The organism is Nocardioides sp. Soil805 (assembly GCF_001429625.1).
Lineage (GTDB): Bacteria > Actinomycetota > Actinomycetes > Propionibacteriales > Nocardioidaceae > Nocardioides.
In genome coordinates this window covers 677691-734894 of record NZ_LMSU01000001.1, presented here as the reverse complement: position 1 = coordinate 734894, position 57204 = coordinate 677691, and the positions used below count along the sequence as shown (strand labels likewise).

Here is a 57204-nt window from a genome sequence, read left to right as displayed (position 1 = left end):
TCGAGCGCGGTCGTGTAGTCGTAGGCGTCGAAGGCCTCGGTGGCCCTGCGGACCACGACCTCGAGGCGACCCAGTAGCGCGCAGTCGATCGGCTCGCTGACCGCGAAGTGGTCGAGCGAGGTGGCGCCGACGTTGCCGAGGACGAACTTGGAGGCGTTGAGCACCTTCATCGCCAGGCGTCGCCCGACCTTCATCTGGGACTCGTCGAACGGCGAGTCCAGCCCGGGGCGGCCCAGGGCGGCGCGCCAGCGGACGGCGTCGGCGCCGTACTTGTCGAGGATCTCGGTCGGGACAACCACGTTGCCCTTGGACTTCGACATCTTCTTGCGGTCGGGGTCGACGATGAAGCCGGAGATCATCGCGGTGTGCCACGGCGCCGAGCCCTGCTCGAAGTGGCCGCGCACCACCCGGCTGAAGAGCCAGGTGCGGATGATGTCGTGGGCGTGCGTGCACAGGTCGTAGGGGTAGACCCGCTCGAAGAGGTCCTCGTCGGTGGTCCAGCCGCCCGCGATCTGCGGGGTCAGCGAGGACGTCGCCCAGGTGTCCATGACGTCCGGGTCACCGACGAAGCCGCCCGGCTTGCCGCGCTGGGCCTCGTCGTACCCGCGCGGGGCCTGCGTCGACGGGTCGACCGGCAGCTCGGCCTCGGAGGGCATCAGCGGGTGGTCGTAGTCGGGGTCGCCGGCGTCGTCGAGCGGGTACCAGACGGGGAACGGGATGCCGAAGAACCGCTGGCGGCTGATGAGCCAGTCGCCGTTGAGGCCGCCGACCCAGTTGTCGTAGCGGTGCTTCATGTGCGCGGGGATCCACTGGATCTCGTCGGCCCGGGCCAGCATCTCCGCGCGGGTCCCGGCGTCACGGCCGCCGTTGCGGATGTACCACTGGCGGGTGGCCACGATCTCGAGCGGCTTGTCGCCCTTCTCGTAGAAGTTCGCCATCCGCTGGGTGGGCGTGGGCTCGCCGTCGAGGTCACCGCTCTCGCGCAGCTGGGCCACCACCTGCTCGCGGGCGCTGAAGGTGGTCTTGCCCTTGAGGTCCTCGTACGCCGCCGCGGCCGCGTCGCCGGACAGCCACTCGGGGGTCTCGCGCAGCAGCCGTCCGTCGCGACCGATCACGGTGCGGACCGGGAGGTTCAGCTCGCGCCACCACATGACGTCGGTGAGGTCGCCGAAGGTGCAGCACATGGCGATGCCGGCGCCCTTGTCGGGCTCGGCCGCGGGGTGGGCCAGCACCGGGACCTCGACGCCGAACACCGGCGAGGTCACCGTGGTGCCGAAGAGGTCGGCGTACCGCTCGTCGTCGGGGTGCGCGATCAGGGCCACGACGCTCGGGATGAGCTCGGGGCGGGTGGTCTCGATGTGGACGGGCTCGCCGCCGGGGCGGTGGAAGGCCACCCGGTGGTAGGCGCCCGGGTAGTCGCGCGCCTCGAGCTCGGCCTGGGCCACCGCGGTCTGGAAGGTGACGTCCCACAGGGTCGGCGCCTCCTGGAGGTAGGCCTCGCCGCGGGCGAAGTTGCGCAGGAAGGCGGTCTGGCTCACGGCCTGGGACTTGGGGCCGATGGTCGTGTAGTTCTCCGACCAGTCGACCGAGAGGCCCAGCGTGCGCCACAGCGACTCGAAGACCTTCTCGTCCTCCTCGACGAGCCGCTCGCACAGCTCGACGAAGTTGGGGCGGCTGATCGGGACCTGCTTCTTGGGGTCCGGCTTCTCCGGGGGAGTGAAGTCGGCGTCGTAGGGCAGCGACGGGTCGCAGCGCACGCCGTAGTAGTTCTGCACCCGGCGCTCGGTGGGCAGGCCGTTGTCGTCCCAGCCCATCGGGTAGAAGACGCTCTTGCCCTGCATGCGCTGGTAGCGCGCGACGAGGTCGGTGTGGGTGTAGGAGAAGACGTGTCCCACGTGCAGGCTGCCGCTGACCGTCGGCGGCGGGGTGTCGATGGAGAAGACGTCCTCGCGGCTGCGGGTGCGGTCGAAGCGGTAGGTCTCCTCGGCCTTCCACCGCTCGGCCCACTTCGACTCGAGGCCCTCGAGGACGGCCCTGTCCGGTACGACGACGGCACGCCGCTCGGCGCTCGTCGGTTCCGGGGCCTGGTTCTCGGGGTTCTCAGTCATGTGCGCATGCTACGGAAGCGCGCACGGCCTGCGAAAACCAGTTCCGGGACGGACCCCGGGTGGCTAGCGTCCCCGCATGGAACTGGAGCTCCTCACCGACCCCGCGGCCTTCCTCGAGGCCGCCGGCGACCACCTGGCCGCCGCGCCCGTCCTGGCCACCGTCGTCGCCACCGTGGCGTCGCGGAACGCGGCCGAGATGACGGACGGGAGGGCGGACGGGATCGCCCAGGACCCGCGCCACTGGTACGCCGTGGCCCGCGACGGCGGCGCCGTGGTCGGCGTCGGCATGCGGACCGCGCCCCACGGTGACCGTCCGGCGTACCTGCTGCCGATGCCCGACGAAGCGGCCCGGCTGCTCGCCCGGACCGTCCACGAGCGGGGCGAGGACCTGGCGGCCGTCAACGGCGCGCTGCCCGCCGTGCGCGTCTTCGCCGACGAGCTCGGCCGGCTCACGGGTCGCACCGCTCACGTCGAGGCCCACACGCGGCTGCACGAACTGGAGGAGCTGGTCGAGCCGGCGCCGGTGCCCGGCTCGCTGCGACCCGCCGTCCGCGACGACCTGGACCGCTGCCGCGACTGGTTCACCGCGTTCCACGTCGACGCCGACGAGCAGGCCGGGCGCGCACCCGGCCGGGAAGCCATCGAGGTCTTCACCGACGAGGACCTGCTGCGGCGCATCGACACCGGACGGATCTGGCTGTGGGAGGACGGGGGAGAGGTCGTGCACCTCACCGGCGCCAACGCCCCGGCCTTCGGGGTCGCCCGCGTCGGGCCGGTCTACACCCCGCGCGAGCGACGGGGCCGGGGCTACGCCAGCGCGGCGGTCGCCGAGGTGACGCGGATCGTCCTCGCGCAGGGCGCGCGGGCCTGCCTCTTCACCGACCAGGCCAACCCCACGTCCAACAAGATCTACTCGGCGCTGGGCTACCGGCCGGTGGTGGACATGGCCAACCTCGTCCTGCGCTGACGACGCCGCCGGGCCCACCCCTAGACTCGGGGCGAGATGAGTGATCACGAGAATTCTGAGCACTGGCCTGAAGCCCGACCGGCCGAGACCTTCGCGGAGGTCGAGGACGCCCTGCTGTCCCGCTGGCCCGAGACCCGGCTCGAACCGAGCCTGGACCGGATCGAGGCGTTCACCGAGCTCCTCGGCGAGCCGCAGCGCTCCTTCCGGACCATCCACCTGACCGGCACCAACGGCAAGACGTCCACCAGCCGGATGATCGAGACCCTGGTGCGCGCGCTCGACCTGCGCACCGGCCGCTTCACCAGCCCCCACCTGGAGAAGATGAGCGAGCGGATCAGCATCGACGGGGAGGCGCTGACCGACGAGGAGTTCGTGCGCGCCTTCAACGACGTCGCGCCGTACACCCATCTCGTCGACGCCGACCAGCCGCACCCGCTGAGCTTCTTCGAGACGATGGTGGGCATGGCGTACGCCGCGTTCGCCGACGCCCCGGTCGACGTCGCGATCGTCGAGGTCGGCATGGGCGGGGCGTGGGACGCCACCAACGTCGTCGACGCCGACGTCGCCGTCGTGCTGCCGATCGCGGTCGACCACGCGAAGTACCTCGGCGACTCCGTGACCGCCATCGCCCACGAGAAGGCCGGCATCATCAAGGCCGGCTCGATCGCCGTCCTGGCCCAGCAGCAGCCCGAGGTGGCCGCGCTGCTGATCGAGCGGGCGACCGAGGTCGGCGCGACGGTGGCCCGCGAGGGCATGGAGTTCGGCGTCGTGTCCCGGGTGCCCGCCGTCGGTGGCCAGATGGTCGCGCTCCAGGGCATCCGGGCCCGCTACGACGACGTCTTCCTGCCGTTGTACGGCGCCCACCAGGCGCAGAACGCGGCCGTGGCCCTGGCGGCCGTCGAGGCCTTCGCCGGCGAGGAGCCGCTCGACGAGGACCTGGTGCGGGCAGCCTTCGCCGAGGTGACCTCGCCGGGTCGCCTGGAGATCATCCGGCGCAGCCCGACCATCGTGCTCGACGCCGCCCACAACCCGCACGGGGCCGCGGCCTCGGCCGCCGCGATCGAGGACTCGTTCACGTTCTCCCCGCTCATCGGCGTGATGGGCGTGATGGGCGACAAGGACGCCACGGGCGTGCTGGAGGCCTTCGAGCCGCACCTCGAGCACCTCATCTGCACCCAGAACTCCACCTCGCGCTCGATGAGCGCGGACGCGCTCGCGGCCGCCGCCATCGAGATCTACGGCGAGGACCGCGTCACCGTGGTCCGCGACCTGGCCGACGCCATCGAGCGGGCGGCGACGCTGGCCGAGGCCGGCGAGGCCTTCGGCGACCCGCTGGGGTCGGGGGCCGTGCTCGTCACCGGCTCGGTCGTCACCGTCGGCGAGGCGCGCACGATGCTGCTGCGTCGCGGGCAGTCGTGAGCGACGTGTCCGCACCGCAGGGGCAGGCGCCGCAGAACACCGAGCGCTCGCCGCGGCGCGGGATGTGCGCGGCCGTCCTGTGCCTCGAGGCGATCACCGTCGGCCTCACCACCCCCGTGCTCATCACCATCGCCGACGTGTCGGTGGGCCCTGCCGTCCTGATCGGCGTCGGCCTGGCCGTCGCCTGCCTGCTGCTCGCCGGGATGCTCCGCGCGCCCTGGGCCTACACCGTGGGGTGGGTGCTCCAGGTGGCCGCCGTCGCCATCGGCTTCCTGGTCCCCCTGATGTTCGTCCTGGGCGGGATCTTCGCGCTGCTGTGGGGCATGGCGGACTTCCTGGGCCGCAAGATCGAGCGCGAGCGGGCCGCAGCCTGGGCGGCGTACCGCGCCGAGGACCCGGACTGACCGGAGCCGTCCGCCGCGTCACTCCGAGAGCGAGCGCGCCAGCACGGCGAGGGCGGCGTCGAGCTGGGTGTCCGTGGGGCCGCCGAAGCCGACCACCAGGCCGGTGAGGTCGGACGACCGCGTGTAGTCGGCGAGCAGGTTGACCCGGAAGCCGGCGTCCTGCGCCGCCCGGCGGGCCCGCAGCGCGCGGTCGTGGGGGAGCAGCCACGTGGAGTACATGCCGGCGACCGGGCCGGCGAGCTCGGCGTACGGCGCGAGGGCGGCGGCGACGCGCGGTGCCCGCTCGGCGTACGTCCGGCGCGCGGAGCGCACGACCGCGTCGACGTACCCGTCGCGGAGCAGCGCCCAGTAGGCCCGCTGCACCGGCCAGGCCGGGGCGTCGTGGGTGATCCGGCGGTGCCGGTCGAGGTCGTCGCGCAGCCCGCGGGGCGCGACCAGCCAGCCCAGGCGCAGGGACGGGGCCACCGACTTGGAGGCGGTCCCCAGGTAGGCCACCAGGTCGGGCTCGAGGGACGCCAGGGCCGGCACCGGCGCCACGTCGTAGCGGAACTCCGAGTCGTAGTCGTCCTCCAGCACGACGGCGCCGTCGCGTCGCGCGGTGGCCAGCAGCGTGAGGCGGTCCTCGGCCGGCATCACCCGGCCCAGCGGGTGCTGGTGGGCGGGGGTGACGTACGCCGCGCAGGCGGTGGCGAGGTCGGTCACCGGCTCCAGTGCCGGCAGGTCCACGACCGCGCGGCCCGACTCCTCGACGGTCAGGACGGCGGCCCGGTAGCCCGGGTCCTCGACCGCGACGGGCTCGCGGGGCAGCACCGCCAGCACGTGCCGCAGCCCGGCGGTGGTGCCCGCGGTGAGCACCACGTCGTCGGGGTCGATCGCCAGTCCCCGGGTGCGGCCCAGTCGCTCGGCGAGGAGCTCGCGCAGGACGGGGAGGCCGCGGGGGTCGTCGTACCCGCGGGGCGGGGTGGCGGCCGAGACCTCGCGCCACGCCCGTCGCCAGGCCGCGGCGTGCCGCGGGTCGATCCACGGCGTCCCGGCGTCGAGGTGGACGAGCGGGGCGCCGGTCTCCGTGGGCGGGCGTCGGGACGGCGTCGCCGCTACGGGGCCGGCGCCACCCGCCACCCACGTGCCTGAGCCCTGCCGGCCCTCGATCCACCCCTCGGCGCGCAGCTGGTCCCACCCCTGCTCCGCCACGGAGCGGGCGACCCCGAGGTCCGCGGCCAGCCGACGGGTGCTGGGCAGGCGGTCACCGGGCGACAGGGTGCCGGCCAGCACCAGGCGGCGTACCTGGTCGGCCAGCTGGAGGCCGAGGGGCCGCGGGTCGGACCGGTCGAGGGAGAGGGGCAGCATGGCAGTGGCCTGTCGAAGAGGGGCAGAAGTGGCCCGTGCGCGCAGGCCACCCGTCGCCCACCATGGTCACATGAGCACGCCGCTGGAGCCCACCGACCGCACCCGCACGAACCGGGGACGCAACCGAGCGGTCGCCGAGCGTGAGCGGCTGATGGCGCTGCTCGAGGACGCCCTCGTGGTGCACGTGGGGCTCCGGGTCGGCGACCACCCGCTCGTCCTGCCGTCGGCCTTCGGCGTGGACGCCGACGGGCCCGACGAGGACGGCACGCTCTACCTCCACGGGTCCGTCGCCGCCGGCTGGTTGCGGGCCGCACCCGGCGCCCCGGTGTGCGTGACGGCGACCGAGCTGGACGGGCTGGTGGCGGGACGCTCGGCCTTCCACCACTCCATGAACTACCGGTCCGCGGTGGTCATCGGCACGGCCCGTCTCGTGGACGACCTCGACGAGCGCCAGCACGCGCTCGACCTGATCGTCGACCACATGGTCCCGGGCCGCTCGGCCACCCTGCGGGCCAGCACCCGCAAGGAGCTCGCGGCGACCGCCGTGCTCGCCGTACCGCTGCACGAGGCGTCGATGAAGGAGCGCGCCGGTGGTCCGGGGGACGAGCCCGAGGACGTCGCGACCGGCACCTGGGGCGGGCACGTGCCGATCCGCCGGGTGGCCGGGGCGCCGGTCCCGGACGCCGACGCGCGAGGGCAGGTGCCGTCCGACGTGACCGCACGCGCGGTGGCCCTCGGTGCCGGATAGGCTCCGGGCCATGACTGAGCGTTCTCTCGTCCTCGTCAAGCCGGACGGTGTCCGCCGAGGCCTCACCGGTGAGGTGATCCGTCGCATCGAGGCGAAGGGCTACCGCCTCGTCGCGCTCGAGCTCCGGCCGGCCTCCCGCGAGCTGCTCGCCGAGCACTACGCCGAGCACGAGGGCAAGCCCTTCTACGAGCCGCTGGTGGAGTTCATGCTCTCCGGCCCCGTCGCCGCCATGGTGCTCGAGGGCGAGCGCTGCATCGAGGGCTTCCGCGCGCTGGCCGGCACGACCGACCCGACGACCGCCGCCCCCGGCACCATCCGGGGCGACCTGGGTCGCGACTGGGGCGAGAAGGTCCAGCAGAACCTCGTCCACGGCTCCGACTCGCCCGAGTCCGCCGCCCGCGAGATCGGCATCTGGTTCCCGGGACTCTGATCGCGTGAGGCGCTCACTGGTCGTCGGGCTGCTCGCCGGATCGGTGCTGGGCCTCGGCGCCTGTACGTCCTCCCCGTCCGGCCCCGAGCCGGGCACCACCCGGGTCGCCCGCCTCGACGGCTGCGACGGCGTCGCCCACGACGAGGTCCGCGGTCCGGAGCCGGGCGAGCCGCACGGCAGCCTGCGCGAGTACCGCGCCGACGACGCGGTCTGCGACGCGTGGTGGCTCGACCTCCCCGACGACTTCGTCCCGCAGGGCCTCGAGGTCGCCGCCTCGACGGCGTACGTCGTGGGCCACCGGTCGGGCGAGGTCGGCAGCAAGCCCTGCCAGGTGGCGGCCGTAGCGCTGCCGTCGGGGGAGACCCGCGCCTTCGCCGCCCGCCTCGACCCGCCCGGCAGCCCGGGCCGCACGGCGTACTGCCGCCACGGTGGGGGTGCGGCGCTCACCGGGGCCGGGTTGTGGGTGGTCGAGACCTCGCGGCTGTGGCTCCTCGACCCCGAGCGCCTCGACGGCGCCCCGGTCCTGCGCGTGTGGCAGCTCGGTGAGGGCGTCCGCGGCTCGACGACGGCGGCGACCCGCGGGCGCCTGGTGATCGCCGGCTACCGGCCCGACGGCCCCGGCCGGGCCCGCTGGTACGACGAGTCGGCGCTGCTGCGGCCCGGCGTCACCACCCTGGTGGAGGACGGCGCCGGCGCCGGTCAGGTCGCCATGCGCCGCTCCACGCGCGTGCCGGCGAGGCTCCAGGGGCTGGCGTTCACCCGGGCCGGGATCTCGTGGGCGGTGTCGTCGGGGATCGCCTGCGGGGTCGTGCGCCCCGGTGGCCCGCCCCGCGACTTCGTGCCCGGCGCGGAGGACCTCGTGGTCGATCGCCGGAGCATCTGGGCCGTCAGTGAGGCCAGCGCCCCGCCGTACCGCGACCCCGAGGGGGCCCTCGTGCCGCGGCTGCTGCGCCTCGACCGGGAGGCCGTCGAGGACGGCGGACCGGCGACCTGCGACCTCTGAGCCGGACCGGTCCCACACGCCGCGCGTGTCCTCCCGGGAAGGGGGCGTCGCGCTACCTACCCTGAGCGTGGGCCGGCGACCCGGGTGTCGGCTCCTTCCCCGACCCGCAGTGTTTCGACACGCGAGCACAAGAGGCAGCGCAATGGCACACAGTCTCATCGGCCGCGACATGGCCGTGGACCTCGGCACCGCCAACACGCTGGTGTACGTCCGCGGCAAGGGCGTCGTGCTCGACGAGCCGTCGGTCGTGGCCATGAACGCCAGCACCGGCGAGGTGCTCGCGGTCGGTCACGAGGCCAAGCGGATGATCGGGCGCACCCCCGACAACATCACCGCCATCCGCCCGCTCAAGGACGGCGTCATCGCCGACTTCGAGGCGACCGAGCAGATGTTGCGCTACTTCATCCAGCAGGTGCACCGGCGCCGCTACTTCGCCAAGCCGCGGATGGTCATCTGCGTGCCCAGCGGCATCACCGCGGTGGAGCAGCGCGCCGTCAAGGAGGCCGGCTACCAGGCCGGCGCCCGCAAGGTCTACATCGTCGAGGAGCCGATGGCCGCCGCGATCGGCGCCGGGCTGCCCGTGCACGAGGCGACCGGCAACATGGTCGTCGACGTCGGCGGCGGCACCACCGAGGTCGCGGTCATCAGCCTCGGCGGCATCGTCACCAGCATGAGCGTCCGCACCGCCGGCGACGACCTCGACCAGGCGATCATCGCGTGGATGAAGAAGGAGTACTCCCTGATGCTGGGGGAGCGCACCGCCGAGGAGATGAAGATGACCCTCGGGTCGGCCTTCCCGCTCCCCACCGAGCCGGAGGCCGAGATCCGCGGCCGCGACATGGTCTCGGGCCTGCCCCGCACCGTCGTGGTCTCCAGCGCCGAGGTCCGCCAGGCCCTCGAGGAGCCGCTGCACAACATCATCGACGCCGTCCGCGGCACCCTCGACCAGACGCCGCCCGAGCTGGCCGGCGACATCATGGACCGCGGCATCGTGCTGACCGGTGGCGGCGCCCTGCTCCGCGGCCTCGACGAGCGGCTGCGCCACGAGACCGGGATGCCGGTCCACGTCGCCGAGGACCCGCTGTCGTCGGTCGCCTACGGCGCCGGCAAGTGCGTCGAGGAGTTCGAGGCCCTCCAGCAGGTGCTCGTCTCCGACCCGAGGCGCTACTGATGGCCGACACCCGTGAGCGGCGCTGGCGCGGCCTGGACCGCCTCGACGCCCGCAACCGGCCGCCGCGCTCGCTGTTCGTCGCGCTGCTGCTGGCCAGCGTCACGTTGATCACCCTCGACTACCACGGCGGCCCGGACTCGGCCATGGAGCCGGCCCGGCGCGCGGTCGGCGAGGCCTTCGGTCCCGTGGAGTCGGTCACCGCCACGGTCGTGCGCCCCTTCACCTCCGTGCCCTCCTGGCTGCGCAGCCAGGGTGCGCTGAGCGACGAGATCCGTGACCTCCAGGCCGAGAACTCCGCCCTGCGCAACGAGGTCGCGACCGCCGGTTTCGACCGCAACCGCCTCGAGTCGTACGACGGGCTGACCCAGGCCGCCCAGGACCTTGGCCAGGCGCTGGTCCCGGCCCGGGTGGTCGCGGTGGGTCCCTCGCAGTCCTTCAGCAACACCGTGACCATCGACGCCGGCTCGCAGGCCGGGATCGGCCCGGACATGACGGTGGTCAACAACGACGGCCTGGTGGGCCGGGTGCTGCGCGTGACCCGCTCGACCGCCACCGTCCTGCTCGTCACCGACACCGAGTCCATCGTCGGTGGCCGGGTCGGCTCGAGCATGGAGATCGGCTTCGTCCACGGCCGTGGCTCGCTGGCCGACGACGGGGGGCTAGACCTGCGCCTGGTCGACGACGCGGTCGTCCCCGCCGAGCACGACACCGTCGTGACCTGGGGCAGCACGAGCGGCCCGTACGAGCGCGGCGTACCGATCGGTGAGGTCACCGAGGTCTACAGCAGCCTGCTCGAGACCTCCCAGCGCGCGGTCATCAAGCCCTTCGTCAACTTCTCCGCCCTCGACGTCGTGGGCGTGATGGTGCCCACCGGCACCACCAGCGACCGCGCCGTGGTCGAGGCCGACGGGGCCCTGCGATGAAGGAGGTGCAGCGATGAACCGCCTCCGTGCCCTCGTCGCCCTCGCGGCGGTCGTCGTCGCGCTCGTGCTCCAGGTCTCGCTCTTCCCGCACCTGGCGTGGCAGGGGATCGTGCCCAACCTGTGCCTGCTCGTCGTGGTCGCGGCCGCGCTGACCATCGACGCGCCCTCGGCGCTGCTGCTGGGCTTCGCGGCCGGCGTCGCGCTCGACCTCGCCCCGCCGGCCGACCACGTGGCCGGGCGCTGGGCGCTGGCGCTGACCGTGGTCGCCTTCCTGGCGGCCCGGGTGCGGCAGGACGTGCGGCCCACGGCCGTGGCGGTCGTCGGCACGGTCGCGGCGGCGTCCTTCATCGGGACCTCGATCTTCGCGCTCACCGGGCTGCTGCTGGGCGACGCCTGGTCGGTCGCCGAGCTGCTGCGGGTCATCGTGGTCGCCGTCGTGTGGGACGTGCTGCTGACCCCGTTCGTGCTGCCCCCGCTGATGAAGCTCTTCGGCCGGCTCGACCCGCGGTGGGCGTCGGCCTGATGGGGACGTCGAACGGATCGCAGCGCAGCCGGCTGCGCCTGGTGGTCGTGCAGGCCCTGGTCTTCTCGCTCTTCGCCACGCTCTTCGTGCGCCTCTACTACCTCCAGGTCGTCGGCGGCGACGACTACCAGGCGATGGCCGCCGACCAGTCGGTGCGCGACATCGTGGTGCAGCCCCAGCGCGGCCTGATCGTCGACGACCAGGGCCGCCCCCTGGTCGCCAACCGCACGTCGTGGGTCATCTCCATGGACCGCAACCTGATGGACAAGATGACCGACCGGCAGCGCACCGAGCTGGTGCGTCGCGTGTCGGTGGTGGTGGGGGAGACCTCCGAGGCCATCGAGCAGCGCCTGGTGACCTGCGGCCACGACGGCAGCATCCGGGGCACCTGCTGGAACGGCTCGCCGTACCAGCCGGTCCCGGTGGCCACCGACGTCTCCAAGGACGTCGCGCTGCGCGTGCTCGAGCAGCCCGAGGACTACCCGGGCGTGGTCGCTGAGCAGCAGAGCGTGCGCGCCTACCCGAAGCCCTACGGCATCAACCTCGCCCACGTGCTCGGCTACCTCAGCCCGATCACCGAGGACGAGTACGACGCCGCGCAGGACGCCGACGACCAGTCCCTCAACGGCGGCTCGTCGGTGGGTCGCGCCGGCGTCGAGAAGCAGTACGACGAGTGGTTGCGCGGCCTGCCCGGCTACCGCCGCGTCGCGGTCGACTCGATGGGCCGCGTCCTCGGCGACGACTCGACGGTGGAGAGCACCCCCGGCGACACCCTCGTCACCTCGATCGACGCCAAGGTGCAGAGCGTGGTGGAGAAGGCGCTGGCCGAGCGGATCAAGATCCAGCGCGCCACCTTCGACCCGGTGACGGGCCGCAACTACGAGGCCGACTCCGGCGCCGCGGTCGTGCTCGAGGCCAAGACCGGGCGGGTCGTCGCGATGGCCAGCCAGCCGACGTACGACCCGGGCGTGTGGGTCGGCGGGATCAGCAACGGCGAGCTCGAGCGGCTCTACTCCGAGCAGGCCGGCACGCCGCTGCTCTCCCGCGCCACCCAGGGCCAGTTCGCCCCCGGCTCGACGTGGAAGCCGATCATGACCGCCGGCGCCCTCACCAACGGCTACCGCACCGACAGCACCCTCACCTGCCCCTCGGGCGTCCAGATCGGCAACCGGGTCTTCCACAACCACGAGTCCGACGCGGTCGGCGGGGCGGTGGGCTTCGCCAAGGCGCTCGAGGTCTCCTGCAACACGTTCTTCTACCAGATCGGCTACCGCTACTGGCAGAAGTTCGGCAGCGACGAGGCCGACGTGGACGCCCGCGACCCGCTCGTCGAGGAGGCCCAGACCTTCGGCTTCGGCACCCGCACCGGCATCGACATCCCCGGCGAGGCGCCGGGCCGCATCGCCGACCGGCACTGGAAGCGCGACTACTACGAGTCCATGAAGGACTACTACTGCGGGATCGCGGACAAGCCGCAGGACGCCAAGACCAGCGACTTCGTCTACCAGTTCTCCCGCGAGTTCTGCATCGACGGGTTCGCCTACCGGGCCGGTGACGCGGCCAACTTCGCGATCGGCCAGGGCGACACGATCGTCACGCCCCTCCAGCTGGCCCGCGCGTACGGCGCCCTCGCCAACGGCGGCACGCTCTACGCGCCGACCGTGGCCAAGGCGCTGGTGAGCCCGGACGGCGAGGTGCTGCAGCGCTTCAGGCCGCGGCGTACCGGCTCGGTGCACGTGCCGAAGAAGGACCTCGACTACATCGACGAGGCGCTCAAGGGCGTCACCCGGGTCGGCACGATGGCCTGGAAGATGGGCGGCTTCCCCCTCGACGACGTCGTCGTGCGCTCCAAGACGGGGTCGGCGGAGGTCTACGGCAAGCAGTCGACCGGCTGGGTCGCGTCCTACACCGACGACTACGTCGTGGTGATGATGATGAGCCAGGCGGGGACGGGCTCCGGCTCTGTCGGTGAGGGCGTCCGCAAGATCTGGGAGGCGCTGTACGGCGTGGACGGCGAGACCGTGAAGCCCCGCACCGCCGCCATCCCCGGAGTCGTGTCCCCGACGAAGCTGCCGAACTTCCTCGACGACGGCTCCATCCTGCCGCCCGCCGTGGCCGGGACGGGAGGTCTCTCGTGAGGACCGGCACCGCGGCCGCCGGCCGGCCCGCCCTGCGCGCCCCCGGCCTCGACTGGCTGCTGATGGGCGCGGCCCTGGGCCTGGTCGCCATCGGCACCCTGCTGGTGTGGTCGGCCACCTCGACGCGTGCGGACCTGACCGGCGGCGACGCCACGGCGTACCTGCGCAAGCAGCTGGTCAACGTCGCCATCGGCCTGGTGCTGATGGTGATGGTGATGGCCACCGACCACCGCTGGGTGCGGATCCTGGCGCCGCTCGTCTACCTCGGCTCGATCATCGGCCTCCTCGGCGTGCTCGTCGCGGGCAGCACCATCAACGGCTCGCGCTCGTGGCTGCAGGTGGGCGGCATGTCCATCCAGCCGTCGGAGTTCGCCAAGCTGGCCGTGGTGATCGGCATGGCGCTGCTCGTCGCCGAGCGCAGCGAGGGCCGCTGGCGCCGCGGCGTCAAGACCCCCGAGGTGGTGGGGATGCTGCTCATCGCCGGCGTCCCGGCCGCGTTGATCCTGCTCCAGCCCGACCTCGGCACCATGCTGGTGCTCTCCGCGACCGTCTTCGGCGTGCTGGCCGTGGCCGGCGCGGCCCGGCGCTGGCTGGTCGGGCTCACCCTCGTCGGCGTCGGCGGCGCGGCGGTCGGGGTGGCGGCCGGGGTCCTCAAGGACTACCAGGTCGACCGCTTCATGGCCTTCACCAACCCCGGGCTCGACCCGCGTGGGGCCGGCTACAACACCGAGCAGGCCCGGATCGCCGTCGGCAACGGCGGGCTCTTCGGCCAGGGCCTCTTCGAGGGGTCGCAGACCCGCTCGGGGTTCGTGCCCGAGCAGCACACCGACTTCATCTTCACCGTCGCCGGCGAGGAGCTCGGGCTCGTCGGGGCCGGGCTGGTCATCGCCCTGCTGGGCATCGTCATCTGGCGCGCGCTGGCCATCGCGGCGGACACCGACGACGTCTTCGGCCGGGTCGCCGCGGCCGGCATCGCCTGCTGGTTCGGCTTCCAGGCCTTCCAGAACGTCGGCATGTGCCTGGGGATCATGCCGGTCACCGGCGTGCCCCTGCCCTTCGTGTCGTACGGCGGGTCGTCGATGTTCGCGGGCATGCTCGCGCTCGGGCTGCTGCAGAACATCCACCTGCGGGCCTCCGCGCCGCTGCCGACCCGGTTCCTCGCGAGCCCGCGGGTGCTGGCCGGCCGCTGAGCCGCGTGCTCAGCCCTTGCGCGTGCGCGTCGGGCAGTCGGTCGAGGCCGGCACGACGTAGTCGACGAAGACCCGCGCGTGGTCCGAGACGCTCGAGCGCAGCACCTGCGCGCGCTGGGGCGTCAGGGTGGGGCTGGCCATGACGAAGTCGATGCGTGAGCCGTTGGGGCCGGTGCCCTCCGGGCCGGAGCCCGCCAGGGGCCAGGCGTCGACCAGGTGGGCGAGCAGCGGTCCCACGGTCGGGGTGTTGGCCGTGGCGTTCATGTCGCCGCCGAGGATCGTCGGCGCCTCCTCCCCGGCCAGGATCCCGGCGACGTAGCGTCCCTGGGACTCGCGCAGGCCGACCAGCTTGTTCTGCAGGTGGGTGTTGTAGACCCGCACCTCCTGGCCGCCGATCTCCAGGCCGGCCCACTGCAGCCCGCGGGGCTCGCCACCGGCCGCGTTCGGCAGCGGGAAGCGCCCGGAGTCGAGGATGTCGAAGCGGGAGAGGATCGCGGTGCCGTACTGGCCGCTGCCCTGCACGACGTTGGGGCTGAAGGTGCCCTGCATGCCCAGCGCGTCGGCGAAGTAGGCGACCTGGTCGATCCCGCCGGTGCGGCCGTGGAAGCGGTCGACCTCCTGGAGCAGCACGACGTCGGGCTCCAGGGAGCGGATCTCCTGCGCGACGGTGGCGATGCCGCCGAAGGACCGGTGGGTGTTGAACGACACGACCCGGACGTCGACCGACTCCTGGAGCTTGCGGCAGGCGATCGCCTCGATGTCCGGCGGAGGCGTCGGGACCTCCTCGGGCGCCTCGGTGCGGGGTGTCCTGCCCGGCTTCCGGGTCCCGCCCCTGCCGGGCGTGCGGCCCCCCGCGTCGGTGGTGGCGCCGGCGGAGGGCTCTCGGGTGTCGACGGTGAAGGTCGGGCGCGGTGTCGGTGCCGCGGGGTCGACACCCTCGGGCAGGTCGTCACCCCTACGGCGGTCGACGACGACGAGGGCCACGACCACCCCCAGCACGAGCAGCAGCAGCGCGGCACGCACCAGCTGCTCCCGTCTCGTCACGTGAGAAGTGTGCACGCCCGCTCCTCACTTTTCCGACACCGGCCCGTGCGGCGTACCCTTGAGGGCTGGTCCGTCCCCCGACTCACCGAGGTGTCTCCCCGTGTCCGTCTCCACCTCCGCGTCCACCCCGGCGTCGGTCTTCCCGCTGCTGGAGTCCCGCCTCCCGTCGGTCCAGAAGCCGATCCAGTACGTCGGCGGCGAGCTCAACTCCACCGTGAAGTCCTGGGACTGCGCGGCCGAGTCCGAGGCCGGGGGCGAGACGGTCCGCTGGGCCCTGATGTACCCCGACGCCTACGAGGTCGGCCTGCCCAACCAGGGCGTCCAGATCCTCTACGAGGTGCTCAACGAGCGCGACTGGATCGTGGCCGAGCGCACCTACGCCGTGTGGCCCGACATGGAGGCCGTCATGCGCGAGGACGGCATCCCGCAGTTCACCGTCGACAGCCACCGCCCGGTGCGGGCCTTCGACGTGCTCGGCCTCTCCTTCTCCACCGAGCTCGGCTACACCAACATGCTCAACGCCCTCGACCTCGCCGGCATCGCCCTGCACGCGGTCGACCGCGGCGACGACGAGCCGATCGTGCTCGCCGGCGGCCACGCGGCCTTCAACCCCGAGCCGATCGCCGACTTCATCGACGCGGCCGTGCTCGGCGACGGCGAGGAGGTCGTGCTCGCGATCTCCGAGGTCGTGCGCGAGTGGAAGACCGAGGGACGTCCCGGCGGCCGTGACGAGCTGCTGCGGCGCCTCGCGGTCAGCGGCGGCGTCTACGTCCCGAAGTTCTACGACGTCGTGTACGCCGCCGACGGCACCATCGAGGCCGTCGTGCCCAACAAGCCGGGCATCCCGTTCCGGGTCCGCAAGCACACGCTGATGGACCTCGATGCGTGGCCCTACCCCGCCAAGCCGCTGGTCCCGCTCGCCGAGACGGTCCACGAGCGCTTCAGCGTCGAGATCTTCCGCGGCTGCACCCGCGGCTGCCGCTTCTGCCAGGCCGGCATGATCACCCGCCCGGTGCGCGAGCGCTCGATCGAGACGATCGGCGACATGGTCGAGAACGGCATCCGCATGTCCGGCTTCGAGGAGGTCGGCCTGCTGTCGCTCTCCAGTGCCGACCACACCGAGATCGGCGAGGTCGCCAAGGGCCTGGCCGACCGCTACGAGGGCTCCAACGTCTCGCTGTCGCTGCCCTCGACCCGCGTCGACGCCTTCAACATCTCGCTGGCCAACGAGTTCTCCCGCAACGGCCGGCGCTCGGGCCTCACGTTCGCGCCCGAGGGCGGCAGCGAGCGGATGCGCAAGGTGATCAACAAGATGGTCACCGAGGAGGACCTCATCAACACCGTCGCCGCGGCGTACTCCCACGGCTGGCGCCAGGTGAAGCTCTACTTCATGGTCGGCCTGCCGACCGAGACCGACGAGGACGTGCTCCAGGTCGCCGACCTCGCCAAGCGGGTCATCGCCAAGGGCCGCGAGGTCGCCGGCCACAACGACATCCGCTGCACGGTGTCGATCGGCGGGTTCGTGCCCAAGCCGCACACGCCGTTCCAGTGGGCGGCCCAGCTCGACCACGAGACCACCGACAGCCGCCTCAAGAAGCTGCGCGACACCGTGCGCGAGGACAAGCGCTACGGCCGCGCGATCGGCTTCCGCTACCACGACGGCAAGCCCGGCATCGTCGAGGGACTGCTGTCGCGCGGCGACCGCCGGGTGGGTCGGATCATCGAGGAGGTGTGGCGCGACGGCGGCCGCTTCGACGGCTGGAGCGAGCACTTCTCCTACGACCGCTGGATGGCGGCCACCGAGCGCGGCCTCGCCGGCACCGGGATCGACATCGACTGGTACACCGTCCGCGAGCGCACCTACGACGAGGTCCTGCCCTGGGACCACCTCGACTCGGGCCTCGACAAGGACTGGCTGTGGGCCGACTGGGAGGACGCGCTCGCCGCGGCCGACGGCGCCGACATCGAGGTCGAGGACTGCCGCTGGACCCCCTGCTACGACTGTGGCGTGTGCCCGGAGATGGGCACCGAGATCCAGATCGGCCCCACGGGCCAGACGCTGCTGCCGCTCAGCGTGGTCTGACGCCCGCTGGTTGAGCAGGCGCGCCAGCGCCGTGTCGAAACCAAGGACCCTGCCTCAGCTGCGCCGGAGCGGACTGGCGACCGCTGGTGGAGCAGGCGCTCCAGCGCCGTGTCGAAACCAAGGCCCCTGCCGCAGCCGCGCCGGAGCGGACTGGCGACCGCTGGTTGAGCAGGCGCGCCAGCGCCGTGTCGAAACCAAGGACCCTGCCGCATCAGCTCGTTCGCCCGCGCTGTGTGGTCTCCGCCAGTAGCCACGGGCCAGAACGGGGAGGTCGACGTACCGTCCCTCGATGAGCGCGATCCGCTTGTCGCGGCGCCAGCCCTGCACCTGCTTCTCGAACGCGTAGGCGTCGTCGATCCGGGCGAACTGGGCCGCCCAGACGAGTCTGACCGGGCGTCGACGTCTGGTGTACGCCGCCCCCTCGCCGAGGTCGTGCTGCGAGACCCGCCGCTCCAGGTCGACAGTGCTGCCGACGTAGAACGAGCCGTCGGAGCACTCGAGGATGTAGGTCCAGGCCGTCGCCCCATCGTGGAGTCGTGCTCCTGCGGCCGCCAGAGGGCAGGCAGCCGCTGTGGAGAGCCTCGGTTTCGACACGCTCCTCGCTGCGCTCGTCGCTGCTCAACCAGCGGCGGGACCGGCGGGCGCGGGTGAGAGCCTTGGTTTCGACACGCTCCTCGCTGCGCTCGTCGCTGCTCAACCAGCGGCGGGGCCGGCGGGCGTGGGGGCGTCAGGTCCGGAGCGTCAGCCGCGGCGGACGTCCAGCTCCTGGTCGAGGTAGCGGATCGTGCGGTCCATGGCGGCGGTGAACGCGGGGCCGAAGGCGTGCCCGTCGTCGTACCACGCGAGCGTGCTGTCGACGCCCGCGCGCTGCATGGCACGCTGCGTGGCGCTCGCCCATCGTGGGGGACAGGTGTCGTCGTACCTGCCGTGGACGAGGAGCACCGGCTCGGTGACCTCGTCGAGGTACGGGCGCGCGGAAACGGCGCGCCAGAAGGCCGGGCGCCGCTCGGGCAGGCCGTGGGCCCGCACGATCGCGTCACGGCGGGCGTCTCCGTCGGGGCGGATGAACTGGTCGAAGTTCTCGCCCTCGAGCGAGGAGACCGAGGCCCACAGCGCCGCCGCCTGCACCAGCCCCGGCTCGGCCACCAGCGCCTTCATCACCACCCCGCCGCCCATCGAGCGGCCCATGAGCGCCACCCGGTCGTCGTCGACCGGCACGCCCCGCGCCGCGCGCAGGGCCGTGACCGCCGCCAGCACGTCCGCGGAGTAGCCCAGCCGCAGGTCGCGGTCCGAGCGCGGGTCGTCGGTCGACTCCGCGTGCCCCCGGTAGTCGACGTGCAGCGCGACGTAGCCCCGGCTCGCCAGCACCCCGCGCTCGCGGGTCATGCCCTGGCCGCGCACGTAGTAGGCCGGGTCGATGTAGCCGTGGGCGAGCACGACCGCAGGGAAGGGGCCCCGGCCGGTGGGCACGTTGAGCACGCCGCTGATGGTGAAGCGCCTGGTGCCGCGGTCGTCGGTGGTCGTCGCGCGATAGGTCACGTCGTACGACGTGTAGGCCGACGTCCGCTCGCGCACGGCTCCCAGCCGGAGCCGGTCACCGGTGTGCTCGGCGGCGGACAGCGCGGCCACCGACACCGGGTCGGGCGGCCTGGCGGGCTCCTGCGTCGGATCCTGCGTCGACGTCGTGCCGGCGTCGTCCGAGGGGGAGCCCGCGGTCGGCTCCGAGGTCGGCCCGGACGGAGCCGGCGACGTCGCCGAGGACTCCGAGGACTCCGCGGTGTCCGGCCCGCCCGCACCGGTGGGAGCCTGCGAGCCGTTCGAGCACCCGGCGAGCAGGAGCGCGGACGCGAGCCAGACGGCGAGCCCGGCCGCGAGCGGGACGGGGCGGCGTACGACCGGGAGTGTCATGTCCGGACTCCTCGTGGCGGGCCCTCCACGGTACGGGGGAGGGTGAACCGGACACCGCCCCCGCGGGCCCGCCGGGCTCCCTCGGGACCCGGACCCACCCCGTTATAGTGTGGCGCGGCTGGCAGGGGGTCGTGTCGTGTGTGCGCCGTTGCCGGGTCAGTCCACCGACCAGGAGGTACACGTGCCGGACGATCAGCGGCCGAGCCGACCCGTCGTGATCAGCGTCCAGACCCTGCTCTTCCACACGCCGATCGAGTCGATCGAGCGGATGCTGGACGCACTGGACAACTCCTCGCGCATCGGTCTCGAGGAGGGCGCGTGCCGCGGCTTCGTCGTGACGCTGGGCGACGGGTCGTCGACGCGGGTGCTCAGCGACGAGGACGTCGAGGCGCTGCGGGCCCGGTGCCCGCACGTGCACGAGATCCGCTACCACTGGTTCGCAGAGAACGTCGGGACCGCCCGCGGCCACAACGAGATGGCCGCCCTGCGCGACGACGCGGACTACCTCATCTTCTCCAACCCCGACGTGGTGGTGGAGCCGCGCGCCATCTGGCGGATGCTGGACGTCTTCGACGACCCGGCCGTCGGTTTCGTCGAGGCCAAGCAGCTGCCGATCGAGCACCCCAAGGACTTCTCGTCGGGCACCGGACTCACGTCCTGGGCCACCACGGCCTTCGCGATGACGCCGAGCGAGCTGTTCACCCGGCTCGAGGGCTTCGACGCCCAGACCTTCTTCATGTACTGCGACGACGTCGACTACTCGTGGCGGGTGCGCGAGGCCGACCGCACGGTCGTCTACCAGCCCGCCGCCGTGGTCTTCCACGACAAGTACCTCACCACCGACGCCCGCTGGCAGCCCACCAACGCCGAGGTGCGCTACAGCGCCGAGGCGTCGCTGCTCATGGCGCACAAGTGGTCCCGGCCGCGGCTGCTCAAGCGGATCCTCAAGATGTACGACGCCTCCGACGTCCCTGCGCAGCGCGCGGCTGCCGCCGAGTTCCGCCGCCGCCAGAGCAAGGGACTCCTCGTCGAGCCCAGGGACCCCGACCGCGAGATCGGGACGTTCGTCAAGTACGGCTACGCGAAGCACAGGTACGCACTGTGAGCGACGACTTCCGCAAGTACGACAACGAGGTCCAGCCCGACAACAAGTACGGGCACACCCTCGACCTCCTGCAGCGACACCTGCCCCCGGGGCAGGAGGGGGTGCACCTGGACCTCGCGTGCGGCTTCGGCCACGTCGCCGAGCAGATCATCGACCGGTTCGGCCTGCACTACGTGGGGGTCGACGTCGCCGAGACCGAGCTGGACGCGGTCCGCGCGCGCGGGCACGAGGCGCACGTCCTCGACCTCACCGACCCCGAGGTCGGTGACCACCTCCGCAAGGTCCTCGACGGGCGCCGGCTCGCGTCGGTGACGTTCCTGGACGGTCTCGAGCACCTCGGCGACGGGTCCCACGTGCTGGCCGCGCTGGGTGACCTGCTGGCCGAGCACCGGGCCGTCGCGATCACCAGCGTCCCCAACGTCACGCACCTCGACGTGGGCCTCACCGCGCTCCTGGGCCGGTGGGACTACACCGAGGCCGGGCTGCTCGACATCACCCACCACCAGCTCTACAGCCACGACTCGCTGCGCCGCGCCCTGCGCCGGGCCGGGCTCAACGTGCTGGACACCCACGACGTGGTGACCGTCCGCAGCGACCAGCACTTCCCGACCGACCACGTCGCGCTGTCCGAGGTGACGGCCTTCTCCGGCTACCTGCGCGCGGTCCGGTCCAAGGCGGAGCCGCACGGCTACACCAACCAGTTCGTGTGGGCCCTCAACGCCGCACCGCCCGTGCCCGGCCCGGCGTACGTCGAGCCGAGCGAGCAGTCCGGGGACGTCTTCCTCAGCGTCATCATGCGCACCCAGGGGCGCCGCCCCCAGGAGCTGCGCGAGGCGCTGCTGTGCCTGGCCGCGCAGTCGGTGCAGGACTTCGAGGTCCTCATCGTGGGCCACCGCACGGAGGTCGCGGAGCAGAAGTCGGTCGAGCAGATCATCGCCGAGCAGCCCCCGTCGCTGCGCGAGCGGATCCGCTTCGAGCGCCTCGACCGCGGCCAGCGCTCCGCCCCGATCAACCGGGGCATCGAGCTCGCCCGCGGTCGCTACGTGGCCATCTTCGACGACGACGACCTGGTCATGGGCGACTGGGTGAAGGAGTTCGCCGACGCCGAGCGCGAGCACGGCGGACGTCTCCTGCGGTGCGTCGCCCTGCGCCAGGACGCCGCCGTGGACACCGTGCTCGGACATCCCGGCATCCGCTCCACCTCCGCGCCGAAGGCGCTCTACAACGCGACCTTCTCGATCACAGAGCACCTGGTCACCAACCAGTCCCCGCCGATCGGCTGGGTCTTCCCGCGCTCGCTGTGCACCGACTTCGGACTGCGCTACGACGACTCGATGACCACGACCGAGGACTGGGAGTTCCTGCTGCAGGCGGCCGAGCTCGCCGGGGTGACCGACATCGACCGGGGGACCGCCATCTACCGCTGGTGGGACAAGCGGGAGTCGTCGCGCACGGCGCACCCGCCCGGCGAGTGGGCGCAGAACCAGCGGGAGATAGAGCGGCGCATCGACGCCCGCCCGTTCCTGCTCCCGGCCGGGGAGACGCGCACGCTGCGCCGCGAGCTCTCCGAGCTGCGGACGCTGCGCAAGCGCGTCGAGCTCCAGGCCGCTCGCATCGAGCGGCTGGAGAACCGCAAGGCCGCCCAGGCCAAGCGCATCGGCCAGCTCCAGCGACGGGCGGCCCGCTCGGCCGCACCGCAGCAAGGGCCCGAGCGGGTGCCGCTGCGCCGGCGCCTGCGCCCGCGGACGCGCGCCCGCGCGCTGCTCGCCAAGGTACGACGCGGCTGAGCGAGGTCGCGCCCGTCACCGAGGCGAGCCCGGCTCTGCCGTGGCTGTCATGACGACCCGTCCAAGGAGGAAGAGCTCTTGACCGCACCCTGCCGGGCCTGCGAGACGCCCACCGAACGCTTCGCCCGGGGCCGGGTCCTGGGCCACGTCGAGGTGGACTACGGGAGCTGCCCGGCCTGCGGCCTGGTCATGGCGTGGGACCCGACCTGGCTGGAGGAGGCCTACGGCGACGCGATCGCCACGCTCGACGTGGGCCTGCTGGACAGGTGCCAGATCCTGGCCAGCGTCACCGCCAGCGTGCTGCGGTCCGAGCGCCTGCGGAGCGGTCGGTTCCTCGACTGGGCCGGCGGGTACGGCACCCTGACCCGCCTCATGCGGGACCGCGGCTACGACTTCGTCCACAACGACCCGATGGCCGTCAACCTCTTCGCCGAGGGCCACGACGTCGCGGACCCGGGCACCGAGCGCTACGACCTGGTCACGGCCTTCGAGGTGCTCGAGCACCTCACCGACCCGGTGGGCGCCCTCGCGCCACTCGCCGCCAGCACCGACCGGCTGCTCACCACGACCCAGGTCCTGCCCGACCCGGCACCCGCGCCGACGGACTGGGACTACTACGCCCTCGAGTCCGGCCAGCACATCACCTTCTACACGCCGAGGTCCCTCGAGCGGCTGGCCAAGCGCCTCGGCTTCGACGGCGTGGTCACCAGCTCCCTGGTCCACCTCTTCTACCGGGGCCGACTCTCCCCCCTCACCCGGGCGCTCGTGCAGCGCCCGGCCGTGAGCTACGGGCTGGGCCACCTCGCGTCCCTGGCAGACCGTCGCCACTCGATGCTGCTGAGCGACCACGACGCCGTACGGTCACGACTCGCCGGGGACCCGACCGCGTCCTGAGGAGGGGCGGTCCACGAGCTCCGTCGGCGGGTCGACGGCAGCGGGCGTGGCTGCGGGGGTGCGGGGCCTCGGCTTGTGCCGCAGGGCGGGTCGCTCCACGAAGCGCCACGAGGCGATGGCCAGCAGCCACACGACGGGCGTCGCGATGCCCGTCACCACCCACGGACGGGTGTCGGTGCCGACCAGGTGGACGACCGTCTGCTGGATCGGGAACGCCCAGATGTAGACGCCGTACGACGCGTCCCCGAAGCGCGTCATCGCGCGTCCGAACGGAGGCACCGCGTAGGCGAACCAGTAGGAGAGGTAGACCGCGGACACCGTCCACGTGACGATCCGCACCGGGGTCGGCCCGAACCCGGTGGCCGTGCACAGCAGCACCAGGGCCAGCGCGACCGGCGTGCTCAGCACGACCCTGTCGCGATAGGTGTACGCCGCCGCGCCGACCGCGAAGGCCGACAGGACGTAGGCCGACCCGACGGCCTCCGACATCGTCGACGCCCACCAGGCTGCCCACACCAGGCTCGCGACCGCGACGGCCACGACCACCCAGCGACGGGCGAGCAGGCCGGCGAGGCCCAGCACGAAGACCATCAGGTAGGCGAACACCTCGACCGGCAGGCTCCACAGCGAGCCGTTGACGGCGCCGGCGTACACGGTGTCGTCGAAGACCCCCGGCAGCTGGGCGCCGAACGGCACCATCAGGACCAGCTTGAAGGGGTAGAGCCACGTCTCCCAGGACGTGAAGTAGCTGGCCGGCGAGCGCGAGCTCACTAGGGGACCCAGCACGAACGCGGTGAGCACCGCGGTGAGGGCCAGCGCCGGCATGAGGCGCAGCGCCCGCTTGATCCAGAAGTCGCGCGGGGACGGGTCGTACTCCCAGCTGCGGCGGATCAGCAGGCCGCTGACCGCGAAGAAGACGAGGACGCCGAGGTTGCCCAGGCTGGTGCCGAGCTGGTGCAGCGGCTGGTCGCGCCCGACGAGGGAGTAGGAGTGCGACACCAGCACGGCCCAGGCGGCGAAGAGACGCAGCAGGTCGAAGTTGTTGTCGCGGCTGCCCAGCCGGTCGCCCAGCCGCACGCCGCGGAGGATCCCCGAGCCGGCCGTGGAGCGGTCGGCGTGCGGAGGTGCGGTCACGGGCTCAGGGTAACAACGGAGCCGCTCGGGAGCCGTTTCGGCAGGGCCCTAGGATCGTGCCTCGTGGCTGCCGACGAGACCCCCGTGCGCCGGGGATCCCCGGGACTCCCGGTCGTGGTGGCCGCCGTCGTCAGCGGTGTCGTCGGGTACGCCGTCCTGGTGCTGGCCGCCCGTGACCTCAGCGCGTCGGACAACGCGGACTTCCTGGTCTTCTGGGGCGCCCTCTTCGGTGTCTTCGGGGTGCTGGTCGGCCTGACGTCCGAGGGGACGCGCTCGGTCTTCGCGGCGGGGGTGGGGGCCTCCACCGGCCCCGGGGCGCGCGTGGTCCCGACCGCGCTGCTGCTCGGCGGTGCCGTCGTCGCCGTGCTCGGGCTCAGCGGCCCGCTGTGGGCGCCGCACCTGTTCGGGGACCGGTGGCTCGCGCTGCTGCCCGCGCTCCTGGTGGGGGTGGCCCTGTTCACCGTGCACTCCGCCCTGGGCGGCGCCACCGCCGGGTCGGGGGAGTGGACGGCGTACGCCACCCTGGTCGGCGTGGAGTCGACGAGCCGGCTCCTGCTCTGCGCGGTGGCCGTCGTCGCCGGGGCGAGGGTCGTCGGGTTGTCGTGGGCCGTCGCCGCCGCCTGCGGGGCCTGGATCGTGCTCTCGCTCGCCTCGGCGCGTTACCGGCGGGCGTGGGGCGTGCGTGCCGACGTCGACCGCGCCGGCCTGCTGGCGAGGATGGTGACCGCCTGCACGGCGTCGGGGGCCTCGGCGGTGCTGCTGGTGGGGTTCCCCGTCCTGCTGCGCGTCACCACGCCCGACGACGTCTTCGCCGGTGCCGCGCCCCTCATCCTGGCGGTGTCGCTGTCGCGCGCGCCCCTGCTCGTCCCGCTCGGCGCCTACCAGAACGTCGTGGTCACCAAGGTCGTCGAGCACGGGGTGGGGGCCCTCAAGGGAGCCACCGAGCTGGTCCTCGCGGCCACGGCCGTCGGCGCGGTGCTCGCCTACCTCCTCGGACCGACGGCGCTGCACGTCGTCAACCCGTCGTACGACGTCCCCGCCTGGACGTTCGCCGCGCTGATGGTGGCCGCCGGCCTCGTGTGCCTGCTCACCCTCACCGGCGCCGCCGCGCTGGCCCTCGACCACCACGGCGCCTACCTCGTCGGATGGCTCGCGGCCACCGGTGCCACGACCGTGCTGCTGCTCGTCCTGCAGGGCGGACTGGAGGTGCGCGTGGTGGTCGCGCTGGTGCTCGGCCCGGTGGTCGGCATCGCCGTCCACATGCTCTTCGGCGCCCGGCGTGATCGGTTAGAGTCCGCACTCGCCCACCCCTGACGGAAGGTTCCTCGTGCCGCGCCCACTCGTGCTGGTCGACCTGCTCTCCTACACCGGCACCAAGGGCGGGATGGAGACCTACACCCGCGAGCTCTACCGCCAGCTCGGCCGGATGGACACCGGTCTCGACTTCGTCGCCCTGGCCAGCAAGGAGGGCGCCCGGATGGACCTGTCCTGGTTCCCGGGGGAGGTGATCCGGTCCCGGATCAGCGGTGAGAACCGCTTCGTGTGGGCCTTCGGTGAGCTCATCGGCTCCAGCTGGCACGCCCGGCGCCGGGGCGCTGACCTGGTCCACTGCCCGGCGACCCTGGGCCCGATGTGGACGTCGATGCCCACCGTGATCACGCTGCACGACATGCTCTACTGGAGCCACCCCGAGTTGATGACCACGCCGATGTACACGCGTCCGGTGATGTGGATGGAGCGCCGCGGTGCGGCCAACGCGACCCGCGTGATCACCGACAGCCAGGTCTCGGCGGACGAGATCGTCAAGTACCTCGACTACCCGCGCGAGCGCCTGCACGTCGTCCTGCTCGCGGCCGAGCGCCCCGACCAGGTCCCGGTCGTGGACCGCGGTGCGGAGAACCTCCTCCTCGCCAGCGGGCAGCGACGGCCCCACAAGAACTGGGAGCGCCTGGTGCGCAGCATGGCCCTGGTCGAGGAGGAGGTCCGTCCGCACCTGGTCATCACCGGCGGCCGGGGCGAGGACCCGCTGACCGCGGTCGTCGCCGAGACCGGGATGGGTGAGTGGGTCGAGCTGCGCGGCTGGGTGGAGGACGACGAGCTGCGCGGGCTGCGCTCGCGGGCCCGGGCGATGGTGTTCCCGACCCTCGCCGAAGGCTTCGGGCTGCCGGTGCTCGAGGCGATGGCCGAGGGCCTCCCCGTGCTCGCCTCCGACCTGCCGGTGCTGCGTGAGGTCGGCGGCGACGCCGCACTGTGGTTCGACCCCCTGGACCTGGAGTCGATCGCGGGCGCGATCCGTACCGTCGCCACCCGGCCCGAGGTGCTGCCGGCGATGGCGTCGGCCGGCCTCGAGCAAGCGGCGCAGTTCTCGTGGGAGCGCGTGGCCGAGGAGACCCTGGGGGTCTTCGACCTGGCCCTGGGACGCTAGCGCTCGGCGGCGTGCGCCCACAGGGTGCGCAGCCCCGCGCGGTCGCGTGAGCGCAGCGCGGACGGGACCAGGGTGACCGCGTGGAGGCGCGAGGTCCACCGCAGCCTCGCCGTCCGTGCGGCCCTTCGCCAGCCCAGCGCGGACATCTGGTCGGCGGCGTCGCGGTAGTAGCGCCGCTCGTCGGCGAATCGCGAGCCGTGCAGCAGGCTGGACGACGACGCGCTGGCGGTGTGCCGGCGGTAGGCGAAGCCCACCGCCCGGTCGAGCGCCAGCGTCTCGCCCGCCGCGGTCATGTCGATCACCAGCGCGAGGTCCTGGATGATCGGCAGTCCCTCGCGGAAGCGGTAGGCGCGCAGCGCCTCGGTCCGGAAGACCAGCGAGGGCCAGTAGAGCCAGTCGCCCCGCAGCAGGCTCTGGGCCAGCTGCTCGCCCCCGAGCTCCGCGCGCGACCCGACGCGCGGCATGATCGCTCGCTTGACCTTGTCGGTGAGCGGGTCGATCGGCGCTCCGTGCTCGTCGATGACGTCGACGCCCACCTGCAGCGTCGCGGCGCGTGGGAACTCGCGATGCAGGTCCTTGACCTGGGCGACGAAGCCGGGGCGCAGCAGGTCGTCGCACCCCAGGAACATCATCAGGTCACCGGTGGCGAGCTCCCGGCACCGCTCGTAGTTGCCCGTGATCCCGAGGTTGCGCTCGTTGCGCAGGTAGGTGATCCGCGGGTCGGTCTCGGCGGCGAAGTGTGCGGCCACCGACTCGTCGGGGTAGCAGTCGTCGACCACGGTGAGGACCCACGCGGGGTCGTCCTGGGCCTTGACGCTGTCGATGCAGGCGCGGAGCAGGGCCGGGTCGCCCCAGAACGGCACGAAGATCTCGAGCACGGGCGCGCCGCTCATCCGTCCCCGTCCTGGTGCTCGTCGTCCGGCTGCTGGGTCGTGCTGGACGAGGGGGCCAGGCCCTGCGGCTGCTCGATGCGCAGGCGCAGCAGGGCGATCTCCTCGGCGAGGGTGCGCGTGCGCTCCTCGAGCCTGCCCAGCTCCGAGCTGTGCTGCAGCGTCAGGACCATGATGAGGATGGAGGCGGCGAAGAAGAGGAGGTTGGCCGGCACCTGGATCCCGAGCGCGTGGGCCACCGACTGCAGCAGCAGGGGGAAGGCCGCGACGAGCAGCACGAACACGGCCACCACCGCCCAGATCAGGGCGTACTTCTCGCGCAGCCGGTGTCGCCGCATCATCTCGAAGAGGGCCAGCAGGATGGTCGCGGAGCCGACGATCCCGAGGACGGCGCTGGCGTTCATCGCCGCACCTCCGTCGGGTCGGTCCCGGGTGCGTCCGGGTGCGCTGCGTCCGGTCCCCCGGCGGCGTCAGGCCGCACCTGGGTGTCCGCCTTGGTGACCCCGTCGTCGAACTGGGCGGGCCAGTCCCGGACGAGGGCCAGCAGCAGGGCCACCACGGCCCGGAAGAGGTAGAGGGTCGCCTTGTACGGCGACTGGGACGCCGTCCCGGCGGCGCGGGCACGCATCGTCACCGGCACCTGCGTCACCGTGCAGCCCGCACGGCTGGCGATGACGAGGGACTCGACCGTGTCGCCGAGGTACTCCGCGGGGTAGTGGGCCGCGAACACCGAGATGGCGCGGCGGTTGGACACGCGGAAGCCGGACGTCACGTCGGTGAGGCGGGCCTTGGCGACGCGCGAGAGGACGGCGGCGAGCATCACCATCGCCCAGCGGCGCGGACCCCGGACCTTGTAGGGGTCGTCCTTGTCCGCGAAGCGCGCGCCGATGACCACGTCGGCGGCGTCGAGCCGCTCGAGCAGGCGGGGCAGGAAGCGCGGGTCGTGCTGGCCGTCGGCGTCGATCTGGACCGCGACGTCGTACCCCTCGCGCAGCGCGTGGCGGTAGCCGGTCCGCATCGCGCCGCCCACGCCCAGGTTGTAGGGCAGGGAGCACACGATCGCGCCCGCTCCGGTGGCCCGCTCGTAGGTCCGGTCGGTCGAGCCGTCGTCGACGACGAGGAGGTCCGCTGTCGGCAGGCACGTGCGGATCTCGGTGACGGTGGCCGCGATGGAGTCCTGCTCGTTCCAGGCGGGCACGATGATCAGCACGCGCAGATCTGATCCGTCCCCACGCATGGCCGGAATGCTAACAGCGGCCTTCGGTGACGACCCGATCGTGGCGACGGCCCTCACTCGCGCACCACCTCGACCTCGAAGCCCGGCGCGTCGCACGACTCGAGGGACCGGGTGAGCTTGGGGGAGCGGGTCACCACGCGGACGTCCTCGCCCCAGGTCCGCACGGCCTCGCACAGGGCGGCGGGGTCGGTCGAGTCGAGGCTGTAGGCGGGGAAGCGGATGGGGTCGCTGATGCCGGTGGCTCCCGACTGCAGCAACCAGAAGTTGCTGAGGCTGTCGAAGCCCACCCGGCTCGGCGAGTTCCAGTACGACGAGAGGATCGTCCGGGGGTGCTCCTCCATCAGCGTGAACATCCGGTCCAGGGCGATGTCCGTGGAGGTGTCGTCGTGCATCTGCACGGGGGCCAGGAAGGAGTGCGCGGTCACCGGCCGCACCGGCGGCGTCACGAGGAACAGGGCAACCACCGGCACCGCGATCGCCGTCAGCACGCCCGCGCCGCCCCAGGCGCGACCGGCGAGGCGCTGCAGGGGCCCGACCAGCTCGGCGAAGAGGACCAGGGCCAGGACGATCGAGACGATCCACGCGAACTTGATCGGGTAGTAGCCCCACGCCTCCGGCAGGCCGTCCCGGGCGCGGATGAGCTGGAGGACCCCCAGGGCGATGCCGGGGACGGCTGCCCAGAAGCCCCAGCGGACCTCGCTCGGGAGCCGGCGGTGGAGCAGGGCCACGACGACGGCCAGCGTCACCAGCAGCCGCAGCGACCAGTGCTGGTCGAAGTTGGGGTGGGCGCCGTCGAAGGCGGGCAGGCCGCCCTGGGCGCGCAGGTCGGGCAGGGTGACGAGCAGGGCGTAGGCGATCGCCCCCGCCAGGGCGGTGGCGGGCACCAGCAGGAGGCGGCCGGCGCCGCGCAGGGCCCTCCGCTGCCGGAGCACGGCCACGACCAGCCAGCCGGCCGGGACCACGGTGACCGGGCCCCAGACGATCGCGGACGCCCAGGTCGCGAGGACCAGTCCGGTCACCGCCCCGACCGGGTGGTCGCGCTGCGCCAGCCAGCACAGCCATCCCAGGAGCAGCACCAGCATCGCCGGTGCGGCGTTCTGGTAGCCGTAGAGGAAGACGAAGCCGGCCACGCACCACAGCCAGGGCACGAGGCCCGCAGCGGCGCCGACCAGGATCCGGTGCCCGCGGGCGGGACGCGCGTTGCGCAGGGCGAGCAGGCTGCCCACCACCCCCAGTGCCGCGCAGGTCAGCAGGCCGAGCTGGCCGCCCAGCAGGACCAGCGACCGCACCTGGTCGGCGTTGTCGTGCCCGAGCACGGCCGGCGCGGCCCACGAGCCGTGGATGACGGTGGCGAGCGGCGCGCCGTTGCCCTGGCTGCGCAGCAGACCACCCTGGAGCAGGAACTCCCGGTTGAGGATCATGTTGTTGGCGGCGTCGCCACCCATCGCCCAGGCGAGCCACGGTCGCGGCTTCACCGCGACGGTCCAGCCGATGTACGCCGCCACCAGCGCGGGCGTCACCAGGCAGGCCGCCAGGTCCCACCAGCGCGGTGCCCCCAGCCGGGCCGGTGGGAGCACGCTCGCCACCGCGGCGTACCCCGCCCCGGCGAGCAGCCAGCACACGAGCATGTCGGTGCTGAAGCTGCCGCCCACGTGCGGCGCCGCCCACGCCAGCAGCACCTGGGCGACCAGGGCCCCCAGCGTGACCACCCCGAGGCCCAGGCGCCAGCCCAGCCGGTGCGCGTGCACGCGGGTGGCGACCGCCAGCACGACCAGCGCGAGCGGCGAGGCCGTGTCGGCGGCGACGTAGGCCACGCCACCGGCCACCAGGGCGACCGACCAGCCGAGCAGCGGTCGGAGCCCGGGCGCGGACCGCGGGCCGGAGTGGGAGCTCAATGGACGGCCTCCTTCAGGACGGCCGCTCACTATAGGCGGGGCGCCGGCGACGACCGGGCCCGGAGGCGGCCTCGCCGGGGGCGGCGTCACTAGGCTGCGTCCACATCACGCGATCCGCCCTGGGAGGCCCTGTGAGCGAGCCGGTCCGGCTGGTCCCCGACGCGGAGCGCCGCGCCCGGATGGCGCGCCGGCACGGCATCGCGCCGCGGCACCGGCTGGCCGACCCGGTCGCGGCCACCCGGGCGATGACGGTGCTGCACTCCACCGAGCCGCCCACGCCGTACCTCTCGGTGCACGCCCGCGTCGACGGGATGACCCGCGCCGACCTCGACCGGGCGCTGTACGACGACCGTTCGCTGGTCAAGCAGCTGGCCATGCGCCGCACGCTCTTCGTCTTCCCGCGCGACCTCCTGCCCGCGGCGTGGGGGAGCGCGTCGGCGCGCGTCGCGCTCATCGAGCGGCGCCGGATCGCCAAGGACGTGGAGAAGGCGGGCATCGCCGCCGACGGCGACGCCTGGCTCGACGCGGCCCGGGCCCGCGTGCTCGCCCACCTCGACGAGCACCCGGAGGGCCTTCCGGCCCGTGAGGTGGGCCGACTGTTCCCCGAGCTCGCCACGCCCGTCGATGTCTCGGCCGGCTCCCTGTGGAACCACACGCGCCTGCTGACCCACCTCGGCCTCACCGCGCACCTGGTGCGCGGTCGCAACGGCGGGCACTGGCGGATCTCGCGGCCGGTGTGGGTCCCGATGGCGGGGTGGCTGGGGGAGGAGCCGGTGCCGCTGGCGCCCGAGGAGGGGTACGCCGCCCTGGTCGCCCGGTGGCTGCGCACCTTCGGGCCCGGCACCGAGACCGACGTCGTGTGGTGGCTGGGCGCGACCAAGGGCGCCGTACGGCGTGCCCTCGCCGACCTGGGGGCCCTCCCGGTGGCGCTGGAGTCCGGCGACACCGGCTGGCTGCTGCCCGACGACCTGGAGCCCGAGCCTCCCGTCGAGCCGTGGGCGGCGCTGCTGCCGGTGCTCGACGCGACGCTGATGGGCTGGAAGCAGCGCGACTGGTACCTCGACCCCGCACACGTGCCGTACCTCTTCGACACCAACGGCAACGGGGGCACCACCGCCTGGTGGGACGGTCGCGTGGTCGGCTGCTACGTCCAGGACGGCGCCGGGACGGTCCACGTCGTGCTGCGCGAGGACCCGGGGGCCGACGCGAGGGCCGCGCTCGACGTGGAGGCGGAGCGGCTGACCGCCTGGCTGGCCGGGGAGTCGGTCAACAGCGTGTACGCCTCGCGCCAGATGCGCGAGGCGCGCCTGCCCTGACGGCAGGTCGTGCCGGGGTGGGCCGCGCGCTTTCCCGACCCAGGCCCCCCGCGGATAGCCTGTGCCCGCCATGCCACGCCAGGATCCCCCGCAGCAGCCGCCCCCCGTCCAGCGCCTCCGGGTGCGCTACGCCAAGCGCGGTCGCCTGCGCTTCACCAGCCACCGCGACTTCAGCCGCGCCTTCGAGCGCGCCGTCTTCCGCGCGCGCATCCCGATGGCCTACTCCTCGGGCTTCAACCCGCACCCCCGGATCTCCTACGCCGGTGCCGCTCCGACCGGCTCGGCGAGCGAGGCGGAGTACCTCGAGATCGCGCTCGCCCAGGTGCTGGTCCCGGCGGAGGTGCACGCCCAGCTGGACGCGTCGCTGCCCGACGGCCTCGACGTGATCGAGGTGGTCGAGTCGCCCGGCGGCTCGCTGGCCGACCGGCTCGAGGCGAGCCGCTGGCGCATTGACCTCGACGGCACGCGTGAGGTCGTCGAGGCCGCGGTCGCCTCCTTCCTGGCCGCCGACGAGGTCCTCGTCGAGCGGATGACCAAGAAGGGGCTGCGCGAGTTCGACGCGCGCGGCGCCGTCGTGAGCCTCACGGTCACCTCCTCGGGGTACGACGACCGCTCGGCCCTCGACGTCGTCCTGCGGCACGGCGTCCCCGCCGTCCGCCCCGACGACGTGCTGACCGCGCTGGTGGCGGTCTCGGACGTCGAGCCGGGCCCGGCGCCGCTCATGACGCGTCTCGCGCAGGGCCCGCTGGTCGCCGACGGCACGATCGGCGACCCGTTCGTCGCGTGAGGCCCGGTCTCCCACGCCGTTCACGGTGACCGCGATCGCAGCGCCGTGTGCGATACTCGCCACGTCCGTCCCGAGGTGGTCCGCCACCGCGAAGACGGGCCGACGACGTTCTCGCCGTACCGACGAAGGTCGGCACATCGGATGAAGGTCGTCACCAGACCGCGACGCGGCCTGTGGGTCGGTGACAGCGACCCACGTCGGTAGGGACCACCAGTCCCGCCGGGGGCCCGGCGACCGCGGCAGGTGACGGCACGCACCCGGTGACGCACACGCGGAGGGTGTCGCCGCCACACGAAGGCTTTGCGCCCCGGACGCCCCCTGCGGCCTCGCGGCGCCGACACGGCTCCGGACCGAGAGTCCGGTGCCGGCGAGGAGAGCGACATGCTCGACGACAACGACACCAGCACCACCGGCGAGACGAACGGCGAGAGCCCGGGTTCGGGCGACACGGGTGGGACCACCGCTCCGCCGACGGTCACCCGCACCACGCGCAAGACCACCGCGCGCAAGACCACCACGCCGCGCACCCGCAAGGCCGCCGCTGCGCCGGCCGAGGCCGCCGGCGCCGGCGAGGCCACCGCCGAGGTGCCGGACGCGGCCGCGGCGAGTGCCGCGCCGGTCGTGAAGAAGACGACCCGCACCCGTACGCCGCGCAAGGCCGTCCCGGCAGCGTCGGACACGCCCGCGGCCACCCCCGTCGACGCGCCTGCGGCTGCGACCCAGGAGGCTGCCGAGGCCGCGCCGGCCAAGAAGGCCGCGGTCCGCAAGACGACGCGCACCCGCAAGACCACCACGGCCGCCACGGCCGCCACGGCCGCTCCGGCCGACGTCGATGCCGCTGTCGGGACGACCCCGGAGGTCGAGCCCGACGCCGTGGCCGACGCGCCCGCCCCGGCCAAGAAGACCGCGGCCCGCAAGTCGTCGGCCCGCAAGAGCACGGCCAAGAAGGCAGCGGCCGCCCCGGCCGAGGACACGACCGCCGGCGACGGTGCCGACAGCGACGCAGCCGCGCCTGCCGCGGCCCAGCGGCCGGCCAAGAAGGCCGCCAAGAAGTCTGGGTCGCGCTCGGGCGCCAAGAAGGCCACCGACGCACCCGCAGGTGAGGTCACCGACGGCACCGACGGCACCGACGGCACCACGGCCGGGGGAGTGGTCCCGCTCTTCCAGGCCCCCGAGGTCACGCCCACGGTGACGCGTCGGACCCGCAAGGCCCCGGCGAAGAAGGTCGCTGCGCCCGTCGAGGAGCCCGAGGCCACCCTCGACCCGGACGCGGAGGTCGACGAGGACGAGACCGCCGAGACCCGGGCCGCCGACACGCAGCTCGACACCGCCGCCGACACGGCCGAGACTCCCGACGAGGACCAGGCCGACGAGCAGGGCGACGACGAGCAGGGCGACGAGTCGGGCGAGGGCGGCAACGGTCCGGCCCGCCGTCGGCGCCGCCGCGGCGGCGCCGACGGCGCAAGGGCAGCGACGGCTCCGGCTCGGACGCCGAGGGCGACGGCACGGACGGCGACGAGTCCGCCGACGACTCGTCCGGCTCCTCCGGCCCGGCCGACGAGTCCTCCGAGGACTCCGGCGAGCAGGGCGAGGGCAGCTCGCGCCGCCGTCGCCGCCGTCGCCGCGCCGGCGAGGAGGGCGGATCCGACGACGACGAGCCCAACACCGTCACCAAGGTGCGCAGCCGCCGCGCCGCCGAGGACCAGATCACGTCGCTGGCCGGCTCGACCCGTCTCGAGGCCAAGAAGCAGCGCCGCCGCGAGGGCCGCGAGGCCGGTCGCCGTCGCGCCCCCATCGTGAGCGAGGCCGAGTTCCTGGCCCGCCGCGAGGCCGTGGACCGCGTCATGGTCGTGCGCCAGCGCGAGGACCTCACCCAGATCGCCGTCCTCGAGGACAAGGTGCTCGTGGAGCACTACGTCGCCCGCGAGTCGCAGACCTCGTTGATCGGCAACGTCTACCTCGGCCGCGTCCAGAACGTGCTGCCCTCCATGGAGGCCGCCTTCATCGACATCGGCAAGGGCCGCAACGCCGTGCTCTACGCCGGTGAGGTCAACTGGGCCGCGCTCGGCCACAAGGAGGGCCAGCCGCGCAAGATCGAGGCGGTGCTCTCCAGCGGCCAGCCGATCCTGGTGCAGGTCACCAAGGACCCGATCGGTCACAAGGGTGCCCGCCTCACCAGCCAGGTCAGCCTGGCCGGCCGGTTCCTCGTCTACGTGCCCGACGGCACCACGAGCGGCATCTCGCGCAAGCTGCCCGACACCGAGCGCAACCGGCTCAAGACCCTCCTCAAGGAGATCGTCCCCGACTCCGCCGGCGTCATCGTGCGCACCGCGGCCGAGGGGGCCAGCGAGGAGGAGCTGACGCGCGACGTGGAGCGTCTCAAGGCCCGCTGGGAGGACATCGAGGGCAAGGCCCGCGGCAACGCCCCGGCGCTGCTGTACGGCGAGCCCGACCTGACCCTCAAGGTCGTGCGCGACCTGTTCACCGAGGACTTCAACAAGCTCCTCATCCAGGGCGACGACGCGTGGGAGACGGTCTCCGGGTACGTCGAGCACGTCGCCCCGGACCTCGTCGACCGGGTCGAGAAGTTCGAGGCCCCCGAGGGCGCCTCGGCCAAGAAGTCCGACATCTTCGCCGTGCACCGCATCGACGAGCAGATCGCCAAGGGCCTGGACCGCAAGGTCTGGCTGCCCTCCGGTGGCTCGCTCGTCATCGACCGCACCGAGGCGATGACCGTCGTCGACGTCAACACCGGCAAGTTCACCGGCTCCGGGGGCAACCTCGAGGAGACGGTGACCAAGAACAACCTCGAGGCCGCGGAGGAGATCGTGCGCCAGCTCCGGCTGCGCGACATCGGCGGCATCATCGTCGTCGACTTCATCGACATGGTCCTGGAGTCCAACCGCGACCTGGTCGTACGCCGCCTCGTCGAGTGCCTGGGCCGTGACCGCACCCGCCACCAGGTCGCCGAGGTCACCTCGCTCGGCCTGGTGCAGATGACCCGCAAGCGGATCGGCACCGGCCTGCTGGAGTCCTTCAGCCACGACTGCGAGCACTGCCACGGGCGAGGTGTCGTGGTCCAGAGCGAGCCCGTCGAGCCGGGCCGCAACGCCGACGACGAGCCGCAGCGCACCGGTCGCTCCCGTGGCCGGGGTCGCGGACGCGACGGCGGCTCGAGTCAGTCGGCCGGTCAGTCGGGAGGCGCCCAGCAGTCGGCGGCTCCCTCGCCCAAGGACGTGGCCGCGATGGCCCGCGCCGAGAAGGCCGACGAGGACGCCCGCACCGAGGACGCCCGCACCGAGGACGCCCGCACCGAGGACGCCCGCACCGAGGACGCGCAGTCCGAGAGCACGCAGCCCGAGAGCACCCCGTCCGAGGACTCGCAGGCCGCGCCCGCCGAGGGCGGCGGCCGTCGAGGCTCCCGCCGTGGCGGTCGGTCCGGAGGCCGCTCGCGCGGTGGTGCTCCGTCCGGCGAGGGCAGCGAGGCCACCCCGGAAAGCACGACCCTGGACGCCGCGCCGGTCGACGACAACGCGGCCCAGGACAGCGCCTCCGAGACGGTGCCCGCCGTCGACACCGCCCCCACGGCGGCGTCCCCCGAGCCGGGGGTGGCCGACGTGGTGGACGCGCCCGCCGAGCCGGGCGTCGAGGACCAGGTCGAGGACAAGGTCGCGGAGACGGTCGAGGAGACCGTGCCGCCGGCCGACGAGTCGGCGGCTGAGCCCGCCGCCGAGCCCGCTCCCGAGCCGGAGAGGCCCCGGGTCGTCACGCGCACCCGGCGCCGCTCCGCCAGCCGTCCCGCCGGACCGCCGTCCGGAGTGGCGGGCACCCTGCCCGAGTCGGGACGGGTCGAGCCCGGCACCTCCGACGTCGAGTTCGGCGGCGAGCCGCTCGCCGTACCGGACCCGGCGGCGCACGACGGGAGCGCGGAGCCGCACGTCGAGCACGTCCCGATCAAGAAGAAGGGCGCCCGCAAGCGCTGATCCACCCGGGACGGGTGGCGGCGGGGCCTCGTTTTGACCCTGCCGCCGTCCGGCCCGTAATGTTGCACCTTGTGCGCTTCGGCGTGCCACCTGACTTTGCCCGCGGCGGTTCCGCCCCGGCATCCATGAAGACCCGAGGAGAGTGAGCCCGCCGTGTACGCAGTTGTGCGCAGTGGCAGCAAGCAGCAGAAGGTTGCTGTTGGCGACGTCATCGAGATCGACAAGATGGACCTGAAGGCCAACACGGTCGGCAGCACCCTGACTCTCCCCGTCGTGATGGTGGTCGACGGTGAGAAGGTCACCGCGACCGGCCTCGACAAGGCCGCCGTCACGGTCGAGATCCTGGGCGCGACCAAGGGCCCGAAGATCGTCATCCAGAAGTACAAGAACAAGACCGGCTACAAGAAGCGCCAGGGTCACCGCCAGAAGTACACCCAGGTCAAGGTCACCGACATCTCCCTGTGACGTCGGGGCGAGCGTGTCGGCTTCGCCGCCGCGCGGCCGCCCGACAGCGCTGCTCGATCCACACCTCCACGAAGGATTACTGAAATGGCACACAAGAAGGGCGCCGCGTCCACCAAGAACGGCCGCGACTCCAACAGCCAGCGCCTCGGTGTGAAGCGCTTCGGCGGCCAGACGGTCAACGCCGGCGAGATCATCGTGCGCCAGCGTGGCACCCACTTCCACCCGGGCTCGGGTGTGGGCCGTGGCGGCGACGACACGCTCTTCGCCCTGCAGGCGGGTGCCGTCGAGTTCGGCACCAAGCGCGGCCGCAAGGTCGTCAACATCGTCCCCGGCGAGTGACGCTGCGGCGACACTGAATTTCCACCGCGGAGGGCGTTCCTGGACTGGGGACGCCCTTCGCGCATTTCTCCACCGAGCTTCACGACTGAGAGCGAAACCATGGCTGTCCCGACCTTCATCGACCAGGTCACGTTGCACATCAGTGCGGGTCGGGGTGGCAACGGCGTCGCCTCGGTCCACCGCGAGAAGTTCAAGCCGCTCGGCGGCCCCGACGGCGGCAACGGTGGTCCCGGCGGATCGGTGATCCTCCGGGTCGACCCCGACGTCACGACGCTCATCGACTACCACCACAGCAACAAGCGTCGCGCCGACCACGGCGGCCACGGTGCCGGTGGGCACCGCAACGGCTCGCACGGCGGCGACCTGGTGCTGCCGGTGCCCGACGGCACGCTGGTCAAGCGCCTCGACGGCACCGTGCTGGGCGACATGGTCGGCGCCGGCACCGAGATGGTCATCGCCCAGGGCGGCCGGGGCGGTCTCGGCAACGCGGCGCTGGCGAGCAGCAAGCGCAAGGCTCCCGGCTTCGCGCTCCTCGGCGAGCCCGGCGACGAGATCGAGGTCCGCCTCGAGCTCAAGGTCGTCGCCGACATCGGCCTGGTCGGCTTCCCGAGCGCGGGCAAGTCCAGCCTCATCGCCGCGATGTCGCGGGCGCGGCCCAAGATCGCCGACTACCCGTTCACGACCCTGGTGCCCAACCTGGGCGTCGTCCGCGCGGGCGAGGTCACCTTCACCGTCGCCGACGTGCCCGGCCTCATCGAGGGCGCGGCCGACGGTCGCGGCCTGGGCCACGACTTCCTGCGCCACATCGAGCGCTGCGCGGCCCTGGTGCACGTCATCGACACCGCCACCATCGAGCCCGGGCGCAACCCCCTCGACGACCTCGACGTCATCGAGAACGAGCTGGCCCGCTACGGCGGGCTCGAGGACCGCCCGCGCCTGGTCGCCCTCAACAAGGTCGACGTCCCCGACGGCCACGAGATCGCCGACATGGTCCTCGACGACCTCGCCGAGCGTGGCCTGAGGGTCTTCCCGGTCAGCGCCGCCTCCGGTGCGGGCATGCAGGCCCTCACCTACGCCATGGCCGACCTCGTCCAGCGCTCGCGCACCGACAAGCCCGTGGTCGAGGCGACGCGCATCGTGATCCGGCCCCCGTCGGTCGACGGCGGCGGCGACTTCGACATCACCGAGTCGCCCGAGGGCTGGCGCGTGCGCGGCGAGAAGCCCGAGCGCTGGGTGCGCCAGACCGACTTCAGCAACGAGGAGGCCGTCGGCTTCCTCGCCGATCGCCTCAACCGGATCGGCATCGAGGACCGGCTCGTCAAGATGGGTGCCCAGGAGGGCGACGCCGTCATCATCGGCCCCGAGAACAACGCCGTGGTCTTCGACTTCAAGCCCAGCGTCGAGGCCGGCGCCGAGATGCTGGGTCGTCGTGGCGAGGACGAGCGGCTGCGCGAGGAGCGGCCCTCGGCCACCCGCCGTCGCGACATCCAGGAGCAGATGCCCGAGCGCTCCGAGACCGAGACCCGTGCCGACGTGGCCCGCCGCATCGACCGGAGCAAGACCGCCCCGAAGACGGTCACCAGCTCCGGGATCGGCCCGATGTCCTACGAGATCGGCACGTCGGACGACCCCGACTGGGACGGCAGTGAGCAGGACTGACGGGGCTGCTGACGGGCCCGGCCGCGTGGCCGGCGACCGGGCCGCCCTGGTCGCCGGGGCGCGCCGGGTCGTGGTCAAGGTCGGCTCGTCGTCGCTGACCACCGCCGCCGGCGGCATCGACCCCGACCGGGTCCGCCGGCTCGTCGACGTCCTGGCCGCCGCCCGCGACCGGGGCGCCGAGGTGGTCCTCGTCTCCTCCGGCGCGATCGCGGCGGGCCTGGCCCCGCTCGGGCTCGCCCGGCGGCCCAAGGCGCTCGCGGCCCAGCAGGCGGCCGCCAGCGTGGGGCAGGGGCTGCTGGCCCACCGCTACCAGGAGGAGTTCGCCCGGCACGGCCTGGTCACCGGGCAGGTGCTCCTCACCGCCGAGGACGTCACCCGGCGTGCGCACTACCGCAACGCCTACCAGACCTTCGCCAAGCTCCTCGAGCTCGGCGTGCTGCCGATCGTCAACGAGAACGACACGGTCGCCACCTCCGAGATCCGCTTCGGTGACAACGACCGGCTCGCCGCCCTGGTCGCCCACCTGGTGCACGCGGACCTGCTGGTGCTCCTCTCAGACGTCGACGGCCTGTACGACGGCCCGCCGAGCCGCCCGGGCGCCCGCCTGCTGGCCGACGTACGCTCCGCAGCCGACCTGGACGCGGTCACCATCGGCAGCACGGGCTCGGCCGGGGTCGGCACCGGCGGCATGGTCACCAAGGTGGAGGCCGCCCGGATCGCCACCGGCGCCGGGATCCCGGTCGTGCTCACCTCCGCCGACCACGCCTCCGCCGCCCTCGGTGGTGCCGCGGTCGGCACCCTCTTCCACGCCACCGGGGGCCGCCGCCCGACCCGGATGCTCTGGCTCGCCCACGCCACCGACCCGAAGGGGTCGGTCACCCTCGACGCCGGCGCGGTCCGCGCGGTCACCGAGCGCGGCGCCTCCCTGCTCGCGGCGGGCGTGGTCGCGGTCGAGGGGGCGTTCGTGGCCGGCGACCCGGTCGACCTGGTCGATCCCGCGGGCGTCGCGGTGGCCCGCGGGCTCGTCAACTACGACGCCGACGAGCTCCCCGAGCTGCTGGGACGCTCCAGCCACGACCTCAAGGCCTCGCTGGGCTCGGCGTACGAGCGCGAGGTCGTGCACCGCGACGACCTCGTCCTGCTCTGAAGGGTGTGCGGATGACCTGGGACCCGACCCCCGAGGAGGTCGCCGAGGAGGAGGCTTTCCGGCGCCTGTACGGCGAGTGGGACGCCCTCGACCCGGCCGGCACGGCGGCCTTCATGGCCGGCTACCCGGGGGAGTGGTGGGTGGTGGGCGGCTGGGCGATCGAGGCCTTCACCGGCGTCGCCCGGCGGCACGAGGACATCGACCTGGTCATCTGGCGGCGCGACCTGCCCCTGCTGCGCGAGCACGTCGGAGACCGCCACCACATCTGGAGCGCCGGCGGCGGCGCGATCCGCCCGGTCGACGACGACTGGCCCGAGCCCCATCCGCAGGCCGGCCAGGTGTGGCTGCGCGACCACGCGACGGCCCCGTGGTTCCTCGACTGCATCCTCTCCGAGGACCGCGACGGGCTGTGGGTGAGCCGGCGCGACGACGCGCACGTCGTGCCCCTCGCCGACGTCACCTGGGTGGCCGACGACGGCATCCGCTACATGCGCCCCGAGGTCGTGCTCCACCACAAGGCGCGACTGAACCGCCCCAAGGACACCGTCGACCTCGAGACCACCTGGCCGCTCCTGGACCCGGGGGCGCGCGAGTGGCTGCGCGACGCCGTACGCCGCGAGCGGGCCGACCACCCGTGGCTGTCGACGACGATGGCGGGCTGAGCGCCCCTCAGCCGCCTGCGGCCGCCCACGCCACGGCGGCCAGGGCCAACCCCCGCTGGTCGAGGCCGACCTGCCGGAGGAGCACCGCGTCCACCTGGGGCGCCGTGAGCGGTCCGGCCTGCCCGGCTCGGAGCCGCGCCGCGGTGAAGGCGTCCATCAGGTCCCACAGGACCTGCGTCCCACGCGTCGCGACGAGGTAGGTGCACATGACGGCGGCCAGCGCGTAGCTGGCGTCGGCGTCGGCGTAGAAGCCCAGGCCGTCGGTGAGGACGGGTGCGGGGTCGCCGAGGTACGCCAGGACGTACGCAGCCATGAGCCGCTGCTGCTCGGCGGGGAGGTGGCTCCGGGACACGTACTCCGCGGCACCCTCCGTCAGCCAGCGCGGGCTGCTGTCGTCCCTGCTGGCCAGGGCCACGTGGGTCAGCTCGTGGCGGAGCAGGAACTCGCGCTGCAGGCCGTCGTGGGCCACGGCGGGGTTGACGACGAAGCGATGGGCAGCGACCGTGCGGGAGCCCGGGCGGACCGGGACCGGATAGGCCACGCCGCCCGTCTCCCGGACGTCCATCGGGGTGCGCTCCTCGAGGGCGGTGAGGTCGGAGATGTCGTAGGCCACGACCTTCCCGGACCAGTCCGGGAGGGCCGCCAGGACCGTCCTCCGCGAGGCCCGGAGGTCGCTCATCACGGCGGTGGCGTAGGGCTCGGTCTCCTCGTCGAAGAGGCCGAGGATCGGCCCGCTCTCGCGGACCACCACGTGGGCGACGTCCCACGGGTCCGGGAGCCAGCCCGCACGGCGATCGCCCTCGGCGTCGCGGTCGTCGACGAGCACGACCTCGCCGTCCACCTGGCGGAAGGTGTAGAGCAGCCGCTGCGTGACGCTGCGCTGCTCGAAGCCGTCGAGCCGCATGGTGAAGTCGACCGGCAGGTGGAGCTCGCCCTCCTCGTCATCGTCGTCCTCCACGTCCTCGTCCCCTGCGGACCCCTCGCCCGCGAGCTCGAGGCGCAGGTCGCCGACCGGCATCGCCGCCAGGTTGTCGAACCAGCGCGCCTGGGTGGCCACGAACTGCAGCGCGTCGTCGTCGACGGTGGCCAGGAAGGTGTCCCGGTCCCCGGCCACGAGCGCGGCCTCCCGCTCGGCGACGAGCCGGACCGCCTCCGAGCGCACCTCGTCCGCACCGAGCGGGTCGACCGCCTCAGGGCGGCTGGGGCGCGCGTCCGCGGTGCAGGCTCCGGCGCCGCCGAGCAGCAGGCAGAGGACGACGACCCGGGGCACCAGCCTCATGCGCGGGAGCCTAGGCGGCGTCCGGGCGGCCGGGGCGTGAATGCCGAGATGGACCTCGTGCACACCGCGCGTAGGCTTGGCAGGTCATGACCACCCCCGGACCCCCCGTCTACCTCGACCACGCCGCGACGACGCCGATGCTGCCCGTCGCGCTGGACGCGATGACCGCACAGCTGGCCTCGGTGGGCAACGCCAACTCGCTGCACGCCTCGGGACGCTCGGCCCGCCGGGTCGTCGAGGAGGCGCGCGAGACCATCGCCCGCTCGCTGGGCTGCCGGCCCGGGGACGTGGTCTTCACCTCGGGCGGCACGGAGGCCGACAACCTGGCCCTCAAGGGCATCTTCTGGGCGCGCCGGGGGGAGGACCCGCGCCGGGTCCGGATCCTGTCGACGGCGATCGAGCACCACGCCGTCCTCGACCCGCTGCACTGGCTGGCCACCGACGACGGCGCCGACGTCGAGCTGCTGCCCGTCGACCAGCGCGGTCGTCTCGACGTCGACGCGCTGCGCCGCTCGATCGAGCGCGACCCGGGCTCGGTGGCCCTCGTCTCGGTGATGTGGGCCAACAACGAGGTCGGCACCCTCCAGCCGGTCGACGAGGTGGTGGCGCTGGCCCACGAGCACGGCATCCCGGTGCACACCGACGCGGTGCAGGCCGTCGGCGCCGTCCCGGTCGACTTCGAGGCCTCCGGCGTCGACGCGCTGAGCTTCACCGGGCACAAGGTCGGCGGTCCCTACGGCGTCGGCGCCCTCGTCGTACGCCGCGACCTCCGGGTCTCCGCCCTCGTCCACGGCGGCGGGCAGGAGCGCGACATCCGCAGCGGCACCCTCGACCCGCCGGCCATCGCCGGGCTCGCCGCTGCGATCGAGGCCTCCGTCAAGGCCCAGCCCGAGCACGCCGAGCGGGTCGCCGCGCTGCGCGACGACCTCGTACGCCGGGTGGTCGAGGTGGTGCCCGACGCGCACCTGCACGGCGCCGCGCTCGACGGCGACGACGGCGGTCGGCTCCCCGGCAACGCGCACCTCGGCTTCCCCGGGTGCGAGGGTGACTCCCTGCTCATGCTCCTCGACGCCCGCGGCATCGAGTGCTCCACCGGCTCGGCCTGCAGCGCCGGCGTGCCGCAGCCCTCCCACGTGCTGCTGGCCATGGGCTGCGACGCCGACCAGGCCCGTCACTCGCTGCGCTTCTCGCTCGGCCACACCTCGACCGCCGCCGACGTCGACGCCCTCGTCGAGGCCATCGGACCGGTCGTGGAGCGCGCCCGCGCGGCCAAGCCCCGATGAGGCCGCGATGAGGATCATCGCCGCCATGTCGGGCGGGGTCGACTCGGCCGTCGCCGCCGCGCGCGCCGTCGAGGCCGGCCACGACGTCACCGGCATCCACCTCGCCCTCTCGCGCAACCCCGCGTCGTACCGCACGGGCGCCCGCGGCTGCTGCACCATCGAGGACAGCAACGACGCCCGCCGCGCCGCCGACGTGATCGGCATCCCCTTCTACGTGTGGGACCTGTCCGACCGCTTCCACGAGGACGTGGTCGAGGACTTCATGGACGAGTACGCCGCCGGCCGCACGCCCAACCCGTGCCTGCGCTGCAACGAGAAGATCAAGTTCGCCGCGGTGCTCGACCGCGCGCTGGCCCTGGGCTTCGACGCGGTCGCGACCGGGCACTACGCCCAGCTGCGGACCGGTGCCGACGGGCTCATCGAGATGCACCGGGCCGTCGACCACGGCAAGGACCAGTCCTACGTGCTCGGCGTCCTTGACCAGCAGCAGCTCGCCCACTCGTTCTTCCCGCTGGGCGACACCAGCAAGCCGCAGGTGCGCGAGGAGGCGGCCCGGCGCGGGCTGCTCGTGGCCGACAAGCCGGACTCGCACGACATCTGCTTCGTCGCCGACGGCGACAACGCCGGCTGGCTGCGTGACAAGCTCGGGGACCGCAACCCCAACACCGGCGGCGACATCGTCGACGCCGGCTCCGGTGAGGTCCTGGGCCGGCACGAGGGCACCGTCGCCTACACGATCGGGCAGCGCCGCGGGCTGCGGCTCGGGCGGCCGGCGGCGGACGGGAAGCCCCGCTTCGTCCTCGACATCGAGCCGGTCTCGGGCACCGTCACCGTCGGCCCGCGCGAGGGGCTGCGGATCGACCGGATCAGCGGGATCCGGCCGCGCTGGTGCGGCACCGTCCCGACCGTGCTCGACGGCCCGGACGTGAGCGTGCAGCTGCGCGCGCACGGGGCCGAGCACCGCGCGGTCGTCACCGTCCACGCCGACGGGAGCGGGGTCGACGTCGAGCTGCTCGAGCCCGCGGAGGGCATCGCCCCAGGTCAGGCCGTCGTGGTCTACGACGGCAGCCGCGTCGTCGGCTCGGCGACGATCAGCGCCACCGCCCGCTCGCAGGCCCTCGCGTGAGCGCGCTCGCCACCGGGGTCGGGTCGATGCCCGGCACCGACGATCGGGAGTACGCCGAGGCGGTGCGCGTCGTCCTCGGCGAGCTGTCCCTGCCGCACGTGCCGGAGCTGCCCGGGCGGGGTGCGCTGGCGACCATGACCGGGCGCGGGCTGGCCGTCGTGGCGGGTCTCGGGGCGGACCTGCAGCCGGCCGGCTGGCGGCTGACCGACGCCCCCGGCATCGACCACCGCCGGGCCCGCTCCCTCCTGGCCCAGGACCTCGACCAGGTCGAGGAGCAGGCCCAGGGGCACGCCGGACCGTTCAAGGCCCAGGTCTGCGGACCGTGGACGCTGGCCGCAACGGTCGAGAAGCCCCGGGGCGACAAGATCCTGTCCGACCACGGCGCCCGCCGCGACCTCGCGCAGGCGCTCGCCGAGGGCGTCCGCGACCACGTCGCTGACCTGCGGCGGCGCCTGCCGGGCACGGAGCGGCTGGTCGTGCAGGTGGACGAGCCGGCGCTGCCCGCGGTCCTCGCGGGAGCGGTGCCGACGGCGTCCGGCTTCGGCCGACACCGCCGCGTCGACCTGCCCGAGGCCTCCGCCGCCCTGGAGTGGGTGCTGACCGCGATCACCGAGTCCGGTGCCGAGCCGTGGGTGCACTCGTGCGCGCCCGACGTGCCCTGGTCGCTGGTCCGCGGTGCCGGGACGCGCGGCCTGTCCGTCGACCTCGACGTGCTGCGGCCCCATGACCTCGACCACCTCGCGGAGGCCATCGAGGCGGGGGAGACCGTCGCGCTGGGCATCGTCCCCTCGACCGACCCCGGCACCCTCCCGGGCGACACGGCGCTCACCGAGCGCGTGCTGCGCTGGCTGGACATGCTGGGCCTCGACCACGAGGAGGCGTCGGGACGGCTGGTCGTGACGCCGTCCTGCGGCCTGGCCGGGGCGTCGTACGACTGGGCGCGTCAGGCGCTGCGCCTCTCCGGCACCGTCGCCGGCCACCTGTGACCCGCTGGCGGTAGTGGGGGACGATCTGGGTGGGCGGATCGGTGGGATCCCCGACGAGATCGTCCTCAACTACCCGGGGGCGGGGCGGCCGGGTGACCTAGGCGGGCGCGAGCAGGCCCAGCGAGGAGTCGATGGCCTCGTCGTTCCAGCGCTCCACGCCGGTCAGCATGTAGTGCCCCAGCGCGCCCATGTCGTGCAGGGCCACGCCGGAGGCGACCTCCCGGGCGCGCTCGACGAACCGGGCCGTCTCGGCGTACGACGTGATCCGGTCGCGGCGACCGTGCGCCGCCACCAGGGAGCGACCGGCCAGCGCGTGGACGGGGTCCTCGGCCGACCACCAGGGGGCCAGCCCGACCACCCCGACGACCGACGGGTCGTCGGCCACGTGGACGGCGACCCGGGCCCCCATCGAGTGGCCCAGCAGCACGACCGGCACGTCGCCGTGCGCGCGGCGCACGCGGTCCAGGGCCCAGCGGGCGTCGTCGACCCGGTCGGCGCCGCCGTTCCAGCCGCGCTCGCGGTAGCGCAGCAGCCAGATCCCGGTGCCCGCGCGGTGGGCCCGCATCGCGATCGTGCGCTGCATCCACAGCGACCGGCGCCACGAGGCGCTGCGGCCGTCGACCGGCTGCCGCGAGCGCGGCTTGCCGCCGTGCAGCATCAGGACCAGGGCGTCGGGACGCCCGGGGGCGTCGTACCTCGTCAGCAGCTGCTCGCTCACGGGACTCCTTCGGTGCGACGGCGGGGACGGATGGGGGTGGAACGGCACCGACCCGCCCGCGGCGCGCGGACGGGTCGGGGCTGGTACGACGATCAGCCGACGTGGACGCCCTCGGGGGCGTTCTCGGTGGCGAGCTCCTCGTGCTTGACGTCGAGGAAGATCCACACGATCGCCGAGGCCGCCAGCATCATGATCGCGCCGGTGAAGAAGGCCATGGTCGCGCCCTCGGTGAACGCCCCGAGGCTGGCCAGCTGGGACAGCGCGGCCTGGTCCATGCCGGGTGCCGCCGCCGCGATCGACGGTGCGATCTCGTCGGCGCGGGACTGGGCGAAGTGCAGCGACACGGTGCTGAGGGTGGCGAGGCCGAGCGCGCCGCCGACCTGCTGCATCGTGTTGAGCACGCCGGAGCCGATGCCGGTGTCCTGGGCCCGCAGGTGGTGCACGGCGACCAGGGTGAGCGGCACGAAGTTGAGCCCCATGCCGAAGGCCATCAGCACGATGAACGGCAGGATCTGCGTCCAGTAGTTGACCCCGTCGCCGATCGGGACGCCCTGACCGCCCATCGCGGCGGGCAGCGAGCCCAGGATGGAGGCCGGGTCCTCGGGCACCGTGATCCGGCTGAAGCCGTAGAGCGCCGCGGCCGAGAGCAGCGTGCCGATGCCCGACAGGAAGCGCGGGTCGACGTGACTGATGAGCTTGGAGGCCGCGGTGGCCGAGATGATCATCGCGATCGAGAACGGCAGGAACGCCACGCCGGTGTGCAGCGGGGAGTAGCCCACGACCTGCTGGATGAACAGCGACAGGAAGAAGAACATCGCGAACATCGCGGCCGGGACGATCATCATGACGGCGAACGCGGTGGCCCGGTTCTTGCTCTTGAAGATCCGGAACGGCATGAGCGGGTGCTCCACGCGCGACTCGACCAGCAGGAAGACGCCGAGCAGCACGACGCCGATCGCCAGGCTGGTGATCGTGGTGGAGTCGCCGAAGCCGTGCGCCTCCTGGCCGGCCAGCGAGAGGCCGTAGACGATGGCGAGCAGTCCGCCAGTGCCGGTGATGGCGCCCGGCACGTCGAGCCAACCGCTGTGGCGCTCGGACTCGTCGAAGTAGCGGGGGGCGAGCACCGCGGCGAACACGCCGATCGGCACGACGATCAGGAAGGTGTAGCGCCAGCCGGCGATGCCCAGCGGGCTGTCGAGGCCGGTGAGCCAGCCGCCGAGGATGAGGCCGACGGCCGCACCGACGCCGGCCATCGCGGCGTACACGGCGAAGGCGCGGTTGCGCTCCTTGCCGGCGGGGAAGGTCGTGGTGATGAGCGCCAGGGCGGCGGGGGAGGCCATCGCGGCACCGGTGCCCTGGAAGGCACGGGCCGAGAGCAGCATGGCCTCGTTCTGGGCGATGCCGCCGAGGAGCGAGGCGAGCGCGAAGACGAGCACGCCGATCATGAAGATCCGGCGGCGGCCGTAGAGGTCGGCGAGTCGTCCACCGAGCAGCAGGAAGCCGCCGAAGGTGAGCGCGTAGCCGGTCACGATCCACTGCAGGTTGGCCTGGTCGATGTCCAGGTCGGCACCGATGAAGGGCAGGGCGATGTTGGCGATGGTGGAGTCGAGCACCACCATCAGCTGGGCCAGGGAGATGAGGATCAGTGCCCACCGGAGCCGCTTGTGCTCCTGCGGGGTGACCTCGACGGCCTCCGGGGCCTGGGTCTTGTCGGACATGGTGTTCCTTCTGGGTCGAGTCTGCGGGTCAGCCCGCGACGGAGGCTGAGGTGGTCGCGGCGGGCAGGATGATCTGGTCGAGGACGCGATCGATGAGCTCCGGGGTCGGAGCCTCACCGAGCATGAAGAAGCGGTGGAGCACGATGCCCGGCAGCGCCGGGCCGATCAGGGTGATGTCGATGTCGTCGCGCAGCTCGCCACGGGCGCGGGCCCGCTCGAAGATGCGGAGCGTCTGGTCGATCTTGGGGCCGAGCACCTGGGTGCGGTAGGCGTGGGCGAACTCCGGGTCCCGCCCGATGGCGGTCAGGACGCTGGTGAAGCGGGTGACGGTCTCGACGTCGGTGAGCCCGCCGAAGCCGCAGTACGCCGCCTCGAGGTCACCCCGCAGGGAGCCGGTGTCCGCGGGCTCGGGCGTGGCCTTCTGGGCGACGAGGGCGTCGATGACCAGGGTGAGCTTGTTGGTCCACCGGCGGTAGAGGGTCGCCTTGGAGGCCCTGGCACGCGACGCCACGGCGTCCATGGTGAGGCGGTCGTAGCCGACCTCGCCGAGCACCGCGAGGGCGGCGTCGAGGATCTGCTGCTCGCGGTCGCCCTCCACCCGGGGGCGGGTGGTGGTGTCGGCTGGGGTCATGGGGGATGGAACACGTTCGTTTCATCGTCCATTCCCGGTCCGTTCCCACCGGTCTGGACCAGTCGTCGTACGCCGTCCTGCGGACCCGGTCCCGTGGCCGTGTCGGTGGAGGAGTGCAGACTGTGCCCCATGACCGTGGAGCCCGCCCCCACCGATGCCCGGGAGCGTCACCAGGAGCTGCGCGAGCAGCTCGAGGACGCCCGCTGGCGCTACTACGTCCTGGACGACCCGACCCTCTCCGACGCCGACTTCGACGCCCGGATGCGCGAGCTCGAGGCCCTCGAGGAGGCCCATCCCGAGCTGCGCACGCCGGACTCGCCCACCCAGACGGTCGGCGGGGCGGTGTCGACCGAGTTCACCGCCGTCGACCACCTCCAGCGCATGGAGAGCCTCGACAACGCGTTCTCCTTCGAGGAGCTCGACGCGTGGTACTCCCGGCTGCGCCGCGACGGGCTGGAGGCTCCCGACCTGCTGTGCGAGCTCAAGGTCGACGGGTTGGCGATCAACCTGCTCTACGAGCAGGGCCGCCTGGTGCGGGCCCTCACCCGCGGCGACGGTCGCACGGGCGAGGACGTGACCCCCAACGTCAAGACCATCGACTCCGTCCCGCACCGCCTCACCGGGACCGACGAGCTGCCGGTCCCGGCGCTGCTGGAGGTCCGCGGCGAGGTGTTCCTGCCCGCCGAGGCCTTCGAGCGCCTCAACGCCTCGATGGCCGACGCCGGCAAGCCGTTGTTCGCCAACCCGCGCAACGCCGCCGCCGGCTCGCTGCGTCAGAAGGACCCGCGCGTCACCGCGACCCGGTCACTGGGCATGGTCTGCCACGGCCTCGGTGCCCGGGAGGGCTTCGAGCCCGTCGCGCAGTCGGCGTCGTACGCCGCCATGCGGTCCTGGGGCCTGCCGACCTCCGACCAGGTCCGCGTGGTGCCGACCATCGACGACGTGCGCGCCTACATCGACCACGTGGGGGAGCACCGGCACACCATCGTGGGCTACGAGATCGACGGCGTCGTGGTCAAGGTCGACGACGTCCAGCTCCAGCGCCGCCTGGGCTCGACGAGCCGGGCCCCGCGCTGGGCCATCGCCTTCAAGTACCCGCCGGAGGAGGTCAACGCCAGGCTGCTCTCCATCGAGGTCAACGTCGGCCGCACCGGCCGCGTCACGCCGTACGGCGTCATGGAGCCCACCCGGGTGGCCGGTTCGACGGTGGAGAACGCGACCCTGCACAACGCCCACGAGGTCAAGCGCAAGGACGTCCGTCCGGGGGACACCGTCATCCTGCGCAAGGCCGGCGACGTGATCCCGGAGATCGTCGGCCCGGTGCTCGCCCTGCGCCCGAAGGGCCTGCGCCCCTGGCGGATGCCGACCCGGTGCCCGGCCTGCCGCACCCCCCTCGCCCAGCAGAAGGAGGGCGACAAGGACCTGCGCTGCCCCAACCACGAGAAGTGCCCCGCGCAGGTGCGCGAGCGCGTGTTCCACGTCGCCGGGCGCGGTGCCTTCGACATCGAGGGCCTCGGCTACGAGGCGGCGGCCGCGCTGCTCGACGCCGGCGCGATCAGCAACGAGGGCGACCTCTTCGGCCTCGACGAGGCCGCGCTGCTGACCGCCCCCCTGTTCACCCGCGCGCCCAAGAAGGGCGAGGACGGGCCCCAGCTCAGCGCCAACGGTGCCCGCCTGCTGGCCAACCTGCACGAGCGCAAGCAGCGGGTGCCGCTCTGGCGGGTGCTGGTCGCCCTGTCGATCCGACACGTCGGACCGACGGCCGCGCGGGCACTGGCCACCCGCTTCGGCTCCATGGACGCGGTCCGGGACGCCGACGAGGAGACGCTTGCCAACACCGACGGGGTCGGGCCGACGATCGCGGCCTCCGTGCGTGAGTGGTTCCACGGGACCAGCGCCGGTGACGCCGAGACCGACGAGATCGGCGACAACGCCGGCTGGCACCGGGCCATCGTCGACGCGTGGGCCGCGGCCGGCGTGAGGATGGCCGACGAGCGCGACGAGTCGGTGGGACGGACCCTCGAGGGGCTCACGATCGTGGTGACCGGCTCGCTGGAGGCCTACACGCGCGACTCGGTCAAGGAGGCGATCATCGTCCGCGGCGGCAAGGCGTCGGGCTCGGTGTCGAAGAAGACCGACTACGTGGTGGTCGGCGACAACGCCGGCTCCAAGGCCGACAAGGCCGAGCAGCTCGGCGTCCCGATCCTCGACGAGGCGGGCTTCGAGCACCTGCTCGTCCACGGTCCCGAGCGCACCGGCGATGACGAGACGGCCGGCGAGGACACGGTGGACGGGGAGGCCGGCGGCCCGACCGGGTGAGCAGCAGACGTTTACGACCGTGACCGGGCGGTAGTAAGCAGGGGTACACCACTTTCTCTGGGGGTCCCACATGCGTCTCGTCCCGACTGCCGCACTCACGCTCGGCCTGCTGGTCCCGGGCCTCGTCGTCACCACGACGGCCGCCGATGCCGCCGCCGCATCCTGCGGCGGGCTGAAGGCGACGATCGTCGGCAACGCCAAGGCCAACACCATCAACGGCACCGAGCGACGGGACGTGATCGCCGCCGGCGACGGCAACGACACGATCCGCGGCCTCGGCGGCAACGACGTCATCTGCGGCGGGGACGGCGCCGACCGCATCTCCGGGGGCGCCGACGACGACGCGATCGACGGCGGCACCGACCGCTACTACACCGACGCGTTCGGGCTGCTGCACAAGGAGGGTGACGTCATCGATCCGGGTGCCGGCAACGACTCCGTCGACCCGGGCTACGACGCCCGGCGCACCTCACCCGGCGTCGACTTCGTCCCGGACACGGTGACGTACGCCGACGCCCCGGCGGCCGCGGTCGTCGACCTGCGCACCAGCCCCGCGACGGTCGGGGCGCACGGCGCCGACACCATCGTGGTCGCCGCCGGGTCGGCGCTGCGCTTCGTCGGCACGGCCTTCAACGACGTGATCCGCGGGACCTACCAGGACGACGTGATCGTGGGGCTGGCCGGCGACGACCAGATCTACGGCCAGGACGGCGACGACCGCCTCCTGCCCGACGGAGCCGACAGCGCCGGCTCCGACATCGTGGACGGTGGCGGCGGTCGGGACACCATCGAGAGCGTGGCCGGCTACGACACGCTGGTCGGCGGCATCGACGCCGACGCCATCAGCTCCACCTCGGTCAACCGGCTCTCGGTCAACGGCGGCAGTGGCGGCGACACCGTCACCGTCCAGGTGCCGGGGGAGACGGGCTTCAAGGTGCTCGGCGGCCCGGGCCAGGACAAGCTGCGGATGCAGGCCTACCCCAACCCCGCGGCCGAGCCCACCATGCGGATGGACCAGCGCAAGGGCGTCACCAAGATCACCAAGCTGGCGCCGGTCGCGCTCACGGGCAAGTTCCAGAGCTTCACCGAGGTGGTGCTGCCCGGCAACACCAAGTCGTTCTACAAGGGGCTCGACAAGGGCGAGATCATCGACGCCAACCCCGAGCACCGTGCGGTCATCAAGGGCCGTGGCGGCGCCGATGTCATCACCGGCTCCAACCGTGCCGACCTGCTCGTCGGCGGCAAGGGCTTCGACATCGCCTTCGCCAAGGGCGGCAACGACACGTGCCTGCTGATCGAGCGCCGCGGCTCCTGCTGAGTCGCCGCCGCCGGCCCGATCGTGTCAGGACTCGTTGACCATGCCGCCCAGCCGCAGGGTGCCGTCCTCGGTGCTCGGACCGGACGGCAGCGGGGTCGTGGAGCAGCTGCTCCGCTCCGGGTCGCAGAGGGTCACCGAGTCGCCGGCCACGCTGAAGACCAGGCCGTCGGGCGTCCAGCCGTAGCCGCCCACCGGCGAGGGGGGCAGGGGCATCTCCTCGCCGGTGTCGACGGAGTGGAGCACGGCGCCGCCCAACCGGCCGATCTGGCCCTCGCCGTCGACCGGCATGAAGGGCAGGACGAGCACGTGCTCGCCGTCGGGCGACAGCGACGCCCACCGGTCACCCACGTCGGGCAGGTCCAGCAGGGTCTCCCCGGACAGGGCGTCGCGCACCTGCACGCTCGACTGCATCCGCGAGCCGTCCGCCGAGGAGTGGTAGTCGATCTGGAGGTAGCGGTCGGCCTCGATCGCCGGATAGGTGGACGAGGGCAGGGGCGTGGTCGTCGCCTCGCCGGAGCGCCAGTCCACCCGCACCGTCGCGTCGTCGAGCCCGACGTACACGTGGTCGCCGACCAGCGCCACGGGCGGGGCGTCCCAGCCGCCCCACGTGAACGCCCCGCCGACCGGGACCGTGGCGGCGGGCTCGCCGGAGCGCAGGTCGAGCACCACCACCTCCCAGTCGCCGGACGCGGGACGGGCGTAGGCGAGGTAGGGCTGGCCCGGGTCCGTGGACGGCGAGACGTCACCCATGTGCAGGTCGAGCCCGGTCACGCTGCCGTCGGTGCCGACCAGGGAGTAGCCGTCGCGGCTCGAGCCGTCCATGGCGTAGTCCTTGCCGTGCCGGACCAGCACGCCGGCCGAGGTGTAGTAGAGGCCCCGTACGGCGGGATCGCCGATCTCCACCCGGTGGTCGGTGTCTCCGAGGTAGACGGTGGAGCCGACCGCGAAGGCGCCGCCCCGGGAGTAGGCGAGCGCGGCCGCCGCGGCCTGCGCGCTCGTGAAGCTCGCGCCGGACCGCTCGTGGACGGCGACGGCGGCGTCGTCGGGCACGGACCCGTCGTCGGGCGACGACCCGGACCGCAGCCCGGGCACCACCACCAGGGCGCCCACGAGGAGCGCGGCGGCGGCCGTGCCGAGGACCGGGAGGACACGTCGGCGGCGACGCTGGGCCCGGCCGGCGCCGAGGATCTCCTCCAGGGGCGGTGGGGGGACGTCGAGGAGGTCGGCCTCGGCGCGCATCAGGTCGGCAAGTCGTTCAGTCACGGTGGGCTCCCAGGGTCGCGGGGATCACGGCGTCGCCCAGCAGCACGCGCAGCTTGGCGAAGGCCTCGAAGGTCTGGCTCTTGACCGTCCCGGTCGAGCAGCCGAGCGCGTCGGCGGTCTCGGCGACCGAGAGGTCCTCGTAGTAGCGCAGGACGACGACCGCGCGCTGACGGGGCGGCAGCTGGCCCAGCGCGTCGACGACCGCCGGCCGGGTGCTGGGGTCCCTCGTGTACGACGCGTCCGGCAGGTCGTCGGTCGGCAGCTCGTTGCGCCAGCCCTTCGTGCGGAACCAGGACGAGGCCGTGTTGACCAGGGTGCGCCTCGCGTAGGCGGGCGCCGCCGCCCGGTCCTCGATGCGCGACCACGCGGCGTACGTCTTGGCCAGTGCGGTCTGCGCGAGGTCCTCGGCCAGCTGGCGGTCGCCGACGAGCAGGAACGCGGTGCGGTAGAGCCCCGGCCAGCTGGCCTGCACGAACTCGGTGAAGTCCCCGTCGTGCGTCCTGCCAGATGGTGATCGAGCCATCGGTCCTCCTGGGATGGGTTGTCACCCCAAGAGACGCCGCGTGCGCCGCGCGGGTTGGGCGGACCTAGGATTCTGCCCATGCCCGAGATTTCCCGCGAGGAGGTGGCCCACCTGGCCACCCTCGCCCGCATCGACCTCGACGACGCCGAGCTCGACCACCTCGCCCCCCAGCTGAGCGTGATCCTCGAGTCCGTCGCGTCCATCAACGGCGTGGCCGGCGACGACGTCCCCCCGACGTCGCACGCCCTGCCGCTGACCAACGTCTTCCGCGAGGACGTGGTGGTGCCTGGCCTGACGGCCGAGCAGGCGCTGTCGGGCGCCCCCGCCAGCGAGCAGCAGCGCTTCAGCGTGCCGAGGATCCTGGGGGACGAGCAGTGAGCATCGACATCCAGCAGACCGCCGCCGCGATGGCCGAGGCCCTCACCGCGGGCGAGACCACCAGCGTCGAGCTCACCCAGCTCCACCTCGACCGCATCGCCGCCGTCGACACCGACGTGCACGCGTTCCTCCACGTCGACGCGGAGGGCGCGCTCGCCCAGGCCGCCGAGTCCGACGCGCGCCGCGCGCGCGGCGCGCTGCTGAGCCCGCTCGACGGCGTACCCATCGCCGTCAAGGACGTGCTCACCACCACCGGCCTGCCCACCACCTGCGGCTCGAAGATCCTCGAGGGCTGGGTCCCGCCGTACGACGCCACCGTCGTCGCGCGGCTCAAGGCCGCCGGCCTGCCGATCCTGGGCAAGACCAACATGGACGAGTTCGCCATGGGCTCCTCCACCGAGCACTCGGCCTACGGCCCGACCCGCAACCCGTGGGACCTCGACCGGATCCCCGGCGGCTCCGGCGGTGGCTCGGCGGCCGCGGTCGCGGCCTTCGAGGCCCCCCTGGCCATCGGCACCGACACCGGCGGCTCCATCCGCCAGCCCGGCGCCGTCACCGGCACCGTCGGCGTCAAGCCGACCTACGGCGGCGTGTCCCGCTACGGCCTGGTGGCGCTGGCCAACAGCCTCGACCAGGCCGGTCCGGTCACCCGCACCGTGCTGGACGCGGCGATGCTGCACGACGTCATCGGTGGCCACGACCCGCGTGACTCGACCTCCATCGACCACGCGTGGCCCTCGTTCACCGAGGCGGCCCGCCAGGGCGCGTCCGGCGACATGAGCGGCGTCAAGGTCGGCGTGATCAGCGAGCTGGCCGGTGACGGCTGGCAGCCGGGCGTGATGACCCGGTTCCAGGAGTCGGCCGACCTGCTGGTGCAGGCGGGTGCCGAGGTCGTCGAGGTGTCCTGCCCGTCCTTCGTGCACGCGATGGCCGCCTACTACCTCATCCTGCCGGCCGAGGCGTCCAGCAACCTCGCCAAGTTCGACGCGATGCGCTACGGCCTGCGGGTGCTGCCCGAGGGGATCGACAACCCGAGCGCCGAGGAGGTCATGCGGGCCTCGCGCGACGCCGGCTTCGGCGACGAGGTCAAGCGCCGCATCATCCTGGGCACCTACGCCCTGTCCAGCGGCTACTACGACGCCTACTACGGCCAGGCCCAGAAGGTCCGCACGCTCATCAGCCGCGACTTCGAGGCTGCCTTCGAGAAGGTCGACGTCCTGGTGTCGCCGACCGCGCCGACGACGGCGTTCAAGCTGGGCGAAAAGCTCGACGACCCGATCGCGATGTACCTCAACGACCTCGCGACCATCCCGGCCAACCTCTCCGGCGTGCCGGGCATCTCGGTGCCCAGCGGCCTCGCCGAGGAGGACGGGCTGCCCACCGGCTTCCAGGTCCTGGCGCCCGCGCTGGCCGACGACCGGGTCTACCGCGTCGGCGCCGCGCTCGAGGCCCTCCTTGCCGCGCAGTGGGGCGGCAGCCTGCTGGACCGCGCCCCGGCCCTGCCCGGCGCCTCCACCGTCACCGAAGGATCGAACGCATGACCGACACGCTGATGCCGTACGACGACGTGCTGGCCGCCTTCGACCCCGCGCTGGGCCTCGAGGTCCACGTCGAGCTCAACACCGCGTCCAAGATGTTCTGCGGCTGCCCGGCCGTCTTCGGCGGCGAGCCCAACTCGGGCACCTGCCCGACCTGCCTGGGCCTGCCCGGCGCGATGCCGGTCGTCAACGGCAAGGCCGTGGAGTCGGCGATCCGGATCGGGCTCGCGCTCAACTGCGACATCGCCGAGTGGTGCCGCTTCGCCCGGAAGAACTACTTCTACCCGGACATGCCGAAGAACTTCCAGACCTCGCAGTACGACGAGCCCATCGCCTTCGACGGCTGGATGGACGTCGAGGTGGACGGTGAGACCTTCCGCGTGGAGATCGAGCGCGCGCACATGGAGGAGGACACCGGCAAGTCGCTGCACGTGGGCGGCAGCACCGGCCGCATCCACGGTGCCGACTACTCGCTGGTCGACTACAACCGTGCCGGCATCCCGCTCATCGAGATCGTCACCCGCCCGATCATGGGCGCGGGGGAGCGGGCCCCGGACGTGGCGCGGGCGTACGTCGCGCAGCTCCGCGAGCTGATCGTCGCCCTCGGCGTCTCCGAGGCGCGGATGGACCAGGGCAACCTGCGCGCCGACGTCAACCTGTCCCTGGCGCCGAAGGGCACCGGCACCCTCGGGACCCGCACGGAGACCAAGAACGTCAACTCGTTCCGCTCGGTCGAGCGGGCCGTGCGCTACGAGATGCAGCGGCACGCCGCGATCCTCTCCGGCGGCGGCTCGATCCTGCAGGAGACGCGCCACTGGCACGAGGACACCGGCGTGACCACCAGCGGCCGCGTGAAGTCCGACGCCGACGACTACCGCTACTTCCCCGAGCCCGACCTGGTGCCGGTGGCGCCGAGCCGGGAGTGGGTCGAGGAGCTGCGCGGCACGCTGCCGGAGAACCCGACGCAGAAGCGGGCCCGGCTGCAGGGCGAGT

At 73.1% G+C, this 57204-nt stretch carries 50 protein-coding genes (2 of these 50 running past the window's edge); 34 read left to right on the top strand and 16 right to left on the bottom strand.

Annotated elements, in window-relative coordinates:
* A protein-coding gene (valS, locus tag ASG94_RS03620) for a valine--tRNA ligase (RefSeq protein WP_056925033.1) crosses the window boundary here: on the bottom strand, positions 1-2108 show its 5' portion. It extends 511 nt beyond the left edge of the window; only the first 2108 of its 2619 coding nucleotides appear in the window; its start codon is at positions 2106-2108; the stop codon falls past the left edge of the window.
* Between the two features lie 76 nt (positions 2109-2184).
* Between valS and ASG94_RS03615 the strand changes: the two genes are divergently transcribed.
* Genes ASG94_RS03615 through ASG94_RS03605 form a run of 3 tightly spaced genes read left to right on the top strand, consistent with a single transcriptional unit; the run spans position 2185 to position 4898 of the window.
* Positions 2185-3075 carry a GNAT family N-acetyltransferase gene (locus ASG94_RS03615; protein ID WP_056925032.1) on the top strand — a complete coding sequence of 297 codons (891 nt, stop codon included), beginning with the start codon at positions 2185-2187 and terminating at the stop codon, positions 3073-3075.
* A 36-nt stretch (positions 3076-3111) separates the two neighbouring features.
* A complete protein-coding gene (locus tag ASG94_RS03610; RefSeq protein WP_056925031.1) occupies positions 3112-4494 on the top strand; it encodes a bifunctional folylpolyglutamate synthase/dihydrofolate synthase in 1383 nt (460 codons plus the stop codon).
* Positions 4491-4898: a DUF4233 domain-containing protein gene (locus ASG94_RS03605; RefSeq protein WP_235537115.1), complete on the top strand. Its 408-nt coding sequence runs from the start codon at positions 4491-4493 to the stop codon at positions 4896-4898. The genes ASG94_RS03610 and ASG94_RS03605 overlap by 4 nt, the downstream gene beginning before the upstream one ends.
* A gap of 18 nt (positions 4899-4916) precedes the next feature.
* Here ASG94_RS03605 and ASG94_RS03600 read toward each other — a convergent pair whose 3' ends face one another.
* The gene (locus tag ASG94_RS03600; protein ID WP_056925030.1) at positions 4917-6245 is read right to left on the bottom strand and encodes an aminotransferase-like domain-containing protein; all 1329 of its coding nucleotides are present in this window, start codon (positions 6243-6245) and stop codon (positions 4917-4919) included.
* Between the two features lie 70 nt (positions 6246-6315).
* Between ASG94_RS03600 and ASG94_RS03595 the strand changes: the two genes are divergently transcribed.
* The 8 genes from ASG94_RS03595 (at position 6316) to rodA (ending at position 14371) form a co-directional block, all read left to right on the top strand.
* A complete protein-coding gene (locus ASG94_RS03595; protein WP_056925029.1) occupies positions 6316-6993 on the top strand; it encodes a pyridoxamine 5'-phosphate oxidase family protein in 678 nt (225 codons plus the stop codon).
* Between the two features lie 10 nt (positions 6994-7003).
* Positions 7004-7423, top strand: a complete 420-nt coding sequence (gene ndk, locus ASG94_RS03590; protein WP_056925028.1) for a nucleoside-diphosphate kinase — start codon at positions 7004-7006, stop codon at positions 7421-7423.
* 4 nt (positions 7424-7427) lie between these two features.
* Positions 7428-8426, top strand: a complete 999-nt coding sequence (locus tag ASG94_RS03585; protein WP_056925027.1) for a hypothetical protein — start codon at positions 7428-7430, stop codon at positions 8424-8426.
* Between the two features lie 142 nt (positions 8427-8568).
* Positions 8569-9597 (top strand): rod shape-determining protein, encoded by a 1029-nt coding sequence (locus ASG94_RS03580; RefSeq protein WP_200958007.1) that lies wholly within the window; start codon positions 8569-8571, stop codon positions 9595-9597.
* Positions 9597-10520: a rod shape-determining protein MreC gene (gene mreC, locus ASG94_RS03575; protein WP_056925026.1), complete on the top strand. Its 924-nt coding sequence runs from the start codon at positions 9597-9599 to the stop codon at positions 10518-10520. The genes ASG94_RS03580 and mreC overlap by 1 nt, the downstream gene beginning before the upstream one ends.
* 13 nt (positions 10521-10533) lie before the next feature.
* A complete protein-coding gene (gene mreD / locus ASG94_RS03570) occupies positions 10534-11043 on the top strand; it encodes a rod shape-determining protein MreD (RefSeq protein ID WP_056925025.1) in 510 nt (169 codons plus the stop codon).
* Complete coding sequence (gene mrdA / locus ASG94_RS03565; RefSeq protein WP_056926261.1) at positions 11043-13181, top strand: penicillin-binding protein 2; 2139 nt, start codon at positions 11043-11045, stop codon at positions 13179-13181. Before mreD ends, mrdA begins: the two co-directional genes overlap by 1 nt.
* Entirely contained in the window at positions 13178-14371 is a 1194-nt protein-coding gene (gene rodA, locus ASG94_RS03560; protein ID WP_056925024.1) for a rod shape-determining protein RodA, read from the top strand. Before mrdA ends, rodA begins: the two co-directional genes overlap by 4 nt.
* Positions 14372-14380: 9 nt before the next feature.
* Here rodA and ASG94_RS03555 read toward each other — a convergent pair whose 3' ends face one another.
* A complete protein-coding gene (locus ASG94_RS03555; protein ID WP_056925023.1) occupies positions 14381-15415 on the bottom strand; it encodes an endonuclease/exonuclease/phosphatase family protein in 1035 nt (344 codons plus the stop codon).
* 100 nt (positions 15416-15515) lie between these two features.
* Between ASG94_RS03555 and ASG94_RS03550 the strand changes: the two genes are divergently transcribed.
* Positions 15516-17498 (top strand): TIGR03960 family B12-binding radical SAM protein, encoded by a 1983-nt coding sequence (locus tag ASG94_RS03550; RefSeq protein ID WP_056925022.1) that lies wholly within the window; start codon positions 15516-15518, stop codon positions 17496-17498.
* Positions 17499-17552: 54 nt separating this feature from the next.
* Here the strand turns inward: ASG94_RS03550 and ASG94_RS21220 are convergent, their stop codons facing one another.
* Together ASG94_RS21220 and ASG94_RS03545 are read right to left on the bottom strand one after the other, a co-directional pair.
* The gene (locus tag ASG94_RS21220; RefSeq protein WP_235537114.1) at positions 17553-18092 is read right to left on the bottom strand and encodes a GIY-YIG nuclease family protein; all 540 of its coding nucleotides are present in this window, start codon (positions 18090-18092) and stop codon (positions 17553-17555) included.
* 147 nt (positions 18093-18239) lie between these two features.
* Positions 18240-19406 carry an alpha/beta hydrolase family protein gene (locus ASG94_RS03545; RefSeq protein ID WP_082623900.1) on the bottom strand — a complete coding sequence of 389 codons (1167 nt, stop codon included), beginning with the start codon at positions 19404-19406 and terminating at the stop codon, positions 18240-18242.
* 181 nt (positions 19407-19587) lie between these two features.
* Between ASG94_RS03545 and ASG94_RS03540 the strand changes: the two genes are divergently transcribed.
* The 3 genes from ASG94_RS03540 (at position 19588) to ASG94_RS03530 (ending at position 23192) form a co-directional block, all read left to right on the top strand.
* Complete coding sequence (locus ASG94_RS03540; protein WP_056925021.1) at positions 19588-20511, top strand: glycosyltransferase; 924 nt, start codon at positions 19588-19590, stop codon at positions 20509-20511.
* Positions 20508-22298, top strand: a complete 1791-nt coding sequence (locus ASG94_RS21950; RefSeq protein WP_056925020.1) for a methyltransferase domain-containing protein — start codon at positions 20508-20510, stop codon at positions 22296-22298. The genes ASG94_RS03540 and ASG94_RS21950 overlap by 4 nt, the downstream gene beginning before the upstream one ends.
* A 78-nt stretch (positions 22299-22376) precedes the next feature.
* Positions 22377-23192 carry a class I SAM-dependent methyltransferase gene (locus ASG94_RS03530; protein WP_056925019.1) on the top strand — a complete coding sequence of 272 codons (816 nt, stop codon included), beginning with the start codon at positions 22377-22379 and terminating at the stop codon, positions 23190-23192.
* On the opposite strand, the gene ASG94_RS03525 is transcribed toward ASG94_RS03530, so the two are convergent.
* Entirely contained in the window at positions 23160-24326 is a 1167-nt protein-coding gene (locus ASG94_RS03525; protein ID WP_056925018.1) for an acyltransferase family protein, read from the bottom strand. The genes ASG94_RS03530 and ASG94_RS03525 overlap by 33 nt on opposite strands.
* A gap of 63 nt (positions 24327-24389) precedes the next feature.
* Between ASG94_RS03525 and ASG94_RS03520 the strand changes: the two genes are divergently transcribed.
* A complete protein-coding gene (locus tag ASG94_RS03520) occupies positions 24390-25640 on the top strand; it encodes a hypothetical protein (protein WP_056925017.1) in 1251 nt (416 codons plus the stop codon).
* Positions 25641-25653: 13 nt separating this feature from the next.
* Complete coding sequence (locus ASG94_RS03515) at positions 25654-26751, top strand: glycosyltransferase family 4 protein (RefSeq protein ID WP_156411399.1); 1098 nt, start codon at positions 25654-25656, stop codon at positions 26749-26751.
* Here ASG94_RS03515 and ASG94_RS03510 read toward each other — a convergent pair.
* From ASG94_RS03510 to ASG94_RS03495, 4 genes are read right to left on the bottom strand one after another with little or no spacing between them, the layout of a single operon-like run.
* Complete coding sequence (locus ASG94_RS03510; protein ID WP_056925015.1) at positions 26748-27644, bottom strand: glycosyltransferase; 897 nt, start codon at positions 27642-27644, stop codon at positions 26748-26750. The two genes, ASG94_RS03515 and ASG94_RS03510, sit on opposite strands and share 4 nt — an antisense overlap.
* Positions 27641-28045, bottom strand: coding sequence for a DUF2304 domain-containing protein (locus ASG94_RS03505; RefSeq protein ID WP_056925014.1), 405 nt, complete (start codon positions 28043-28045; stop codon positions 27641-27643). The genes ASG94_RS03510 and ASG94_RS03505 overlap by 4 nt, the downstream gene beginning before the upstream one ends.
* The gene (locus ASG94_RS03500; RefSeq protein WP_082623898.1) at positions 28042-28878 is read right to left on the bottom strand and encodes a glycosyltransferase family 2 protein; all 837 of its coding nucleotides are present in this window, start codon (positions 28876-28878) and stop codon (positions 28042-28044) included. Before ASG94_RS03500 ends, ASG94_RS03505 begins: the two co-directional genes overlap by 4 nt.
* Before the next feature lie 53 nt (positions 28879-28931).
* Positions 28932-30773 carry a hypothetical protein gene (locus tag ASG94_RS03495; protein ID WP_056925013.1) on the bottom strand — a complete coding sequence of 614 codons (1842 nt, stop codon included), beginning with the start codon at positions 30771-30773 and terminating at the stop codon, positions 28932-28934.
* A 131-nt stretch (positions 30774-30904) separates the two neighbouring features.
* Here ASG94_RS03495 and ASG94_RS03490 point away from each other — a divergent pair, with 131 nt between their 5' ends.
* From ASG94_RS03490 to ASG94_RS03455, 9 genes are all read left to right on the top strand, one after another.
* Complete coding sequence (locus ASG94_RS03490) at positions 30905-32089, top strand: winged helix DNA-binding domain-containing protein (RefSeq protein WP_235537113.1); 1185 nt, start codon at positions 30905-30907, stop codon at positions 32087-32089.
* A gap of 70 nt (positions 32090-32159) precedes the next feature.
* Positions 32160-32876, top strand: coding sequence for a TIGR03936 family radical SAM-associated protein (locus ASG94_RS03485; protein WP_056925012.1), 717 nt, complete (start codon positions 32160-32162; stop codon positions 32874-32876).
* 381 nt (positions 32877-33257) lie between these two features.
* Positions 33258-34676 carry a hypothetical protein gene (locus ASG94_RS22310; RefSeq protein ID WP_235537112.1) on the top strand — a complete coding sequence of 473 codons (1419 nt, stop codon included), beginning with the start codon at positions 33258-33260 and terminating at the stop codon, positions 34674-34676.
* 44 nt (positions 34677-34720) lie between these two features.
* Positions 34721-36859, top strand: a complete 2139-nt coding sequence (locus ASG94_RS22305; protein WP_235537211.1) for an Rne/Rng family ribonuclease — start codon at positions 34721-34723, stop codon at positions 36857-36859.
* A 153-nt stretch (positions 36860-37012) separates the two neighbouring features.
* Positions 37013-37324 (top strand): 50S ribosomal protein L21, encoded by a 312-nt coding sequence (gene rplU, locus ASG94_RS03475; protein ID WP_056925010.1) that lies wholly within the window; start codon positions 37013-37015, stop codon positions 37322-37324.
* Positions 37325-37408: 84 nt separating this feature from the next.
* On the top strand, positions 37409-37663 hold the full coding sequence (gene rpmA / locus ASG94_RS03470) for a 50S ribosomal protein L27 (RefSeq protein ID WP_056885725.1): 255 nt from the start codon (positions 37409-37411) through the stop codon (positions 37661-37663).
* A 99-nt stretch (positions 37664-37762) separates the two neighbouring features.
* Positions 37763-39322 carry a GTPase ObgE gene (gene obgE, locus ASG94_RS03465; protein ID WP_056925009.1) on the top strand — a complete coding sequence of 520 codons (1560 nt, stop codon included), beginning with the start codon at positions 37763-37765 and terminating at the stop codon, positions 39320-39322.
* 25 nt (positions 39323-39347) lie between these two features.
* Positions 39348-40469 carry a glutamate 5-kinase gene (gene proB, locus ASG94_RS03460; RefSeq protein ID WP_056925008.1) on the top strand — a complete coding sequence of 374 codons (1122 nt, stop codon included), beginning with the start codon at positions 39348-39350 and terminating at the stop codon, positions 40467-40469.
* An 11-nt stretch (positions 40470-40480) separates the two neighbouring features.
* Positions 40481-41131: a hypothetical protein gene (locus tag ASG94_RS03455; protein WP_056925007.1), complete on the top strand. Its 651-nt coding sequence runs from the start codon at positions 40481-40483 to the stop codon at positions 41129-41131.
* Between the two features lie 7 nt (positions 41132-41138).
* On the opposite strand, the gene ASG94_RS03450 is transcribed toward ASG94_RS03455, so the two are convergent.
* Positions 41139-42410, bottom strand: coding sequence for a hypothetical protein (locus tag ASG94_RS03450; RefSeq protein WP_156411398.1), 1272 nt, complete (start codon positions 42408-42410; stop codon positions 41139-41141).
* Between the two features lie 86 nt (positions 42411-42496).
* Here ASG94_RS03450 and ASG94_RS03445 point away from each other — a divergent pair, with 86 nt between their 5' ends.
* Genes ASG94_RS03445 through ASG94_RS03435 form a run of 3 tightly spaced genes read left to right on the top strand, consistent with a single transcriptional unit; the run spans position 42497 to position 45805 of the window.
* Entirely contained in the window at positions 42497-43693 is a 1197-nt protein-coding gene (locus ASG94_RS03445; protein WP_056925005.1) for a cysteine desulfurase family protein, read from the top strand.
* 7 nt (positions 43694-43700) lie between these two features.
* Positions 43701-44819, top strand: a complete 1119-nt coding sequence (gene mnmA, locus ASG94_RS03440) for a tRNA 2-thiouridine(34) synthase MnmA (protein ID WP_056925004.1) — start codon at positions 43701-43703, stop codon at positions 44817-44819.
* Positions 44816-45805: a methionine synthase gene (locus tag ASG94_RS03435; RefSeq protein WP_235537111.1), complete on the top strand. Its 990-nt coding sequence runs from the start codon at positions 44816-44818 to the stop codon at positions 45803-45805. The genes mnmA and ASG94_RS03435 overlap by 4 nt, the downstream gene beginning before the upstream one ends.
* A gap of 97 nt (positions 45806-45902) precedes the next feature.
* On the opposite strand, the gene ASG94_RS03430 is transcribed toward ASG94_RS03435, so the two are convergent.
* From ASG94_RS03430 to ASG94_RS03420, 3 genes are all read right to left on the bottom strand, one after another.
* Positions 45903-46523 carry an alpha/beta hydrolase gene (locus ASG94_RS03430; RefSeq protein WP_056925003.1) on the bottom strand — a complete coding sequence of 207 codons (621 nt, stop codon included), beginning with the start codon at positions 46521-46523 and terminating at the stop codon, positions 45903-45905.
* A 92-nt stretch (positions 46524-46615) separates the two neighbouring features.
* A complete protein-coding gene (locus ASG94_RS03425; protein WP_056925002.1) occupies positions 46616-48241 on the bottom strand; it encodes an MFS transporter in 1626 nt (541 codons plus the stop codon).
* Between the two features lie 28 nt (positions 48242-48269).
* Complete coding sequence (locus ASG94_RS03420) at positions 48270-48872, bottom strand: TetR/AcrR family transcriptional regulator (RefSeq protein ID WP_056925001.1); 603 nt, start codon at positions 48870-48872, stop codon at positions 48270-48272.
* Between the two features lie 129 nt (positions 48873-49001).
* Here ASG94_RS03420 and ligA point away from each other — a divergent pair, with 129 nt between their 5' ends.
* Positions 49002-51191, top strand: coding sequence for an NAD-dependent DNA ligase LigA (gene ligA / locus ASG94_RS03415; protein WP_056925000.1), 2190 nt, complete (start codon positions 49002-49004; stop codon positions 51189-51191).
* Positions 51192-51261: 70 nt separating this feature from the next.
* Positions 51262-52509 (top strand): calcium-binding protein, encoded by a 1248-nt coding sequence (locus ASG94_RS03410; protein WP_056924999.1) that lies wholly within the window; start codon positions 51262-51264, stop codon positions 52507-52509.
* Positions 52510-52533: 24 nt separating this feature from the next.
* Here ASG94_RS03410 and ASG94_RS03405 read toward each other — a convergent pair whose 3' ends face one another.
* Positions 52534-53772, bottom strand: coding sequence for a hypothetical protein (locus ASG94_RS03405; protein ID WP_156411397.1), 1239 nt, complete (start codon positions 53770-53772; stop codon positions 52534-52536).
* Positions 53765-54295, bottom strand: a complete 531-nt coding sequence (locus ASG94_RS03400) for a SigE family RNA polymerase sigma factor (RefSeq protein WP_056924997.1) — start codon at positions 54293-54295, stop codon at positions 53765-53767. Before ASG94_RS03400 ends, ASG94_RS03405 begins: the two co-directional genes overlap by 8 nt.
* 78 nt (positions 54296-54373) lie before the next feature.
* Here ASG94_RS03400 and gatC point away from each other — a divergent pair, with 78 nt between their 5' ends.
* The 3 genes in view from gatC to gatB are tightly spaced (at most 29 nt apart) and all read left to right on the top strand, a layout consistent with a single transcriptional unit that may run on beyond the window.
* Positions 54374-54673 carry an Asp-tRNA(Asn)/Glu-tRNA(Gln) amidotransferase subunit GatC gene (gatC, locus tag ASG94_RS03395; RefSeq protein ID WP_056924996.1) on the top strand — a complete coding sequence of 100 codons (300 nt, stop codon included), beginning with the start codon at positions 54374-54376 and terminating at the stop codon, positions 54671-54673.
* 29 nt (positions 54674-54702) lie between these two features.
* Positions 54703-56214 carry an Asp-tRNA(Asn)/Glu-tRNA(Gln) amidotransferase subunit GatA gene (gene gatA / locus ASG94_RS03390; protein ID WP_442938478.1) on the top strand — a complete coding sequence of 504 codons (1512 nt, stop codon included), beginning with the start codon at positions 54703-54705 and terminating at the stop codon, positions 56212-56214.
* Positions 56211-57204: the 5' portion of an Asp-tRNA(Asn)/Glu-tRNA(Gln) amidotransferase subunit GatB gene (gatB, locus tag ASG94_RS03385; protein WP_056924994.1), read on the top strand. The gene runs 500 nt beyond the window's last position; only the first 994 of its 1494 coding nucleotides appear in the window; it begins with the start codon at positions 56211-56213; the stop codon falls past the right edge of the window. The genes gatA and gatB overlap by 4 nt, the downstream gene beginning before the upstream one ends.

What these genes read in the sequence shown, in the direction of transcription:
- rpmA (WP_056885725.1), top strand. Translation starts at nt 37,409, where the DNA reads ATGGCACACAAGAAGGGCGCCGCGTCCACCAAGAACGGCCGCGACTCC.
- ASG94_RS03420 (WP_056925001.1), bottom strand. Translation starts at nt 48,872, where the DNA reads ATGACCCCAGCCGACACCACCACCCGCCCCCGGGTGGAGGGCGACCGC.
- ASG94_RS03545 (WP_082623900.1), bottom strand. Translation starts at nt 19,406, where the DNA reads ATGACACTCCCGGTCGTACGCCGCCCCGTCCCGCTCGCGGCCGGGCTC.
- ASG94_RS03610 (WP_056925031.1), top strand. Translation starts at nt 3,112, where the DNA reads ATGAGTGATCACGAGAATTCTGAGCACTGGCCTGAAGCCCGACCGGCC.
- ASG94_RS03510 (WP_056925015.1), bottom strand. Translation starts at nt 27,644, where the DNA reads ATGAGCGGCGCGCCCGTGCTCGAGATCTTCGTGCCGTTCTGGGGCGAC.
- ASG94_RS03425 (WP_056925002.1), bottom strand. Translation starts at nt 48,241, where the DNA reads ATGTCCGACAAGACCCAGGCCCCGGAGGCCGTCGAGGTCACCCCGCAG.
- ASG94_RS22305 (WP_235537211.1), top strand. Translation starts at nt 34,721, where the DNA reads ATGGTCGTGCGCCAGCGCGAGGACCTCACCCAGATCGCCGTCCTCGAG.
- ligA (WP_056925000.1), top strand. Translation starts at nt 49,002, where the DNA reads ATGACCGTGGAGCCCGCCCCCACCGATGCCCGGGAGCGTCACCAGGAG.
- ASG94_RS03580 (WP_200958007.1), top strand. Translation starts at nt 8,569, where the DNA reads ATGGCACACAGTCTCATCGGCCGCGACATGGCCGTGGACCTCGGCACC.
- ASG94_RS03615 (WP_056925032.1), top strand. Translation starts at nt 2,185, where the DNA reads ATGGAACTGGAGCTCCTCACCGACCCCGCGGCCTTCCTCGAGGCCGCC.
- ASG94_RS03400 (WP_056924997.1), bottom strand. Translation starts at nt 54,295, where the DNA reads ATGGCTCGATCACCATCTGGCAGGACGCACGACGGGGACTTCACCGAG.
- mnmA (WP_056925004.1), top strand. Translation starts at nt 43,701, where the DNA reads ATGAGGATCATCGCCGCCATGTCGGGCGGGGTCGACTCGGCCGTCGCC.
- ASG94_RS03445 (WP_056925005.1), top strand. Translation starts at nt 42,497, where the DNA reads ATGACCACCCCCGGACCCCCCGTCTACCTCGACCACGCCGCGACGACG.
- ASG94_RS03595 (WP_056925029.1), top strand. Translation starts at nt 6,316, where the DNA reads ATGAGCACGCCGCTGGAGCCCACCGACCGCACCCGCACGAACCGGGGA.
- obgE (WP_056925009.1), top strand. Translation starts at nt 37,763, where the DNA reads ATGGCTGTCCCGACCTTCATCGACCAGGTCACGTTGCACATCAGTGCG.
- ASG94_RS03485 (WP_056925012.1), top strand. Translation starts at nt 32,160, where the DNA reads ATGCCACGCCAGGATCCCCCGCAGCAGCCGCCCCCCGTCCAGCGCCTC.
- gatC (WP_056924996.1), top strand. Translation starts at nt 54,374, where the DNA reads ATGCCCGAGATTTCCCGCGAGGAGGTGGCCCACCTGGCCACCCTCGCC.
- mrdA (WP_056926261.1), top strand. Translation starts at nt 11,043, where the DNA reads ATGGGGACGTCGAACGGATCGCAGCGCAGCCGGCTGCGCCTGGTGGTC.
- ASG94_RS03455 (WP_056925007.1), top strand. Translation starts at nt 40,481, where the DNA reads ATGACCTGGGACCCGACCCCCGAGGAGGTCGCCGAGGAGGAGGCTTTC.
- ASG94_RS22310 (WP_235537112.1), top strand. Translation starts at nt 33,258, where the DNA reads ATGCTCGACGACAACGACACCAGCACCACCGGCGAGACGAACGGCGAG.
- gatA (WP_442938478.1), top strand. Translation starts at nt 54,703, where the DNA reads ATGGCCGAGGCCCTCACCGCGGGCGAGACCACCAGCGTCGAGCTCACC.
- ASG94_RS03505 (WP_056925014.1), bottom strand. Translation starts at nt 28,045, where the DNA reads ATGAACGCCAGCGCCGTCCTCGGGATCGTCGGCTCCGCGACCATCCTG.
- ASG94_RS03600 (WP_056925030.1), bottom strand. Translation starts at nt 6,245, where the DNA reads ATGCTGCCCCTCTCCCTCGACCGGTCCGACCCGCGGCCCCTCGGCCTC.
- mreD (WP_056925025.1), top strand. Translation starts at nt 10,534, where the DNA reads ATGAACCGCCTCCGTGCCCTCGTCGCCCTCGCGGCGGTCGTCGTCGCG.
- ASG94_RS03500 (WP_082623898.1), bottom strand. Translation starts at nt 28,878, where the DNA reads ATGCGTGGGGACGGATCAGATCTGCGCGTGCTGATCATCGTGCCCGCC.
- ASG94_RS03450 (WP_156411398.1), bottom strand. Translation starts at nt 42,410, where the DNA reads ATGAGGCTGGTGCCCCGGGTCGTCGTCCTCTGCCTGCTGCTCGGCGGC.
- mreC (WP_056925026.1), top strand. Translation starts at nt 9,597, where the DNA reads ATGGCCGACACCCGTGAGCGGCGCTGGCGCGGCCTGGACCGCCTCGAC.
- ASG94_RS03410 (WP_056924999.1), top strand. Translation starts at nt 51,262, where the DNA reads ATGCGTCTCGTCCCGACTGCCGCACTCACGCTCGGCCTGCTGGTCCCG.
- ndk (WP_056925028.1), top strand. Translation starts at nt 7,004, where the DNA reads ATGACTGAGCGTTCTCTCGTCCTCGTCAAGCCGGACGGTGTCCGCCGA.